Origin of the sequence: Pararhodobacter zhoushanensis (assembly GCF_025949695.1) — a bacterium.
In the GTDB taxonomy this organism is placed as follows: domain Bacteria; phylum Pseudomonadota; class Alphaproteobacteria; order Rhodobacterales; family Rhodobacteraceae; genus Pararhodobacter; species Pararhodobacter zhoushanensis_A.
Map to the genome: position 1 here is coordinate 1,075,939 of NZ_JAPDFL010000001.1, position 57,042 is coordinate 1,132,980.

The window sequence follows — 57,042 nt, forward strand, 5'->3', positions numbered from 1 at the left end:
GATGCCGGGGGTCTTTCGACCTTCGCCAAGCGAACGCTGGCCGCCGATCTCGACCCCGTCGAACAGGATCGAGCCGCGTTGCCAGCCGACCAGATGGGTGATGGCGCGAAACAGCGTGGTCTTGCCGTGGCCGTTCAGGCCGACAATCGCCAGCCGTTCGCCGCGCTCGACGGTCAGGTTGATCTCGTGCAGCACGCGCAGCGGGCCATAGCCTGCGGACAGGTCGGTGATCTTGAGCAGGGTCATCCCGTCCCCTCGAAATAGGCGGCGCGCACGGCGGGGTCGGCAAAGACGCCCTGCGGCGTGCCCTCGGCGATGACTTCGCCCAGATTGAGCACGGTCACGCGGTCCGCCAGTGCTTCCAGCAGTTCCAGCCGGTGCTCGATGACGATCACCGCCAGATGGTATTCATCGACCAGCGTGCGCAGAAGCAGGTCCAGCTCGTCGATTTCGGTGTTGATCAGGCCCGAGGCGGGCTCGTCCATCAGCAAGACCTTGGGTCGCCGCATCAGCAGGCAGGCGAGCAGCAGCTTGCGGCGGTCGAAGGTGTCCAGACTGCCCGCCGGTCGGCTCCACGGCACGGTCAGATTGACCAGCCGGGCGGCCCATTCGGCCTCGTGCCGCGAGCGGAAGGGCAGGTAGGCCATGCGCGCGGCCCGGAAGGTTTCGCCCACGGTCAGCGCCGAGGGTACGACGGGGCTTTGAAAGGTGCGCGCCAATCCACGGCGCGAGCGGCGCACGATGTCTTGTCTGGTGACATCCGAGCCATCCAGCACCACGCGGCCCGATTGCGCGACATAGCGGCCCGAGAGCACCTCGAACAACGAGGTCTTGCCCGCGCCGTTGGGACCGATCAGGCCCAGAACCTCGCCGCGGCTGACGTGCAGGCCGACATCCTTGAGGATCTGACGACCGCCCAGCGCAAGGCTCACGCCTTCGCAGGCGAAGATGGAAGAAGGGGGGACATGGCGTCTCTTGATCAGAGGACGGGAAGGGGTCGGCGGGTGGCACCGGGCCACCCGCCGGGCAAGGTCACTGGGCCCAGTGCGGGGTCTGGTACTCGGCCTCGGCCAGTTCGGCGGGCAGGATGATCGTGTGGTGGTTATCTTGCACCTGATAGATCAGATGCGGGATGCCCTCGGCCAGAACATCGGTTTCCCACGGGTAGTTCAGCGGGCGCTGCTGGTCGCGGTCGAAGGTATAGGTGCCCGCAAGGCCCTGATAGCTGAGGTGCCGGATCGCCTGACCCACGGCGTCGAAATCGGCAGGGTCGGTGGTGCGCCAGACTTCAGCCAGCATCTGGATCGTGTCATAGCCCGAGGCCGGATACACCTCGCCCATGTTCTCGCCATGCAGCGCCATATAGGCGTCGCGGAAGGCCACGCCCGACTCGGTACGGGGGGTGCCCAGAACGGTGCCCCAGATCATCCCCTCGCCCGCGCCGCGCGCAAGGTCCAGAAATTCGGGCTGGCTGGGGCCGTATTGCAGATAGACCAGCGAGTCGGGTGTCGGATCATACGCGAACTGCTGGGCAAAGGCGGCCAGCTCGGCAGCGATCCAGTGGCTGACAAAGACCACGCCCGCGCCCTCGTCCTTGAGCGCGTTGATCACCGGGGTCCAGTCCTGCACCGGGAACTGGATGTCGGTCACTTCGGCCAGTTCCCACCGGCCGCCCGATTCCGCGATGGCGCGCTGGGCGGCCTGACTGATCACCTGCGTATAGGCGATCTGTTCCTGCACGATATGGATGCGATGGTTGGCCGGGGTCCATTGGCCGCTGGCCTCAAGCTGGTCCAGATACCGGACAAAACCGTAGCCGTACCACGTCTCGTCGGGGTCGATCATGAAGATGTTGCGATACCGCTCGGGGTTCTGGGCGACCAGTTCGACCGACGAAAGCGAGGTGTTGCCGTGCATATAAGGCACGCCGCTGGCGGCGGCGGCATCCATCGCCGGCTGCGGGATGATCACAAAGGCCGAGGCAATCGCGCTGACGCCGCGCGCGTTCAGGGCCTGAAACGCGCCCACGGTGCCCTCGGGCGAGAGCAGGTCGATATCGACCACCTCGGCGCGCAGCATGCGCCCGTTGACACCGCCCTCGGCGTTGATCGCGTCAATCGCCATCTGCGCGCCGTTCAGCCAGTCGGCATGGTCGGCAACGCCGACGACGCTGGATTGTGCGGTGGGGATGCCGATCAGGATGTCTTGGGCGAAGGCGGGTGTGGCGAGGGTAAGGGCCGCCGCGGCGGCGTATCCGGCCAGTCTGGTGGTCATGGTCTGTCTCCCGGTTGTTTTTGTTATTTAACCGTTACGAGACCATGATTCCGGGGGTGGCCTATGATGCAAATGCACCCAATCGGACGGTTTGAGCGTGTAAAAAAGGGAGGACCGCTGCCGCGGCGCGTGTTTGATCCGTTTTTGCGACCAAAGCACGCCAGTTGTGCAGGCGATGCGCGATTGTTCGGTACGCCGGGCACCGCTATCGTCAGCCCCAGGAGGAGCCGCCATTTCACGCCATGCTCACCATATCGACCGGGTTCTGGAATCGGTCAGCTCGGGCTCTGCCGCTGCGCGGTCGGCGCTGGCCGCGTCGTGGCAGCGCTCGGTGCAGCACCACGGGCTCGACCCGGCCGAGCATCGCGAAGCCCGCAGGGTCGGCACCGATGCACTGACCGCCCGCAGGGCGCAGCTCGACAGCTTCCTGACCGTCTCGCGCCCCAAGCTGGACCAGCTCTTCGGCCTTGTCGGCAGCTCGGGCTGCGGCGTGCTGTTGACCGACGCGGACGGGATCGTGCTGGAGCAGCGCTGTTCGGACTCGGACGCGGCGGTGTTCCAAAGCTGGGGGCTGGCGCTGGGCGCGGACTGGAGCGAGGCGCACGAGGGCACCAACGGCATCGGCACCTGTCTGGCCGAGAAAACGCAGGTGATCATCCACCGCGACGAGCATTTCTTCGCCCGCAACATCGGCATGAGCTGCATGGACGCGCCGATCTTTGGCCCTGATGGCCGGGTGCTGGCGGCGCTCGATGTGTCTTCGGCCCGTGCGGATCAGACGGCGGGCTACAACCGGCTGATCGCGGCGATGGTGACGCAGACCGCGCGGGCGATCGAGGCGGATTATTTTCGCGCGTCGTATCCCGGCGCGCGCATCGTCGTGGCCGGTGCCGAGGACGCGGATGCGGCGATGCTGATCGCTGTCGATGCCGATGATCTGGTGATCGGTGCCACGCGCGGCGCGCGGCGGGCGTTCCGCCTGGAACTCAGCGGCGCGCTGAAACCGCGCCCCGCGTCGGACCTGTTTGGCCGTGAAGATGGCCCGACCGGATTTGAGCGCGCCGAGCGGGCGGCGGTCATCCGGGCGCTGAGCCGTGCGCAGGGTAATGTGACCGAGGCGGCGCGCGCGCTGGGCGTTGGCCGCGCCACGCTCTATCGGCGGATGAAACGCCTGAGCATCGGCGAATAACCGGCGCGAAGTGTCTCAGTTCTGAGACGCCTCGCCGCTGTGATCCCCTGCGCCCCCCTGACGACTCAGCCCCCCTGCTGACAGCCTGTGTGCAGTCCGGGCGGGGGAGCCCGGTGTTTCAGGAGGAAATACCATGAACGAGATGACTCAGGCCGAAAGCCGCTTCGCGTCGCCTTTCAGATCGCGCTACGACAACTTCATCGGCGGCACGTTCGTGGCCCCGGTCAACGGGCGCTATTTCGACAACGTGACGCCGATCAGCGGGGCCGTGGTCTGCGAAGTCGCCCGCTCGGATGCCGCCGATATCGCGCTGGCGCTGGATGCGGCGCATGCGGCGAAAGAGAGCTGGGGCAAGACCTCGGCCACCGAGCGTTCGAACATCCTGCTCAAGATCGCCGACCGGATCGAGGAAAACCTCGCCCTGATCGCCACCGCCGAGACGTGGGATAACGGCAAGCCAATCCGCGAAACCATGGCGGCTGACATTCCGCTGTCAGTCGATCACTTCCGCTATTTCGCCGGTGTCCTGCGCAGTCAGGAAGGCACCATGTCGGAAATCGACGCCGATACCGTGGCCTATCATTTTCACGAGCCGCTGGGCGTTGTCGGCCAGATCATCCCGTGGAACTTCTCGATCCTGATGGCGGCGTGGAAACTGGCCCCGGCGCTGGCGGCAGGCAACTGCATCGTCATGAAACCGGCTGAGCAGACGCCCGCCGCAATCATGGTGCTGGTCGAGCTGATCGCGGATCTGCTGCCCGCCGGTGTGCTCAACATCGTCAACGGTTTCGGCGCCGAGGCTGGCGACGCGCTGGCGCGGTCGGGGCGGATCGCCAAGATCGCCTTTACCGGTTCGACCGCAACGGGCCGCAAGATCATGGAGGCCGCGACGGTCAACCTGATCCCGGTCACGCTGGAACTGGGCGGCAAATCGCCCAACATCTTCTTCTCGGACGTGATGGCGCAGGATGATGCGTTTCTGGACAAGGCGGTCGAGGGCTTCGTGCTGTTCGCCTTCAATCAGGGCGAGGTCTGCACCAGCCCCTCGCGCGCGCTGATCCAGGAGGATATTTACGAGGAATTCATCGCCCGCGCCATTGCCCGGGTGAAGGCGATCAAGCAGGGCGACCCGCGCCTGCCCGACACGATGGTCGGCGCGCAGGCCAGCCGGGCGCAGCAGGACAAGATCTTGTCCTATCTGCAGATCGGGGTCGAGGAAGGGGCCGAGGTTCTGGCCGGCGGCGCTGCGGCATCGTTCGGGGGTGAGCTGGCGAACGGGTTCTATATCCAGCCGACCATCCTGAAGGGCCACAACAAGATGCGGGTGTTCCAGGAGGAAATCTTTGGCCCGGTCGTGTCGGTGACCACCTTCAAGGACGAGGCCGAGGCGCTGGCGATTGCCAATGACACGATGTACGGGCTGGGGGCAGGGGTCTGGACCCGCGACGGCACCCGCGCTTACCGTTTTGGCCGTGCCATCGAGGCCGGGCGCGTCTGGGTGAACAACTACCACGCCTATCCGGCGCATGCGGCCTTTGGCGGCTACAAACAGTCGGGCATCGGGCGTGAGACGCACAAGATGATGCTGGACCACTACCAGCAGACCAAGAACATGCTGGTCAGCTATAGCCCCAACAAGCTGGGCTTCTTCTGACCTCAGGCACGAACCCCCAAGGCGCCTTGCGCGCCTTGGGGAGCTTTGTCAGCCCGCCATTTCCATCTCGGATGCATCGACGTCCAGTGTCGTCGCCCGGCGCAGCTCGCGCGGTTTGGTGACGTCGAACCGGCGGCCCCGGTGCAGCATGCAGCGGTTGTCCCAGATGACCAGATCGTTGGGCTGCCATTTGTGGGCATAGACGAACTCGGGCTGCGTCGCGTGTTCCAGCAGGTCGAGCAGCAACATGCGCCCCTCGGCCAGCGTCATCCCCTCGACCGCGCAGGCATGCACCCCGCCGAACAGCGCCTTGCGCCCCGATCCGGCATGGGTGCGCACCAAGGGCCACATCACCGGCGGCATCATCGCTTTTTGCTCGTCGGTGTATTCGGTATCACCCAACAGAAAGCGCGAATGCAGCGCGAAATGCTCGGCTTGCAGGCCGTCGATCTCGGCTTTCAGGGCGTCCGGCAACGCATCATAGGCCGCGCGCAGGTCGGCGAATTCGGTGTTGCCGCCTTCCTCGGGCACGCGCACCGCCGCCAGCATCGAATAGCGCGCGGCGGGTTTCTGGAACGAGCTGTCTGAATGCCAGAGCTGGTTGGCGATGTTGCTGACCAGCTTGCGGTCCGTACGCTCGACCGGAGCACCATCGGCGGTGACGTTCGAGATATCGGCCAGCTCGACATGCTCCATCCGGTCGGCCTGTTTCTTCATCCGCTTGAAGCCGATGTCCAGCGGGCCAAAGGACTTGGCCAGATCCAGTTGCTGCGTCTGGGTCAGCGGCTGGTTGTGGAACACCAGCACGCCGTATTGGTTCATCGCGGCGTTGATCGCATCCACATCGGCTGCGCTCAGCGGTTTGGACAGATCGACGCCGGTGGCTTCGCCGACAAAATGTTTGTGGATCTGCGTGACGGACAGGGTCATGGGGTCTCTCCTTGAGGGTCAGGCGCGCTGGGGTTCGGACGGCGCGGGGATGGGGGCAGGGCGCAGCGCCAGCAGGGCTGCGAGGATCACGAAACCGACCACGGTGCTGGACCATTCGGGGAAGCCGATCAGCAGCCCGGTGGCCAGAATGGGCAGACGGGTCCACGGGCGCAGGCGACCGAAGAAGGCCAGTTGTCCCTCGGACGCCCCGGCGATGACGATGATCGCGATCACGTTCAACACCAGCCAGATCGCCGTCAGATAGAGCGGCCCCTGGAAGATCAGCGCAGGCTCGAACAGGAAGAAGATCGGCACGAAGTACAGCACGATCCCCAGCCTTGCCGCATGCATGCTGGTCTTGAGGGGGTCACTGTCGCTTATTCGCGACGCGAGGAACGCGGCCAGTGCCACCGGCGGGGTGATCGCGGCGAGCGTGGCGTAATAGGCGATGAACAGGTGGATCGCGAGGGTGTTGAGGCCCGCGATCTGTTCCAGCGCCGGGGCAAGGGTCAGGGCCAGCATCAGGTACGCCGCGACGATCATGCCCAGCATGCCGAAGATGATGCAGACCGCGACACCGATGGCCAGCACCGGCACCACCGAATCCCCGCCCATACGCACAAGGCTGGCGGCGATGACCGGGGCGACGCCGGTGGCCATCAGACCGCCCAGAATGAAGCTGGTCGGCAGCAAAAGCGCGATGGTCTGGCTGAGCAGCTTGCTGATCTGGAAGAACAGCTCGGGCACCCGGTTCAGCCGGATCCGCAGGCGCGGGTTCACAAAGGTCAGCGCCAGCAGCAGGGCCGAGGCATAGAAGGGGGTCAGCCGCTCCCAGCGCATGAACACCAGACCCCAGACGAGGAAGGCCAGCACCAGCAGGAAGGGCCAGCCTTCCTTGATCGTCGGCCAGAGCTTTGGCAGCTCGGATTTCTCCAGCCCCTTGAGGTTATGGCGCACCGCATAGCCGTCCACATGCATGTAGAGGCCGAAGTAATACAGCAGGCTGGGGATGATCGCGGCGACGACGATGACGCTGTATTCGGTGTTGGTGAAATCGGCCATGATGAAGGCGACAGCCCCCATCACCGGCGGCATCAGCATCCCCCCGGTCGAGGCGCAGGCCTCGAGCGCACCGGCATAATGCGCGGGAAAACCGGCGCGTTTCATGCTAGGGATGGTGACCGAGCCGGTCGAGACCACATTGCCAAAGATCGAACCGCTGAGGCTGCCGAAAAACCCGCTGGCCAGCACGCTGACCTTGGCCGGACCGCCGCGCGCCTGACCCATCAGGGCCATCGCCAGCTTGAGGAAGAAATCCGCAGCCCCCGTGGCCACCAGCAGCGCGGCAAGGATCAGAAAGCCGATGATCAGCTCACCCACCACGCGGGTAACGACGCCCAGCATCGCATCGCCCGAATAGACGTTGAACGCCAGGGTGCGCGACAGCGAGGTCGGCGGGGCCCACAGGATGCCCGGCATGTATTCGGCGAACACCGGATACAGCGCCAGAAATGCCACGATGAACAGGAAGATATAGCCGCCCGAGCGCCGCGCGGCGTCAAGGATCAGCACGAAAAGGCACGCCGCGACAACCAGTTGCCACGTATAGGCGACGGGAACCCATGTCTGCATGACCAGCGAGCGGCTGACATAGGCCATGAAGATCGTCAGACCAAAGATCGCCAGCGCGGGCAGATAGCTGGCCCATGTGACGCCGTTCTCGCGCCCGTAGGCGGGCAGCAGCAGGAAGGCCATCGGCAGGAACATGGCCATCAGGATGAAATAATAGGTCAGGTCGAGCAGCGGGTAGAGGCCGAAGATATAGACCACCGCTGTCGCCACGCCGATGGCGGACATGATCAGCGTCACGGCGCGCACGGCGACGGGCATGGTCATGAACCGCTCGGTTGTGCGGTCCATATACGCCTCGGGCACAGTGCCCGGTGCCAGCTGTGCGTCCGGTGTCTGGGGTGTCAAATCGCTGGGCATGGGGGCCTCCTGATCACGGGGCGGATCGTCTTGAGGGTATGAAAAAAGGACGAGGGCCGACGGCGCGGATTGCGCCGTCGGCCAAGGGGTCAGGGCAGGGCCAGAACCATTTCGCCGTAGCTTTGCGTCACGCCTGCATCGGCCAGCGCCTGTTGCCAGAACTCGACCCAAGCGGCGTTTTCGGGGTTGGTATCAATCCCCTGCGCCTGTGCATCGGCCACGGCCTGTTCGAACAGCGCCACGCGGGTCTGCGCCATCTCGACCAGCGCGTCCTGATGAGCCTGATACTCGGGCGTCCAGACGCCGATTTCCTCCAGATACCGGATCGCGCCGGGATGCAGCGGCTGCAGGGTGCCGGCCTCGATGAAGGCCACAAGGCTGTCGACGCTCATCATATTGGCGTGGGTGAAGGCTTCGCGGAAGGATTCATGCTCTTCGGTCAGCCATTTGAGCAGCTGGTAGACCAGCTCCTCATCCTCGTCCGCACGGACGTGGTTGGCCTGAAACGCATGGTCCATGGGCACGCCGAGGGACGAGGTCACACCGGCCACCGTTTCGCGCGGCACATAGCCCGGCTGGAAAGCGCGGTAGCGGGCAAAGGCCTCGGGATTGTCGGACGCCGCAGGCAGCGGGATCCAGCGCACGCCACCGGGCGCGGCCTCGGCCTCGTAGCTGGGACCGGAAAGCGGCGAGGTAAAGGTCACATCCGCGCGGCCTTCGACCACGATGCGGGTATTGGCCCCGTAGTTGCCGACCTCGACCAGCTCGACATCGCTGGCATCAAGCCCGTTATAGGCCAGAAGTGCGTTGACCCCGGCGACCAGAAACGACGAGCTGGGCGAGAACGAGATCCGCGTGCCCGGCCCGATATCCTCGATCGACTGGATGTCGCTGTCGCCGCGCACCATGTAGCCCCAGGGCGTGACCATGTTCATGTTGGCAACGCGGGTATCCGCCGGTCCGGCCATGGGCGAGGCGAAGCCTTCGACCCCGTCCATCTGGTCGAAGTAATCCGACGCCTGCAGCATGGCGATGCGGCCCTCGTCGGTGTTGAGCCATTGCACCCGCGTAAAGCCGTTGGGCGCTGGCAGAACCCGCGCGCGTGAGCCGGTCTGCGCGGAAAATTCCGACGTCCACGCGACGGCGAGCGAATGGTTGGCCGTGCCGACAATCGGCGTGATGACGTTGATGAAGCGCGGCCATTCATACTCTTGGGCGGCGGCGCTGGTGGCAGTCACAAGGCCGAGCGCCATCATAGCGCCGCCGATCCGTGACCATCTGGATACTGTCATGTGTCTTATCCTCCCTTGGTTTGTTGTTCAGACGGTCCTCCACCGTCGCCTTGCCGTACGGTCTCAGCCCTTTCGTTTGGTGACGGTGATGGTGCCTGCGTCGGCGTCGATCTCGACCCAGTCGCCGGTCTCGATCACCGTCAGCGGGTCCTGGTCGCAATCGGTCATCGCGGGGACGCGTGTCACCACGGCCCCCAGCGCGATCTTGGTGGTCATGCGGGTAAAGATCATCGCCGCCGGGGCGACGCCGTTGATCCGCGTCATGTGGAAATAGGCCGACCAGCCGGACGAACCCTTGGCCCCCGGAAACACCAGGATCTTGCCGGCAAAGGACTGACCGCGCAGCTCGTGCTGCAGCTCGATCACCGAGCCGTCGCGCTCGTTGATGCCACCCCAGCCTGAGATCGTCTGCGATGTGACCAGTGCCTCGCCCGCGGCCTTGCCGCCGACGACCTTGCGCCCGGTGACTGTAAGCGTGCTCATCCCGCCACCCCCTGCCATTGGCCGGTGACAGCGGCGTTGATGCAATCGGACACGGTGCCGAACCAGCCCTGCACCTTGGTGATCGCGGGCAGGTAATGCGCTTGTTTGGCGCTGTCGGTGGCGATAACGCGCACCCCGGGTGGCATCCGGCGCGAGATGGCCGGGCAGGTGTCGCTCATCACCACACCGCCGGCGGCCTCGATGATTTCGCAATAGCCGCTGCGCTCGGCGATCTGGCGGATCGCGCGCGGGGTATGGACCCACAGCGCCACATCGGCATGGATGCGCTTGCCTTCCAGCATATGCGCGATCAGCGCCATCTGCTCGATGGAGGCATGCGGGCAGCCCAGCATGATGAAATCGACCTTGCGGTCGGTGGCGTTCTGCAGCCGCTCATAGGTCGCCAGCCGTTCGCGCGCGCCGTAGCGGATGGTGCGGAGCGAGCGTTTGGGGCCGAAGGCCTCGGCCACCGAACGCGCCTCGGGCGTGACGCCGGGGATGTGGTACATCTCGACCCCGCCGGACGAGGCCGCCGCCGCGCCGAAATGCTTGAGTTTCACAAGGTTGGGCTGGTGCGAGATGCCGTTCAGGACGGGGATGTTCTCTTCGACCTCGCCGCCGATGAAATACCCCAGCACCCCCCAGTCGGCCATATCGTCGACCTCGATATCCAGCTCGATCAGATGCGAACCGAAGCGGTTTTCGGGCAGGTGATAGCCCCAATAGGGGATGCGCCCGGTCAGTGCTGCCGCGCCGGTGCTTTCCTTGCCTTCGACATTGGTGCGCGCGCCCAGAACGCTGTTGCAATAGATGACGGCCGAGGATTCCATCCACGCGCAATGCTCGCCCAGCACCGGCACATTGCCGACCTGATAGGGCGTGCAGGTGGCCATCAGGTTCACCCCGCGCTTGCCGAGGAATTTCTCGGACTCGCGCTGCATGCGGGCCAGCTCGGGATCGACACCCTGCAGTTCCCAGTTGTCATTGTCGATGCCGGTGATCAGCTGACAGGTCGGCACCGCCATATGCGGGATGTCGACGGTATCGTCGCTGTCGAGATTCAGCTCGGAAAACACCCGGTCGAAACCCTTGGCGGCAATCGGCGCGACCGAGGGGGTCGAGGCATTGAACGCCCCGGCCACATTCGCCGTCTCGACCAGCCGCTCGGCCCCCAAAGCCTCGCCATAGCGTTGCAGCAGGTCCATGGCGCGGGCTTTGGCGGGGCCTTGATCGCCGTTCAGCAGGGATTTCTCATAGTCTGTCAAATGCATGGGGTCGCCTTTCTTGGGTTCAGGCGGTGACCGGGTTTGCCAGCTGTTCAGGTGTCCAGCGATAGTCGCGGCGCTCGACATTGTCCGACACGCGCTCGCGCAGCTTGTCGCGGTCTATCTGATGCACCGAGCCCGAGCCCGCCAGATCCAGCGCCTGCGCCGCAGCCATGCCCATCGCCATGCACGGCCCCATCACCCGCACGCTGGACAGCGCGGCGCTGTCAGCGTCGATGCAGCGCCCGGCGGCGACCAGATTGTGACATTCGGGCGAGATCAGGCTGCCCAGCGGGATGTAATGCACATGATCTTCGTCGAAGGTGATCCAGTGATGCCCGTCGCCGTGGTCATGCAGCTCTATCGGCCATGCCGTGCGACCGATGGCGTCGTCGAACTTGGTGCCCGCCTTGATCTCGTCGACCGTCAGCTGGTGCTGGCCGACGATCCAGCGCGTCTGGCGGATGCCGGGCAGACCGAACGAGCGCACACGCGCCGCGCCGAAACACTCGGGGAATTCTGCCCGCAGGAAATCGACGGCGATCGAGGCCTGCTGCTTGCCCTCAAGCGCCTTGATCGAGGCTTCGACCGGGTCCAGCGGGGTTTCGACATGGGTCATGTTCATCGCGACGATGCCGCGACCGGGGATGGTAAAGCCCAGCCCCTCGCGCCGGGTCAGCCCATACGCATCGCCGCGCTCTTTCATCCGGGCGCTGATCGCCTGCTTCGAGGGCTGCGCGGCCTCGTTGATGTTTTCCAGCACGACCATCTGCGTGCCGAACACCTTGTGATTTTCCGGCTCGCGGCAGGCCAGACCCGCCTGCCACGCCAGCGCGGCATCGCCGCTGGCATCGACAAAGCCCTCGGCCTCGACCGTGACCGCGCCGTAGCGGGTCATGAACTGCGCGCTCAGGATGCGGCCATTGACCACATCCGTGGCCATCAGCGTGGCCCCCAGCACGGGCTGGATACCGGCGGTCAGGATGCTGCTTTCGACCCAGCGACCCAGCGCCACCTCGTCGTAATAGACCACGGTGGTGGTCGGTCCGTTGCGGTAATGCAGCGCCTGCTCCTGCGCGCCCAGCGCGTTCAGGATGTCATTGGCGATGCCATAGGTGAACTGATAGCCATGCGTGCCGTTGGAAAACAGACCGCAGAACGTGGCAATGATCGAATTGACCGCCTGTCCGCCCAGTGCCGGCTGGCTGTCCACCAACACCACACGACGGCCCAGCTTTGCGGCCTCCAGAGCCGCCGCCACGCCGGAAATCCCCGCACCGACCACGCACACATCCGCCACCAGTTTGCGCGGCGCAGGCGCATTCCGCCGGACCTCGATTGTCCCCGTGTTGGGAGAATCCCCCATAAACCTAACCTCCCAAATTCCTCGGTGGTTGCGCCCTGCCTCCCTGCAGGGGGTCCGATCGTGAGATCGGGCAACCAGAAATTCATTGTTAACGAATCGATTTTGATGAAAAAGAGCTATATCGACGCGTCAGCTTTCGCGGATTGCGAAAGGGGCGGGGCGCCGCTTGGGGGCTTTCATGGATACGCTCGACAATATCCGCACATTTCTGGCCGTGGCGCGGCACGGCAGCTTCTCGGCCACCGCACGGGCGCTGGATACCGTGCCCTCGGTGGTGTCCAAGCGGGTCTCGCAGCTGGAACACCAGTTGAAAACGCCGCTTTTCGTGCGCTCGACGCGCGAGCTGGCCCTGACCGAAGCGGGCCGCGTCTACAGCCTGCGCTTTCAGGCCGCGCTGCCCGAACTCGACGCGGTTCTGCACGACGGCTGGGGGCCGCGCAGCGCGTTGCAGGCGCATCTGCGGATCAAATGCCCGACCACGCTGTCGATGTATTACATCGGCGACGCGCTGGTGAGCTTTCGCAGCGCGCATCCGGGGGTGCGGATCGAACTGGTGTTGATGGATCGCTCGGTCAATCCGATCGAAGAGCGCTTTGATATTGCCATCGGTGCCCTGCCGACGACCTACACAAACGTCGCCGATATCCCCTTGTGCGGAATGAAACGGCTTCTGGTCGCTTCGCCCGACTATCTGCGGACCCATGGCATGCCCGATCACCCGCGCGATCTGGCAGGGCGGGAATGCAACGTCTTTGCGGCAACCGGGGCAACATGGGTGTTCGAGGGGCCTTCGGGCACGGTCAGCGTCGAGGTGCAAAACAGCTTCACCGCCAATGACAGCACGATGCTGCTCAAGGCGGTCGAGCATGGCCTCGGCTTTGCGACGCTGGCCTCGTACATCGCGCAACCGGCGGTCGAGGCCGGGCGGATCGTGGCGGTGCTGCCCGATTTCCGGCTGCCCGATTTCACCATCAAGGCGATGGTGCCAGAGAACCGGCGCTTGAACCCGGCGGTGCAGGTCTTGCTGCAACACCTGATCGACGCGTCGCAGGACGCGGTTCAGCGGGCGAACACGCTGTCATCCGTGCCGCACGCGTGGGTTGGCTGACGGCGCAGAGCGTCGTCAGGTCAGATAGATGGTGAACCAGCTGAGGGTGCGCTGCCATGCCAGCGCGGCGGCGGCTTCGTCGTAGCGCGGCGTGCTGTCGTTGTGGAACCCGTGGTTCACATGGGGGTAGATATGGGCCTCGTAGACCTTGTCGCTTTCGATCAGCGCGGCTTCCATCGGCGGCCATCCCTGCAGGATGCGCTCGTCCAGCGCGGCGTAATGCAGCATCAACGGCGCTTCGATACGGGGAACGTCGGCGGCATCGGCCTGACGGCCATAGAAGGACACGCCAGCGGTCAGTTCGGGATAGGCTACCGCCAGCGCATTCACCACGCCGCCCCCATAGCAAAAGCCGACAGCGCCAACCTTGCCGGTGCAATCCTCACGCGCCAGCAGGTGCTCGAACCCGGCGAAGAAGTCGTTCATCAACTGCGTGCTGTCGACCTGACTTTGCAGCTCGCGCCCCTCAGCGTCATTGCCGGGATACCCGCCAACCGAGGTCAGCCCGTCCGGCGCCAGCGCCATGAACCCGGCCTTTGCCAGACGGCGGGCGACGTCTTCGATATAGGGGTTCAGGCCACGGTTTTCGTGGATGACCAGCACCGCCGGCAGGGGCCCCTCGGCCGAAGCCGGGCGCACCAGATAGCCGCGCACGTCACCGGTGCCGTTCGGGCTGGGGTAGGTGATATACGTGGCGGCGATCTCGGGGTCGTCGGCGCTGACCTGCTGGGCCAGCGCGTAGTCGGGCGACAGCATCCCCAGCAGGGCACCCGCCGTCACGCCGCCAACCGCGTATTTTCCCGCACGCTCCAGAAAGTCGCGTTTGGTCAATTTGCCATGGGCATAGAAATCATAGAGGTCGAGCAGACCCTGATCGAAATCCTTGGCCGTCATGCGCGTCATCTGCGGTCCCTCCCCGGGTGATCCTATGGATCAGAGATAGGACAGATTGGCCTAAGTCACGCGGCGGGCCACGAGGTGACGCAAGCGTGATCAGCCCGCAGCGGCGTGCGGCACAACGACACGCCACCAGTCCAGTGCCGCTTGCAACAACGGCTGCATGGGCAGGCTTTCCGCCGGCGTGACCAGATACAGGCGCGGCACCGTGCCGGCGTTATACAGGCTGACCATCAGATCGCCGACCGGCAGGCTGGCGAAGCCTTCGGGCGGGATCTGGGTGGCGATCAGGGCAAGATGCGGGCCGTTCGCGCTGCAGGCGGTCAGGTCCATCAGGGGCCCGAACGCCGGGTCGGCGGCCCGCAACGCGGCGCGGAAGCTCAGGATATCGCCCGCCCGCGCCAAAGGCGAGGGCAGCGCCGCGCGCCGCGCGTGGGCCAGATCCGACAGGCGGTCCAGCGCCACGGCGGCGTGCAGGGCATGGCGGGCGGACAGCGGGGCGGCGCGGCTGTCCGCGACCGCCTGAACCGCCGCCCGCCATCCGGCGGCCAGCGCCGCGTCCGTGTCCGCCATGCTCAGGCGAGGTGCCGGGCGAAGAATTCGGCGGTACGGGCGAAGGCGACAGTCGCCGCCGGGGCGTCGAAGGTCGGCTTGCGCTCGTCGTTGTAAAAGCCGTGATCGGCGTCATAGACGTAGATCGGCAACTGCGGATAACGGGCGCGCAACTGTTCGACCTGCTCCAGCGGAATGCCCGCGTCACGGTCGCCGTAATGCATCTCGATCGGGATCTGCGGGGCGGCGTCGATATAGTTCATCACCCCGCCGCCGTAATAGCCCGAGGCCGCCGACAGCCCCATCCCGGCATGCGCCGCGCGCCAGGTCAGCATGCCGCCGAAACAATAGCCGGTAACGCCGACCTTGCCTGCTTTGGCCGCTTCGGCCACCGCCGCTTTCACATCCAGCAGCGCCTGATCCAGTTTGAAGCTGCCGATGAAACTGCGGGCTTTGGTGAACTGCTCGGGCGAGTAGTCATCGGTGAAAAAGCCCGGCATCGCCCGGTCCTGAACGGCGGGCGCGATGGCCAGATAGCCAAGGGCGGCAAAGCGGTCAGCGGTGCTCTGGATCTGGTGATTGACGCCGAAGATCTCTTGCAGCACCACGACGCCGCCGCGCGGCGTGCCCTCGGGCTCGGCCCGGTAGGCGCGCAGCGGGACGTTATCCTCGGTTGGCAGCGTGATGAACTCGCCCATCGTGTCTCTCCCGTTGATCTGAAATTTGGCGCGAGCAGAGCAAAGTTTGCCGCAGGGCGCAACCGGCCATTCAGGCCGCGTCGCTCACGAACCCGCCGTCCACCGCCCGCAGGATCGGCGTTGCGAAGACTCCCTTGACCCGCTCAGGCCCCGGCACCGCCTGCCGCCACTTCGTGCCTTGTTCCATCGCGACGGCAACGCCGACCGGCGCGATCCCGGCCTTGTCCAGCAGCCTCAACACGGCGGCCAGAGAACTACCGGAACTGACAACATCATCCACCAGCAGCACCCGGCGGCCTTGCAGCAGGGGCAGCATGCGCGGGTCCAGATAGATGTCCTTGCCACCGCCGGGGGTGGTGATCGATTTCAGGGGCTCGCTGAGGGCCTCGTCGTACCAGAATTTGCGCGACGTGCCCAAAGCCACCATCCGCGCATGGCCAAACCGCCGCGCCAGCGATGTGGCGAGCGTCAGGCCCAAAGTCGGAACACCGATCACCACGTCGGCCTTTGCGTCGGCCCACAGTGCCGCCATCCCCTCGACCAGCGCGTCATGCACAACAAACGAGGCCTGATTGACGATCAGCGAGGCCACCGCCTGCGTGCCATCCCCCGGCAGCACCCGGATCGGCAGCAGGATCTGGCGACCATCGGGCAGGGTGGCTGGATAGTGGTGGCTGTGGACAGTGCCGGGGCCGGTGGCATAGCTGCCCAGCGCAAAGATCTGCTGCCAGAAGTCGTGCGGAGCGAGCGTCATGGCGGGTCTACCTCTGGCATTCGGCGGGGGGATGGGTCACTTTGCGGTATGGCAAACTCACTGACCGATTGGCAAGACATGACCGCGACCCTTCCCGATGATGAACAGGCGATGCTGGTCGCCCTGCGCCACGATCTGCACGCCCATCCCGAACTGGGGTTCGAGGAAACCCGCACCGCCGCCCTCGTCGCCGAGAAGCTGGCCGAGGCGGGGATCGAGGTGCATCGCGGGCTGGGCGAGACCGGCGTGGTCGGCACGCTGCGGCGGGGTAACGGGCACGGGCGCATCGCGCTCAGGGCCGACATGGACGCGCTGGCGATGCCCGAACACACGGGCCTGCCCTATGCCAGCCAGAACCCCGGCCGGATGCACGCCTGCGGCCATGACGGGCACACGGTGATGCTGCTGGGCGCGGCGCGGCAACTGGCGCGGGACGGGGGTTTCAACGGCACGGTGCATTTCATCTTTCAGCCTGCCGAAGAGGGGCGCGGCGGGGCGCAGCGCATGGTTGCGGACGGGTTTTTCGAGCAGTTCCCCGTGGATCGCGTCTATGGGCTGCACAACATGCCCGGTCTTGACCCTGACGAGATGGCCGTGGTCGAGGGGCCGCAACTGGCATCCTCGGACCGCTGGGAGGTGGTGTTCACCGGCACCGGCACGCATGGTGCCAAGCCGCATCTGGGGCGTGACGCGATCACGGCGGCGGGGGCGTTTCTGACGGCGGTCCATACCATCGTCGCGCGGGTGGTCGATCCGCTGGCACCCGCCGTGGTCAGCGCCTGCGCGCTGTCGGCAGGGGATTTCTCGGCCCTCAACGTGATCCCCGACACGGCGCGGGTGGGTGGCACGGCGCGGGCCTATGCCCCCGATGTGCGCGACCAGCTTGAGGCGGAACTGAACCGCATCGCCCAAGGCATTGCGGCGACCTATGGCATCACGGCGCGCTTTGACTACCGGCGCGGCGTGCCGCCGGTGATCAACGATCCCGACGCCACCGCCCGCGCGCTGAAGGCCGCGCAGCGCGCGCTGCCCAAGGTGCGCCGCGCCTTTCCGCCCTCGACGGCTGGCGATGATTTCGCCGTTTTCTCGCAGCAGGTGCCGGGGTGTTATGTCTGGCTGGGCAATGGCCCGGCCGTGGACGGCGCGCTGCATCACAACACGCGCTATGACTTCAATGACGCGGCGATTGCCTCGGGCGTGGCGTTCTGGACCGAACTGGTGCGTTCTGAGCTTACCGACTGACCGGACGGCACAGCCCCGCCCACAGGGTTTCCCGCGCGGCCTCGGCGTCGATCCGCATCGCCACGTTGATGGCGGGGCGGGCGTTGTCGGGGACCAGACGGCCCGGATGGTCGCCGGTGTCGACGCGCAGGCGCATCGGGTCGGTGCCGAAGATCTGCGGTGCCAAGGCCAGCAGCATCACGCAGGGGTCGTGCAGCGGGCGGGATTCACGGGTCGAGCCGGTGAAATACGCCTCGATCAGTGCGGCGGCGGTGGTGGCCGCAGGCGTTCCGGCGGCGCGCAAGTCGGCCAGATGGGCGGGCGTGGCGCGGAATTGGCGGGTGACGTCGAGCGGGATCAGCGTCAGCGGCACGCCCGCGCCCAGCACGATATCGGCGGCCAGCGCATCAGCGGCGAGGTTGAACTCGGCGTAGGGGCCAGCGTTGCCCGGCTCATGGACCGTGCCGCCCATGGCGATGATGCCACCCAGCCGGGCGAAGGCCGCCGGGTGGTCGCGCGCCAGCAGCGCAAGGTTGGTGAGCGGCGCAAGGGCGAGGATCGTCACGCTGCCCGAGGGTTCGTTCATCAGGTGCGCGACCATGAAGCTCACAGCATCCGGCACCGCCTTGGCCAGCGGGGCGGGCAAGGCCACGCCGCCCAGCCCGTCGGCGCCGTGGATCGCCTCTTCGCTCAGGCCTTCACCGGCCAGTGGTCCCTCGGCCCCCCGCACCACCGGCACATTTGCGCCGCATACCGCCAACAGCCGCAGCGCGTTGTCGGTGGTGCGCGTGATGCCGATGTTGCCCGCGACGCTGGTGATCGCCTGCACGTCAAAGCCCGGAGCGCCCAGTGCGAACAGGATCGCCACGGCGTCATCCAGACCGGGGTCGGTGTCGATGATGACCTTCATGAAACCCTCGCGTCGATGGCGGCCATTTCGGCCTGAAACTGTCCGGCGATCTGCAGCGCGTCGGCCATGACCTTGGCGGGCTCCAACGTAGTCACCTGCCGGTCGCGCATCAGCCATTGGCCCGCCACCATCACGTCGCGCACATCGCTGGCCATCGCGGCATAGACCAGCATCGAGAAGACATCATAGACCGGATGCAGGCGCGGCGCGTCCAGTGAGATGCGGATCAGGTCCGCCTGTTTGCCGGGTTCAAGCGAGCCGATCCGGTCGTCCAGCCGCAGCGCCCGTGCGCCCTCGATGGTGGCCATGCGGATCACGTCGGCGGCGGGCAGGGGGCCGCGCGAATGGCCGAGGATCTTGGCGAAGATCGACACCGGCGCGAATTGCGCGAACAGGTCCAGCGTGTTGCCGCTCATCGGCCCGTCGGTGCCGATGCCCACGGCGATGCCCGCCGCGCGCATCTCCTCGACCCGCGCCATGCCGCGCCCGCCCTTGCCGTTGGCCCGGGCGTTATGCGCAACCCCGGCGCCTGAGGCGGCGATCAGCGCAATGTCCGCGTCATCGACCAAGAGGCAATGCGCGGCCACGGTGCCGGGGCGCAAGAGGCCGGTGGCAGCGGTCAGCGCGGTCGTGGTCATGCCGTGTTCGCGCTGCGCCCAGACGACCTCGGGCTCGGTTTCGGCCAGATGGATCTGGATGCGGCTGTCGGGGTGGTCATCGTGCCAGCGCGCGGCGCGTTCCATCAGGGCGGGGCCGGTGGAATAGGGCGCATGCGGCGCGATCGAGGCGGTCAGGCGCGGGTGCCCGGCCAGCCGGTCGGCCAGCTGATCGCACAGCGCGAAGCCTTCGTCGAATGTGGCGTGGTCGGGTGCGGCGAAATCGGCCAGCGTCTGGCCCAGCACGCCGCGCAAGCCCGCGCGGTCCATGACTTCGGCCACCAGGGTCTCGAAATAGTACATGTCGGCAATGGTGGTGACGCCGCCCTGAATCGACTCCAGCGCCGACAGCGCCGTGCCCGCGCGCACCATGTCGGGCGAGACGAATTTGCGTTCCAGCGGCAGGATGTAGCGGAACAGGCGGTCGTCCACATCCTCGCCCAGACCGCGGAACAGCGACATGGCCAGATGGCAGTGCGGGTTGACCATGCCGGGCATGACCACGTCGCCCCCCATATCGACCACGGTGTCGGCGGGGGGCGGGGTGCTGCTGCCCAAGGCCGCGATCCGGTCGCCGTTGACCAGCACCCAGCCGTGGCGGTGCTGGGTCATGCCCGCGTCCATCGTCAGCAGCCACGCGTTGGTGAGCAGGGTGCTCATTCGGGTTGCAGGATGGCGCATTGCTCGGGGTTGGGGGTCAGCCGGACGGCTGCACCCGCGTCCAGCGGTTGCGACAGCGCGCTGTTGGCAACGACGGACAACCCGCCCGCCTTGGCCTGATACTGATACGCCCGGCCCAGATAGGTGCGCAGACCCAGTGTGGCGGGCAGGCCCGCTGCCGCCGGATCGGTCGTCACGACCAGCCCGTCGGGGCGCGTGGCCAGTGTGAAGCGGTCAGGGATCGGGCCAAGCTGGTCTTGCGACAGCTCAAGCACCGCGCCCTCGGCCGTCTGCGCCGTGACGAGCGCGCCGTTGCGGGCGCTGACGGTGAGCGGGATCAGGTTCTCGAAGCCGACGAAATTGGCCACGAAGGCGTTGGCCGGGCGCTGGTAGAGCACCTCGGGCGTGTCCAGTTGCATGATGCGGCCCTGATGCATGATCGCCACGCGGTCCGAGATCGAGAACGCCTCTTCCTGATCATGCGTCACATACAGCGCCGTGGTGCCATTGGCGCGTTGCAGCTGCCGGATCTCGACCCGCATATCGACTCGCAACTTGGCGTCGAGGTTCGAAAGCGGCTCATCGAACATCAACAGCGGCGGCTCGATCACCAGCGCGCGGGCCAGCGCCACGCGCTGCTTTTGCCCGCCCGACAGCGCGGCGGGCAGCCGGTCGGCCAAATGCGCCAACCCCACCCGGTCCAGCATCGCATCGGCGCGTTTGAGGCGCTCGGCGGTGGCCACCTTGCGCTGCTTCAGCCCGAAGGCCACGTTCTCGCGCACGGTCAGATGCGGGAACAGCGCGTAGTTCTGAAACACCAGCCCGATGTCGCGCTGATGCGCGGGCAGGCGGGTCAGATCCTTGGTTCCCAGCGTGATCCGCCCGGACGTCGGTTGCAGAAAACCCGCCACCAGACGCAGCGTCGTGGTCTTGCCGCATCCCGACGCGCCCAGCAGCGAGACAAGCTCGCCCTCGGCCAGCGACAGCGAGAGGTCTTCAAGCACCTTGGTGGTGCCGTAATGGGCGGTGATGGCGTCGATGGTCAGGGGCAGGGTCATGGGCTTTGGTCTTACTTGGCGACGATGGCCAGGCCGAGCGTGCGCTCGACGATGATCATCACAATGATGGTGAGCAGCATCAGCACGACCGAGACCGAAGCAATGGTCGGGTCGAAGAATTGTTCCATATGCGCCAGCAGCTGGATCGGCAGGGTCGAGATGCCGGGGCCGGTGAGGAACAGCGATACCGAGACGTCGTTGATCGAGGTGATGAACGACAGGATGAAAGCGGCGATGACACCCGAGCGGATGTTGGGCAGCACGATGGTGAAGAACGTCTTCGCCGGGTGCGAGCCAAGGCTGACGGCGGCCTCTTCAATCGAGAAATCGAAGGACGCGAGCGAGGCCGACACGACGCGGATCACGTAAGGGATCACCAAGAGCGTGTGGCCGATGAGCAGCGCGTACCACACCGGAATTCCCGCCTGCACGGTGACCGAGCGCAGCAGCGAGAAGCCGATGACGATTTCGGGCACCAGAATGGGCAGCACGAACAGCGTCGACAGCCAGCCGGGCAGGGCGATCCGGTAGCGGTTGAGCGCATAGGCGGCGGGAATGCCGATCAGCAGTGCGATCGAGGTGCCAAGGATCGCCATTTGCAGCGAGGTGACGATGGTGCGGCGAAAGGCCGAGATTTCCCAGATATTCTCGAACCAGCGCAGGCTCAGGCCCTGCGGCGGGAAGGTCAGATAGGTCGTGTCCGACAGCGAGGCGCCGAAGATGATGATCAGCGGTCCCAGCAGGAACAGATAGATCAGGATCGTGAAGGCGATCAAAACGGGGTGGATGCGGTTTGTCATGTCAGGTCGCCATCGGGTTCAGGCGGCGCGCGAGCCGGGTCATCACCAACACCGTGGCCACGATGACCGCCAGCATGATCGCGGCGACAACGGCCGCGCCGGGCCAGTCAAAGGCGACCATCGCGCGTTGTTGCAGGAAGGTGCCCATCATCATCTGCCGCGATCCGCCCAGCAGATGCGGCGTCGCGTAAGAGGTGAAGCTGGCGGTGAACACAAGCACTGCGCCGACGATCAGCCCGGGCACGGCCAGCGGCAGGGTGACCTGCACGAAGCTGGCTACCGGTCCCGCGCCCAATGAGGACGAGGCTTGCAACAGATCCTCGGGGATATTCTCCAGCACGCCGACCAGCACCAGCACCATCAGCGGCACAAAGATATAGACCATGGCGACGATCACCGCGCCGGGGGTGTAGAGCATGCTCAGGGGGGCCTCGATAGCCCCCATCCACAGCAGGAATTCGTTGATCATGCCCTGACGGCCCAGCAGCACCAGCCACGCGAACGAGCGCACGACAACCCCGGTCAGCAGCGGGAATACCGCCAGCACCACCAGCGTGGATTTCATCCACGGCGGGCAGCGCGCGACGACATAGGCGGTCACCAGACCGGCAGCGAGCGAGATCACGGTAACCCAGCCGGCCACCTCGAAGGTGCGCCACAGGACGCGGCGCTGAAAGGCCGAGTCAAAGAAATTGGCGTAGGGTTGGACGATGCCCCAGGGCCCGCCGTCGCTGGGACCAAAGGTCATGCCGATGGTCGCGGCAACCGGGAGCACCAGCAACAGGGTGATCGCCAAGGTCGCGGGGCTGGCCAGCATCCATCCGGCTATTCGTTTCATAAGCGTATCCAGCGATGCGGCCCTGACCGGGCCGCCTTGGTCAGAAAAGGCCGGTCCCGGGGTCTGCGGGACCGGCCAAGGGGCTCAAAGCCCAGCGTAGGTGTCGTTCGGTTACATGCCGAAGGTTTCGTTCCAGCGGTCCAGCCACTGGGTGCGGGCCGGGTTCAGCTGGCTGTAGTCGATGCGGTGCAGACTGGCAATCTGATCGGCGCCATAGGTCCAGGCGGACGCCTGCTCCGGGGTCAGATCAACCATCGTGTTGACCGGGGCATCGACGCCCTGCTCGGCCAGCTGCTGCTGGATCTCAGCCGACAGCACGAAATTGATGAACTGATGCGCCAGCTCGACGTTCTCGGACCCCACGGGGATGTTGAGCGTGTTCAGCACGGCGATTTCGCCATCTTCCAGCTGTGCCCATTCGATGGTCGGCACGGCGGCGCGCAGCGGGTTCAGGGTGAAATCCTGGGTCATCGACACGGCAATCTCGCCGGTCGAGAACAGGTTGATCATTTCCGAGCCGGTGTTGTAGTTCGTCACCACATTCGGCACCAGTTCGGCCAGCGCACCAAAGGCCGCATCGGCATCCTCGAACGCGTTGACGCCCGCATGGGCACCGGCGCGCAGCACAACCATCGGGCCCGAGGTGGTGGTGATGTTCGGCAACGAGATCATCCCGGCCAGATCTTCACGCCACAGGTCGTTCCACGAGGTGATCGGCGGGCTGACGCGGGCTGCATCGTACACCAGACCGATACGGCCGACGGTATAAGCCGGGCCGAATTCGCCCTGCGGTGCCTGCGCCAGATCATAAAGCTGGTCGATGTTGGGGATCTGGGCGCGGTCGATGGGCTGGAACAGGCCCTGTTCGATGGCGGCTTGGCTGTAGCTGTCGGTCAGATAGATCACGTCCACCCCGGCACCGCTGCGCATCTGCAGCCGGTTCACGCGGTCGCCGTTGTTGCCGGTTTCAAACACGACTTCACAGCCGCACATTTCCTGAAACGGATTGACGATGATGTCTTGCAGCTTGTCGCCGTTGAAGCCCCACCAGGAAATGGTGAACGTGGTGGCACCGGCGGGCGCGGCGGCCAGCAGGGCGAGGGTCGAGAGCGACGACAGGGTGAGGCTTTTCAAACGGGGCATCATGGGTATCCACGGGCTGGGGGTGATTGGGCTCCGGCCAGGATGCCGGAGCGGTTTGCCCAGAGACGCTAAGGGCGCAAAAACGGCAATGCAAGGGATCGCGTCACCAAGCCGTGATCACCAGACGACCGGATGCGTCTGGCCGGTGGCGACATTGACGAACCCCTCGGGCGCCAGCGGCGACGGTGCCACAAGCACCCAGCGCCACGGTGCGCACGTGAGGGTTGCAAAGGCCAGCCGCTCGGGAAAGCCGGGATACCACCGGGGGCTGAATGTCGGCTCGTACATCCAGTCAATTTTCGCGCCTTCCGTGTAGAGGCGCTGCATTTCGGCATCCAGTTCCTCGGGCGGGCGGCAGGTCATCAGCCCGGCGATCTCGTAGCGCACGGTCGCCACCAGCTGCCCCTCGCGCACCAGCGCCCAGCCGCCCTGGAGGTCGTTCAGCGCGTTGACGGCAAGAGCCATTGCCTCATCTGACGACCCAACTGCCCAAATATTGTGCTTGTCGTGGCCCATCGAACAGGCCAATGCCGAATCAGGCGTCTTTGGCCCCGTGCCCAGCCAGAACATCGCCGAGGTTTTCCCCGCGCCCGAAAACCGATCCACGATGGCGAATTTGGTCACGTTGCGTGACGCGTCGCGTTGGACGTGGCCGTTTTCGACCGGCAGCGCCATCGTCAGGAAGTCATCGGCCCAGTGGAACGGCCTGAGCAGCGCCGCCTGCATCGTCTCGCGCCCCGGTTCGGCGGGGATGGCGAAGTCGGCGGCGGTTATCGTGCGGTCGATCTTGACCGTCTTGGTCGCCCATTCCGGCCAGTCCATCTGCGGCACGGGTTTGAGATAGCGCGCACCGTCCGACACCTGCGCGCCATCCGCCCAGACCTGCGCAATCGACAGCGTGTCCAGATCATCCAGCAGCACCACATCGGCAAACCGCCCCGGCGCGATCGAGCCGACCCAGGGCGTCAGCCGCATGTGCCGCGCGGGGTTGATCGTGACCATCTGGATGGCGATTTCGGGCGTCAGCCCCGCCTCGATCGCCAGCCGCACGTTGTAATCCGTCGCCCCCAGTTTCATCGTGTCCGAGCACGAGCGGTCATCGGTGGTCAGCGCAAACTGGCTCCAGTCGCTCAGCCCCGCCTCCAGCAGCCCGGCGATCATCTCTTTCACCGAATGCGGGCGCAGCTCCATGAACAACCCGCGCCGCAGCTTGTCCAACACCTCCTCTGCCGTCCACGCCTCGTGGTCCGACGCCAGCCCGGCGGCGGCAAAGGCGTTGATGTTGGGCAGATCGCGCATCCCCGCCGCGTGCCCCTCGACCACGCCGCGCGCGGCGAAGGTCGCCTCGATCATCCCCCACAGCCGGTCATACGAGGGGTTCTCGGGCGACCAGACGGCGGGCCAGTCCATCACCTCGTCCAGCCCCGCCACCATCAGGCTTTCGGCCATGAACGCCGCCTGTTCGTCGCGGCCAAACCAGCCACCGCCCCATTCATAGGCGGTCGGCGGCACGGCCGAGCCGGGCAGCGGGAAGATCTTTTGCGGGCTGCCCGCCAGCCGCGCGGCCAGCCAGAATTCCAGCGTGCGCGCGCCGTTGACGTTGGAAAACTCGTGGCTTGCCTCGCAGGTCCAGGTGTTGCCATGCGGCAGGACAAGGGCTGCCTCCCATTCGGGCGAGACATGGCTCGACTCGATGTGCTTGTGCACCTCGCCGAAGCCCGGCACGGCCATCAGGGTTGAGCGGTCCACCGTTTGCGCCGCCTCGCCCGGCCAGCTGCCGGCGGGGCCGACATAAGCGATGCGCTTGCCGGCGATGATGATCTCCTGATCGCTCAGCCACATCCGCGAATGCACATCCAGCAGCCGACCGACCCTGAGCCGGGTGTCGGCAGGCAAATCGCCACGCGCCACGCGGGTCAGGCGCTGGCGGATTTTCACTTCATCGGGGGCGTTGATCAGCAGGTCGGCAGGAAAAGTCATGCAGAAACCGAGGCCGCGTAGAGAGCAATCACGCGCGCGATATCGGCCTTGCGCAGCAGCGTGACGGGCGGCGTTCCCAGCCGCCCGGAAGGGTCCACCACGACCATGCCGCGCGTCAGCCCGGGGGCGAGCGCAACATCGAGCGAGGCGGTGAGGGTTTCGGTGGCAATCGCGGGGTCGATCAGCACGGCGGCAGCCAGGGGATCAACGAAGCGGAAATAATCCTCGCCAGTAAAGCCTTTGATGACCTTCATCGCATGGGTCGACAGGGCTGCCGAGAAGCGGGTTTGTGCGGTTTCGGGCGTATCGTCAAACAGCGCCGCGACCTGAGCGCCGCTCATCCGGTGATCGGCGCAGGTCTCCCACGGGACCAGCAGCGTTTCCAGCCCCGCAGTCAGCACGATCTGCGCGGCTTCGGGGTCGGCGTAGATGTTGAATTCGGCGGCGGGCGTCACGTTGCCGCGCCCGTCGATGGTGCCGCCCATGATCACCAGCTGCCCCACCCCGGCGGCGCAATCGGGCGCGCAGCGCAGGGCCAGCGCGAGGTTGGTCAGCGGGCCGATCATCAGCAGATCGACCTTCCAGCCCCCGGCGATTGCCGCGCGCAGTTCGGCCACCAGGAAACCTACGGCATCATCGCCTGCGGCTTCGGGCTGGCTTTCAGGGCGCGGCGCCCCTCCCAGCCCATCCGCGCCATGGATCTCGCGCGCGGCAATCGGCGGATTGACCAGCGCTGCGGGTGCGCCCTTGTGCACCGGCACGTCACCGGCCCCTGCGACGGCAAGCACCGACAAGATGTTACGGGTCGCGGCGTCGAGATCGACATTGCCAAAGACCGTGGTCACCGCATCGGGCGTGCGCCCGGCTGCAATGAGCATCAACAGCGCCTGTGCGTCATCGACGCCGCCGTCAGTATCGAGAATGAGTTTGCTGTGCATGCCGCCGATCAAAACCGTCAAGACGCGCGTCGGCGCCACAGTCCCCAGTGTTCTCCCAAGGCCGGGAGGTTGTCCAGACCGAACCCGGCGTCGCCGATGCCTATGCGCGCTGCCGCTGTGCTGCGCGATCAACGGGTTGGGTTGGTAGGCCCGGAGGGACTCGAACCCCCAACCAAGGCGTTATGAGCGCCCTGCTCTAACCATTGAGCTACAGGCCCAGTCGCCAACTGCGTACCCATGTTGGGGGCGGGGGTCAAGATTGGCGCGGCGGGTCGGATCAACGCTCTGTGACCGGCGCGCAGGCACCATCGGGCGCAAGCGCCTTGACCCGATGATTGCATCGTTCGTATCGTCACATTTATTTTGCAAAAGTCTTAACATCGGTCACGTTAATGCGCAGGGTTGCACTGGCAGCGGTTTTTGGCGTCTTGTCTGCCTTGCGCGCCGGGGCCGATGTGCCTGTGGAAGATCCTGTTCTGTATCGTCACACCGGCCCCGATACCGGGCGTCCTGCGGGGGTTCTGGCTGATGGCCGAACCGGCGCGATTGCGGATTTTCAGCACGCGGTCAATCTGATCCTGCTGGCCTGTGGCGAGGATCTGCGGCTCGAGCCGGACGGGCGCTTCGGGGTGCAGACCCGCACGGCGATTGCTCTTGCCGCCACCTGCCCGCCGATTGCTGCGCGCTTGCCAGAAGGCTCCGCTGCGCATGAGGGCGCGATCACGCAGGCGTTCTGGGAATTGCTGCTGCCGGACCGCCCGGTGCCCGATGCGCGCACGCGCGCAAGGGCATTGTTGCTGGCGTTTGAGGGCACCGAGATTGCCAGCCCGGCCGAATGGAATTTCTGCCAGAACAACAGCGAGATTTACGACCCTCTGGCCGAGGACCCTACCTGCTATACCAACGACCGCGCGTCCTATCTGACCTGGGGTCCGAATGGGGCGACGGCGGGGCACGGGCACGAGATCCTTGCCATTCTGGCCCGGGTCGAGCGGCTGGACCGGGCGCTGGTGGACACCGCCTTTGGCGCCGAGGCCGGGGCGCTGCGCCGTATGTTCGATCTGCAGATCACGCCAGAAAGTGACGACGAACTGCGGCGCTATCTGTGCGGGATCTACGTCGATTTCCCGCGCCGGCAGGCATGGTCGCAGGGTTTTGCCGCGCTGGGGTCGCGGGCCGAAGTGCGGGCGATTTACGCGGCGCTCTATGAGTCGGCCAGTTTCGACGGTGGCAAGATCCGCACCTTCATGGACGCGTGGCGCGATGCCGGGCTGGAACCGACCGAGATCGATTTCGCATTCTTCGCCGACCGCGCCGCGCATACCCGCGTGCGCAATGTCGAGGTGCGGCGTATCTTGCGCCGGGTCCTGTCGGCGGGCGACGCGCTCACCCCCGCCGAGATCCGCCGCCGGTTTTCGCGGCTTGCGCGGGTGTCGAACCTGTCGCAGCGCGGGCCCCGGCTGGGCCGCGATGTCGCGTTTTTTGTTGATGCGTTCGAGCCCGTCCTCAGCCGTGCCGAACGTCACAACTGGCGCAGCCGTGGCGCACGGCGCGCAGCGGCGGCGGGGTTGAGCGACGAGCGCCCGGCGCCCCCTTTTGTTGCCGGGCCGCGCGATGACTGGCAGGCGACGGGCCTGCGCCCGCTGACCCCCGACGAAGCCGCCCTGTGCCCGGCCCCCGTTTTGAATCCGCGCAGACCCGCATAAGTGCGGTCTCTGCCCGGCGCTGCTGGTGGCTGGCGCGGACAAACCGGCTCTGTCGCCTAAAACCCCCGGTCCCCAAGGGAAGCGCATTGAACCCCATCCCGGGATGCGGTAACGCGGCGCAAACCACCTCGGGGGATGTGATGACCGGGACCAAGGGACTGACCTATGCTCAAGCGGGCGTCGATATCGACGCGGGCAACGCTTTGGTGGAACGCATCAAGCCAGCCGCCAAGCGCACGGCGCGGCCCGGCACCATGTCGGGGCTCGGCGGCTTTGGCGCGCTGTTTGATCTGAAGGGCGCGGGCTATTCGGATCCGGTCCTCGTGGCCGCAACGGATGGCGTCGGCACCAAGCTGCGCATCGCCATCGACACGGGCAACGTGGACACCATCGGCATTGATCTGGTGGCGATGTGCGTCAACGATCTGGTCTGTCAGGGCGCGGAGCCGCTGTTCTTTCTGGACTACTTTGCCACCGGCAAGCTGGACGTCAATCAGGCCGCCCGCATCATCGAGGGCATCGCCGAGGGCTGCGCGTTGTCGGGCTGCGCGCTGATCGGCGGCGAGACGGCGGAAATGCCGGGCATGTATCACGCGGGCGACTTTGATCTGGCGGGCTTTGCCGTCGGCGCGATGGAGCGCGGCTCGGATCTGCCCGCCGGCGTGGCGGCGGGGGACGTGCTGCTGGGCCTCGGCTCGAACGGGGTGCATTCCAACGGCTATTCGCTGGTGCGCAAGATCGTCGAGGCATCGAGCCTGACCTGGGACTCGCCCGCGCCGTTTGGCGAAGAGGGCACGCTGGGCGAGGCGCTGCTGGCGCCGACCCGGCTGTATGTGAAACAGGCGCTGGCGGCGATCAAGGCGGGCGGCGTGCACGCGCTGGCGCATATCACCGGCGGTGGTCTGACCGAGAATCTGCCGCGTGTCCTGCCTGAGGGTCTGGGCGCTCAGATCGACCTGACCTCGTGGGAACTGCCGCCGGTGTTCAAATGGATGGCGGGCGTGGCCGAGCTGTCCGAGCCGGAACTGCTCAAGACCTTCAACAGCGGCATCGGCATGATCGTTGTGGTCAGCCCTGAACAGGCCGACTCGATCGAGGCCCTGCTGCTGGCGGCGGGCGAGACCGTCTCGCGCATCGGGTCGGTGGTCGAGGGCGAGGGCGTCGCCTATTCCGGCCACATCCTTTGAGCCAGACGCGCAAACGGGTGGCGCTGCTGATCTCGGGCGGCGGGTCGAACATGGTGGCGCTGGCGCAGTCGATGACCGGGGATCACCCGGCGCGGCCGGTGCTGGTGCTGTCCAACGATCCCGCCGCCAAGGGTCTGGCGCGCGCCGCCGAGATGGGTATTCCCACCGCCGTCGCCGAGCATCGCCCGTTCAAGGGCGACCGCGCGGCGTTCGAGGCGGCGCTGCTGGAGCCGCTCTTGGCGGCTGAGCCCGACGTGATCTGTCTGGCCGGGTTCATGCGCATCCTCACGCCCGATTTCACCGGGCGTTTTGCCGGGCGGATGCTGAACATCCACCCGTCCTTGCTGCCGAAATACCCCGGCCTGCACACCCACCAGCGCGCGCTGGATGCCGGCGATACCGAGGCGGGCTGCTCGGTCCATGAGGTGATCGCCGATCTGGATGCCGGGCCGCTCTTGGGTCAGGCGCGGGTGCCGGTGCTGCCGGGCGATGACGCCGACAGCCTTGCCGCGCGGGTGCTGGTGCAGGAGCACCGGCTGTATCCTGCCGTGCTGCGCCGGTTTGTGACCGGCGACCGCACGCCGGTTATCCTTTAACCCGCCACGGTACCGCGGCCAGAACGGCCAGCGACACGGCGGCCAGCAAGGCCGCCAGCCCCAGCGTGACGGACGCCCCCCAATACGCCAGCGATCCGGCCATGGCGAAGGGGGCGACCGCCGCCACCAGCCCACGCAGGCTGGCCAGTTTGCCCAACCGCGCCGCATAGCCCGCCAGTCCGAACAGCACCAAGGGCACGGTGCCGCGCACCATCGTCGCCAGCCCTTGCCCGATGCCGAACAGCACCGCAAAGGCCGAGGCCGACACGATCCCCACGGGGGCCACCAGCAGCACCAGCGCGGCGGTGCACAGGCAGCCCATGGCGAAGACCGCGGTGATCATCGGATGACGGTGCGCGGCAAAGCGCATCTCGGCCAGCCGCGCCAGCACCTGCGCCGGTCCCATCAGCGCCCCCGCCGCCACGGCCGTCGCCTGCGACACCCCGACCGCTGCCATCACCGGCACCCATTGCGCGCTGAACGCCGACATCATCGCCCAGCTCAACGACAGGCCAAGCGCCAGCAGGGCCATGGCGCGCCCGTGCAGATGCGGGGGCAGAGGCGGGAAGGCCGGGGCGGACGAGGGGGCGGCGGTGCCCTTTGCCGCCAGTTTGGGCAGCGACAGGTGCAGCGGCAGGCAGACCAGCAGATGCAGCGCGGCAAAGGTCAGGAACGCGCCGCGCCAGCCGACGGCATCCTGCAAGAACAGCGTCAGCGGCCAGAACACGGTCGACGCAAAGCCGCCCAGCAGCGTCATCAGCGTGATCGCCCGGCGTGCCCGCGCCTCGCCCACCGCCTGCGCCAAGGCGGCGAAGGCGGCGTCATACAGCACCAGCGGCGCGATCAGTTCGATCAGCACCAGCGTCGCGGCCAGGGTCCATGCCCCCGCACTTTGCGACAGCAGCGCAAAGCCCACCGCCGCCGCCACCGATCCCGCCGCCATCATCCCGCGCGCGCCGCGCAGGTCGATCAAGCGGCCTGCAAGCGGGACGGTCAGGCTGCCTGCCAGCAAGGCGGCGGAAAGCAGCCCATAGGCAAGGGTCGGCGTGATGCCCAGATCCGCGCTCATATGCGTGACCAGCACGCCAAAGGCGTAGTAGATCGAGCCAAAACCGACGATTTGCGTCAGTCCGAGCGTCAGCACGGGTCGTAGCAGCCCGGCGGGCTGCGACCCGGCGCCGGGTGTTGTCGCGTTTTGGTGGTCTGCCATACCGTTGTCGCCTGTGCGAGTCGTTGCGCCGTGAGTCTGTCTGCCCGAGGCGATCACGTCCTCTCTCGTTGTGATCACACATTTTCAGGCTGTGATCACAAACCAGAGAAAAACCCCACATCGCGCAGATTTGCACGAATATTCCATTTGTGCCACGCTGCACATGTGCCATTACACGGCCAAATTCGCAGCAGACGGGGACAGTTCCGTGAATATCCATGAATACCAAGCGAAGGCTTTGCTTCGCACCTACGGGGTTCCGGTGTCGGACGGGCGTGTCGTCCTTCGCGCCGAAGACGCCAAGACCGCAGCCGGTGAGCTGGATGGTCCGCTCTGGGTGGTGAAAGCCCAGATCCATGCGGGCGGTCGCGGCAAGGGCAAATTCAAGGAAGCCGAAGCGGGCGAAAAGGGCGGTGTCCGTCTCGCCAAGTCGGTGGAAGAAGCCGAAGCGATGGCCAAGCAGATGCTGGGCCGTACGCTCGTCACCCACCAGACCGGCCCGGCCGGCAAACAGGTGAACCGCATCTACATCGAGGATGGCTCGGACATCTCGCGCGAGCTTTACCTTGCGCTGCTGGTCGACCGTGGCACCTCGCGCGTGTCCTTCGTCGTCTCGACCGAAGGCGGCATGGACATCGAAGAAGTCGCCGCCTCGACCCCTGAGAAGATCATCTCCTTCTCGGTCGATCCGGCCTCGGGCCTGTCCGATTTCCACGGCCGCCGCGTCGCTTTCGCGCTGGGTCTGGAAGGCGCGCAGGTCAAGCAATGCGTCGCGCTGGTGAAGAACCTGTACCGTGCTTTCATCGACAAAGACATGGAGATGCTCGAGATCAACCCGTTGATCGTGATGACCGACGGCAATCTCAAAGTGCTCGACTCGAAAGTCTCGTTCGACGGCAACGCGATGTACCGCCACGGCGACATCGCCTCGCTGCGCGATGAGACCGAGGAAGACCCCAAGGAACTGGCCGCGTCCAAGTTCGACCTGAACTACATCGCGCTGGACGGCGAGATCGGCTGCATGGTCAACGGCGCGGGTCTGGCGATGGCCACGATGGACATCATCAAGCTTTACGGGGCCGAGCCTGCCAACTTCCTCGACGTCGGCGGTGGCGCGACGAAAGAGAAAGTGACCGAGGCGTTCAAGATCATCACCTCGGACCCCAACGTCAAAGGCATTCTGGTCAACATCTTCGGCGGCATCATGCGCTGCGACATCATCGCCGAGGGCACGATTGCCGCGGTGAAAGAAGTCGGCCTGCAGGTTCCGCTGGTCGTGCGCCTTGAGGGCACGAACGTCGAGCTGGGCAAGAAGATCATCAACGAAAGCGGGCTGAACGTCATCGCCGCCGACGATCTGTCGGACGCCGCACAGAAGATCGTGAAAGCGGTGAAGGGGTAATTTGAATGGCCATTCTCATTGACGAAAACACCCGGGTCATCTGCCAGGGTATCACCGGGTCGCAGGGCACGTTCCACTCGGAACAGGCCATTGCCTACGGCACCAAGATGGTCGGCGGCGTCACGCCCGGCAAAGGCGGCGGCACCCATCTGGATCTGCCGATCTTCAACTCGGTCCACGAAGCCAAGGCTGTGACCGAAGCGAACGCCAGCGTGATCTACGTCCCGCCGCCCTTCGCTGCGGACTCGATCCTCGAGGCTATCGACGCCGAGATGGAGCTGATCATCTGCATCACCGAGGGTATCCCGGTGCTGGACATGATGCGGGTCAAGCGCGCGCTGCTGAACTCGAAATCGCGTCTGATCGGGCCGAACTGCCCGGGCGTGATGACGCCGGATGCCTGCAAGATCGGCATCATGCCGGGGTCGATCTTCAAGCGCGGCTCGGTCGGCGTTGTGTCGCGCTCGGGCACCCTGACCTATGAGGCGGTCAAGCAGACCACCGACGTCGGCCTGGGCCAGTCGACGGCTGTCGGCATCGGCGGCGATCCGATCAAAGGGACCGAGCACATCGACGTGCTGGAAATGTTCCTGGCCGATCCCGAAACCCAGTCGATCATCATGATCGGTGAAATCGGTGGCTCGGCGGAAGAAGAAGCCGCGCAGTTCCTGGCCGATGAGAAGAAAAAAGGCCGCTGGAAACCGACAGCTGGCTTTATCGCGGGCCGCACCGCGCCTCCGGGCCGTCGCATGGGTCACGCCGGGGCGATCGTCTCGGGGGGCAAGGGCGATGCCGAGTCCAAGATCGAGGCCATGAAATCGGCCGGGATCATCGTGGCTGACAGCCCGGCGACGCTGGGCGAAGCCGTGATGAAAGCGATCAAGGCCTGAACGCAATGATGGTGTCGGCCACTCTTGTGTCCCGGTTCGTCGCCCCTGCCATACTGGCGGGGGCGTTGGCCGGTTCGTGTCTGGCCGACACCACCCCTGCCGCCGACGCGGTGGTCGCGCAATGCGCGCGGCTGTTCTTTCCGGCGTCCTCGCTGGCTGAAAGCCTCGATGCGATCCCCGGTCTGACCCGGCTGCCGCTGGACAGCTTCGCCCCTGAGGCCGAGCACGGTCGTGCGCTGCGCATGGCGCTGGCGTATAACCGGGCGCTTCAGGGCATCATGGCCACGGCGCTGATCGCGCCCGAAAACCAGCTGATGCGGGAATTCGACGTGGTCGCCGCGGACACGCCCTGGCTCTACTCGACCCCCGGTCAGGGCGGCGGCGTTGCGGCCTATGCCGATGCGGCGGGAACGCTGTTCATCATCGACCGTTCGATCACCACGGGACGTCAGGGCCGTCGCGAGACGCGCTGCCTGTTCATCGCCCCGCCTGATACGGCCCCTCTGGTGCCTGTGCTGCCTGAAAATGTGACGATCACCGACACGCCGTCTGCCTCGTCACGAGGTTTTAACGTCAGTGCAAGACAAGGGCGTATACCGTTCGATGACGATGCGGCGGTGTCCACTGCCAGCGCCGGGTTCTCGATGGTGACGATGCCCGTCCCGCCTGGTACGCGCGTTGCCGATCTCGCCGGGATCGGTGGCGTGACGATCTTCCGGCAGAGCACCTCGAACCGATCTTCTCAGTAACATCCCTTCCCTCACCCCGAGGACCAGACCCATGAACGACCAAAGCCCCAACGACGCCCTGCATGCCACGTCCTTTCTGGATGGGGCGAATGCCGATTACATCGACCAGATGCAGGCGCGGTTTGCAAAGGATCCGTCCAGCGTAGACGCTGCATGGGCGCAGTTCTTTGAGGCGAATGGCGACGATGTCGCCACTGCCACCCGTCAGGCCGAAGGCCCCAGCTGGGCACGCGCCGACTGGCCGCCGCAGCCGCAGGACGAGCTGACCTCGGCCCTGACCGGCATGTGGCCCGCCGCCGCGCAGGAAAGCAAAGCCGCCGGCGACAAGATCCGCGCCAAGGCCGCCGAAAAGGGCGTCGAGATCACCGACACGCAGGTGCAGCGCGCTGTTCTGGACAGCCTGCGCGCTCTGATGATCATCCGCGCCTACCGCATCCGGGGCCACCTGATCGCCGATCTGGACCCGCTGAAAATGCGCGACGACTCGCTGCACAGCGAGCTGGACCCGGTGGCTTACGGCTTTGCCGAAAGCGACATGGACCGCCCGATCTTCATCGACAACGTGCTGGGGCTGCAGGTTGCCTCGATGCGGCAGATCATGGAGATCCTCAAGCGCACCTATTGCGGCACCTTCGCGCTGCAGTTCATGCATATCTCGAACCCGACCGAAGCCGGTTGGCTGAAAGAGCGCATCGAAGGTTATGGCAAGGAGATCACCTTCACCAAGATGGGCCGCAAGGCGATCCTGAACAAACTGGTCGAGGCTGAGGGCTTTGAAAAGTTCTGCCACGTCAAGTTCATGGGCACCAAGCGCTTTGGTCTGGACGGGGCCGAGGCCCTGATCCCCGCGATGGAGCAGATCATCAAGCGCGGCGGCAATCTGGGCGTGAAGGAAATCGTCATCGGCATGCCCCACCGCGGCCGTCTGTCGGTGCTGGCCAACGTGATGGCCAAGCCCTACCGCGCGATCTTCAACGAATTTCAGGGCGGCAGCTTCAAGCCGGATGAAGTCGACGGCTCGGGCGACGTGAAGTATCACCTCGGCGCCTCGTCGGACCGTGAGTTCGACGGCAATGTCGTGCACCTGTCGCTGACCGCCAACCCCTCGCACCTTGAGGCGGTGAACCCGGTGGTTCTGGGCAAGGTCCGCGCCAAGCAGGACCAGCACAACGACCCCGAGCGTCGCTCGGTGATGCCGATCCTGCTGCACGGCGATGCCGCGTTTGCGGGGCAGGGCGTCGTGGCCGAATGTCTGCAATTGTCGGGGATCAAGGGGCACCGCACTGGCGGTTGTATCCACGTCATCGTCAACAACCAGATCGGCTTCACCACCGCGCCGCATTTCTCGCGCACCTCGCCCTATCCGACGGATATCGCGCTGATGGTTGAAGCGCCGATCTTCCACGTCAACGGCGACGATCCCGAGGCTGTGGTTCACGCCGCCAAGGTCGCGACCGAGTTCCGCCAGCAGTTCGGCAAGGATGTCGTCATCGACATCTTCTGCTACCGCCGCTTTGGTCACAACGAGGGCGACGAGCCCATGTTCACCAACCCGGCGATGTACAAGTCGATCAAGCGTCACAAGACGACGCTGCAACTGTACACCGAGCGTCTGGTCGAAGACGGCCTGATCCCCGAGGGCGAGATCGAGGATATGAAAGCGGCGTTCCAGTCGCATCTGAACACCGAGTTCGAGACCGCCAAGGAATACCGCCCGAACAAGGCCGACTGGCTCGACGGACGCTGGAAAACGGTCAAGACCAAAGATCGCGATCAGTATCAGGCCGGTCACACCGGGCTGAAGCCGGAAACCTTTGCCGAGATCGGCGTCGGCCTGACCACGCCCCCGACCGACTTCGACATCCACAAGACCGTCACGCGCCAGCTGGACGGCAAGAAGAAGATGTTCGAAACCGGCGAGGGCTTTGACTGGGCCACGGCCGAGGCCATCGCCTTTGGCTCGCTGCTGGTCGAAGGGTTCCCGGTGCGCCTGTCGGGCCAGGATTGCTCGCGCGGGACGTTCTCGCAGCGCCACTCGGCGCTGGTCGATCAGACCACCGAAGAGCGGTACTATCCGCTGAACCATATCCGGTCCGGTCAGGCCCGCTACGAGGTCATCGACTCGATGCTTTCGGAATACGCGGTGCTGGGCTTTGAGTACGGCTATTCGCTGTCCGAACCCAACGCGCTGACCCTGTGGGAAGCCCAGTTCGGCGATTTCGCCAACGGCGCGCAGATCATGTTCGACCAGTTCATCAGCTCGGGCGAAAGCAAATGGCTGCGCATGTCGGGGCTGGTCCTGCTGCTGCCGCACGGGTTCGAAGGGCAGGGCCCCGAGCACTCGTCGGCCCGGCTTGAGCGCTTCCTGCAGAACTCGGCCGAGGAAAACTGGATCGTCGCCAACTGCTCGACCCCGGCGAACTATTTCCACATCCTGCGCCGCCAGTTGCACCGCGATTTTCGCAAGCCGCTGATCCTGATGACGCCGAAATCCCTGCTGCGCCACCCGATGTGCGTCAGCAAGGCGGCCGATTTCACCGATGGCTCGACCTTCCACCGCGTGCTGTGGGATGATGCGCAATACGGCACCTCGACCGTGACGCTGAAACCCGATGCCGAGATCAAGCGCGTGGTGCTGTGCTCGGGCAAGGTCTATTTCGACCTGCTGGCCGAGCGCGACGCACGCGGGCTGGACGACGTGTATCTGCTGCGTGTCGAACAGCTGTACCCGATGCCGAACAAGTCCCTGCGTCAGGAGCTGCAACGCTTCCCGACCGCCGAGATGGTCTGGTGTCAGGAAGAGCCCAAGAACCAGGGCGCCTGGTCGTATATCGAGCCCAACCTCGAAGCCGTGCTGACCGAGCTCGGCGCCACCCACAAACGTGCCCGCTATGCCGGGCGCACCGCTTCGGCCTCGCCCGCCACGGGTCTGGCCAGCAAGCACAAGTCGCAACAAGAGGCGCTGGTGATCGAAGCGCTGACGTCGGAAGGGAACTGAACAATGAGCATCGAAGTCCGCGTCCCCACGCTGGGTGAGAGTGTCTCGGAAGCGACCATCGCCACCTGGTTCAAGAAACCCGGTGACACCGTCGCAGCCGACGAAATGCTGTGCGAGCTGGAAACCGACAAGGTCACGGTCGAGGTTCCGGCCCCGTCCGCCGGCGTGCTGTCGGAAATCATCGCGCCCGAGGGTGAGACGGTCGGCGTGAATGCCCTGCTGGCGATCATCACCGAAGGCGACGGCGCAGCCGCTGCCCCGGCCAAGGCCGAGAAGCCCGCCGCCGAAGCGCCCAAGGCCGAAGCCGCCAAGACCGAAAAATCGGTCGAGGATGCACCGTCGGCGAAAAAGGCGATGGCCGAAGCAGGCCTGACGTCGGATGACGTCAAGGGCACGGGCCGCGACGGCCGCGTGATGAAAGAGGACGTGCAGCGCACGGTCGCCTCGGGTGGTGCTGCCGCTCCGGCCCCCGCGCCGGTCGCTGTCAGCCGTGGCCCGGTGGCCGCCGATGACGCGGTGCGCGAAGAGCGCGTGAAGATGACGCGCCTGCGCGCCACCATCGCCCGCCGCCTGAAAGACGCGCAGAACACCGCCGCGATGCTGACCACCTATAACGAGGTGGACATGTCCGGCATCATGGACCTGCGCAACGAGTACAAGACGCAGTTCGAAAAGAAACATGGCGTCAAGCTGGGCTTCATGTCGTTCTTCGTGAAGGCCTGCTGCCACGCGCTGAAAGAAGTGCCCGAGGTCAACGCCGAGATCGACGGTCAGGACGTCGTCTACAAGAACTACGTCCATATGGGCGTGGCCGTGGGCACGCCCTCGGGTCTGGTGGTGCCGGTTGTCCGGGATGCTGACCAGATGGGCTTTGCCGCGATCGAGAAGAAGATCGCCGAAATGGGCCTGCGCGCCCGCGACGGCAAGCTGTCGATGGCGGAAATGCAGGGCGGCTCGTTCACCATCTCGAACGGCGGCGTCTATGGCTCGCTGATGTCCTCGCCGATCCTGAATCCCCCGCAATCGGGCATTCTGGGCATGCACAAGATCCAGGACCGTCCGGTCGTGGTGAACGGCCAGATCGTCATCCGCCCGATGATGTATCTTGCGCTGTCGTATGACCACCGGATCGTTGACGGCAAAGGCGCCGTGACCTTCCTGGTCCGCGTCAAGGAAGCGCTGGAAGACCCGCGCCGCCTGTTGATGGACCTGTAAAAGGTGGGTTGAAAACCCACCCTACGCTGGCGCGCCCGGTGTAGGGTGGGGCTTCGCCCCACCGCCGTTTCGCCTGCGTTCCCAGCACCGGACCTGCCGCCATGCATCGCCGTTTCGTCCTTCAGACCCTCGCCGCCGTCGCCGTGATCGGTGGTGCTGACAGCGCCTCGGCCCAGTCACGCGGCCACACGCCGCCGCCGATGGCCGCACCGCATGAACAGGCGGATTTCGTGCTGGTGTTGAAGGCCGCACGCCGTCTGACCCTGTACCGGCAGGGCCAGCCGATCCGCGAATACCGCATTTCCATGGGCGATGGGGCCAACGATGGCCCCAAACGGTTCGAGGGCGATGGGCGCACGCCCGAGGGGCGCTATATCATCGACTGGCGCAACCCCAATTCGCTGGCCTATCTCAGCCTGCACATCTCGTACCCCAACGAGGCAGACGTGGCCTATGCGGAATCGCAGGGCCGTCGCGCCGGGGGCGATATCATGATCCACGGGATCAACAACGGTTGGGGCTTTCTGGGCGTGCTGCAACGCTCGCGCGACTGGACGGCTGGGTGCATTGCCGTCACCAACCGCGAGATGCGGCAGATCTGGTCGCTGGTGCCCGACGGAACGCCGATCGAGTTGCGCCCATGACGCCCGAACTCGCTGCCCTTTCCGCCACCGCGCTGATCCATTTCGCCACGATCTTTACCGCGCAACGGTTCCTGACCCGTGACGTCGGCAAGTCCGGCAATTGGGGCACGCGCGAAGGGGTCGAGGACGATCTGTCCCCCCTTACCCTGCGCCTGCGCCGGGCGACCGCGAATTTCACCGAGAATGTCGGCCCTTTCATCATCGCCGTGCTGGTGGTGGTGCTGGCAGGCAAGACCTCGGGCCTGACCGCCGCCCTGGCCTGGATCTTTGTCGCCGCCCGCGCGCTCTATGTCCCGGCATATGCGCTGTGTTGGGTGCCCTGGCGTACGGTGATCTGGGCAATTAGCGCGCTGGCGACATTGGCGTTGCTGGTCCTCGGCCTTATCTGAGAGAGATGATGACCCCCGAACTCCTCACCCTCGCGCTCGCCATCCTGCTGCAGGTCGCGCAATTTGCCAGCTACTCGGTGTTGGCGCAGCAACAGGTCGGCCCCCGATACGCCGCCTCGCCGCGCGATACCCCGCGCGAGCTGTCCGGCCTCGCGGGGCGTGCCCAACGCGCGCTCAACAACCATTTCGAAGGGCTGATCCTGTTCACCGCCGCCGTGGTCGTGGTTACGCTCTCGGGTCAGTCCACCGGCGTTACGCAGGCAGCCGCCTGGGTCTACCTCGCCATGCGCGCCCTGTATGTGCCCGCCTACCTCTTTGGCTGGGCACCGTGGCGCTCGCTGATCTGGTTCGTCGGGTTGCTCGCCACCGTTACAATGATCATCGCATCGCTGATCTGATGCGGCATCATCTGTCCCTAAATATCCTCGGGGGTGAATTCGGCGGATGCCGAAGAGGGGGTCCGAGGACCCCCTGACCCCCGCTACCATGGAGACCATAGCAATGGCTGACTTCGATCTCATCGTCATCGGCGCCGGACCCGGCGGATACGTCTGCGCGATCCGCGCCGCGCAACTGGGCCTCAAGGTCGCCTGTGTCGAAGGCCGCGAGACGCTGGGCGGAACGTGCCTGAACGTCGGCTGCATCCCGTCCAAGGCACTACTCAACGCCACGCACCAGTTGCACGAGGTTCACGAGAACTTCGAGAAGATGGGCTTGATGGGCGCTGCGCCGACGGTCGACTGGGACAAGATGCAGGCCTACAAACAGGACGTGGTGAACGGCAACACCAAGGGCATCGAGTTCCTGTTCAAGAAGAACAAGGTGACCTGGCTCAAAGGCTGGGCCTCGATCCCCGCCGCCGGTCAGGTCAAGGTTGGTGACGAAATCCACAACGCCAAAAACATCGTTGTGGCCTCGGGCTCGGTTCCGGCCAGCCTGCCGGGCGTCGAGGTCGATGAAGAGGTCATCGTCACCTCGACGGGCGCGCTCAGCCTGCCCAAGATCCCCAAATCGGTCGTGGTGATCGGCGCAGGCGTGATCGGGCTGGAGATGGGCTCGGTCTATGCCCGTCTGGGGGCCACCGTCACGGTGATCGAATACCTCGACGCCATCACGCCCGGCATGGACGCCGAGATCGCCAAGAGCTTCCAGAAGCTGCTGACCAAGCAGGGTTTCAAGTTCACGCTGGGCGCTGCCGTCCAGAAGGCCGAGCGCACCGAGACCGGCGCGACGGTCACCTACACGCTGCGCAAGGATGACAGCGAGCATTCGGTGGACGCCGATGTGGTTCTGGTCGCCACCGGCCGCAAGGCCTATACCGATGGTCTGGGTCTGGACGCGCTAGGGGTTGAGCTGCTGCCGCGCGGTCAGGTCAAGACCGATGCGCATTGGGCAACCAATGTCAAAGGCATCTACGCCATCGGCGACGCCGTGGTCGGCCCGATGCTGGCCCACAAGGCCGAGGACGAGGGCATGGCGGTCGCCGAGGTGATCGCGGGCAAGCATGGCCACGTGAATTACGACGTCATCCCCGGCGTGATCTACACCACGCCCGAGGTATCCTCGGTCGGCAAGACCGAAGAGCAGCTCAAAGAGGCGGGCGTCGACTACAAGGTCGGCAAATTCCCCTTCATGGGCAACGCCCGCGCCAAGGCGGTGTTTCAGGCCGAGGGTTTTGTGAAGATCCTGGCCGACAAGACCACCGACCGGGTTCTGGGCTGCCACATCATCGGGCCGGGCGCGGGCGATCTGATCCATGAGATCTGCGTCGCGATGGAGTTCGGTGCCTCGGCGCAGGATGTCGCGCTGACCTGCCATGCGCACCCGACCTATTCGGAAGCCGTGCGCGAGGCGGCGCTGGCTTGCGGCGACGGCGCGATCCACGCCTGACGGCGGGGCGCGGCGCTCGGGGGGCATCGAGCCCCCTCGCGCCGGCCGCGCCTGCGCGCGGCGTCAGCGCTCAGGGCCTGCCGGGCCGCTTGGCGGTGAGCCGGGTGTGTGTATTTGTGACAAGGTGATGAGAGGCGGTACTCAGGCGGGTGCCGCCTTTTTTTGCGTCTGGAAAGGGTTTCGCTTTCGCTGGCTGCCGCGTTAAGCTTAACAGGCGAAACAACGGGGGTGTGGCATGCAGGTTTTTGACGGGCACAATGATGTTCTGAGCCGCTTGTGGAGCGCAGGCGGTGATCCTGTGGCCCGGTTCTCGCGGCTTGAAGGTCATATCAATGCGCCTGCCGCAGAGGCGGGTGGCTTTGCCGGTGGCTTGTTCGCCTTGTATTCGCCACAGGTCCGGCGGAGCTTTGACTTCAGCAATTTCAAGGGTGGCGAGTTGCCGTTGTCGGCACCGATGGAGCAGGCGCCGGCCCTGCAATCGGTGATGGCCGAAGTGGGCATTGCCCAACGCTTGCAGGCGGCGGGGTTGCTGCGCTTGTGTACCGATGTCGCCGGGATCGAAGAGGCGATGGCGGCCGGAAGGATTGCCGCAGTGCTGCATCTTGAGGGTGCCGAGTGCATCGATCCCGAGCTGTTGGTCCTGGATGCACTGCATGCCTTGGGTCTGCGCTCGCTGGGGCCGGTGTGGTCGCGCCCGACGATCTGGGGCGACGGGGTGCCGTTCGGCTTTGGCGGCGACGGGGATACCGGGCAGGGCCTGACCGCGGATGGCAAGCGTTTGGTGGCGCGCTGCGCCGAGTTGGGCATCGTCGTCGACACCAGCCATCTGACGATGAAGGGTTTTTGGGACATCGCCGGGATGGGGCACCCCCTGCTCGCCACGCATTCAAACGCCTGGAATGTCTGCCGGACGACGCGCAACCTGACCACGACGCAGTTGAGCGCGATCGGCGAGACGGGGGGGATGGTCGGGTTGAACTTTGCGACGGTCTTTCTGTCCGAGAATGGCTGGAGCACCGGGCGCGCGACACTGGATGATTGCCTGCGCCAGCTTGATGCGCTGATCGAGGGTGCGGGTGAGGATCACGTGGGCCTGGGGTCGGATTTCGACGGGGCGCCCCTGCCGCAGGGGATGGCCAGCTGCGCCGATCTGCCCGCGCTGGTGGCGGCGATGGAGGCGCATGGGTATGGCGACGCGCTGATTGCCAAGCTGTGCCACGGCAACTGGCTGGCGTTTTTGCGCCGGGCATGGGGCAGGTGACCGCGCCCTCTTGCACCCGTGCGGCGGAGCGGCTAAAGCAGTCGCAGTCTCGGACAACGGTGGGTTGGCGGAGAGGTTACGCACCGGATTGCAAATCCGTGAAGACCGGTTCGATTCCGGTACCCACCTCCAAGACTTTTCAAGCACTTGCGCTCCTTTGAGGTTTTCGCCGGTCCCGGCGTTTACAGTTGCGTTTACAGTTGCACTCACGATGCACCACCTTTCGCTTGTGCCAATTTCACAAGGATCGCGTCCGACTCGTCGGGCGAGACGCGAGCGTAGTGCTCGATCACAGCCGCCGCGTACCGCACAGACCAACCCATGAATGAGGCGATTTCGCCCAGTGATAGGCCCGAGTTGAGTAGCCGCGTTGCAGCCGTGCCGCGCGTGTCCTGCAACCGCAGGTCATAGCCCAATGCTTCGGGCGTCAGCCCAGCCTTGTTGCGCCAGTAGCGCAGGGCGTCAGACGCCGCCCGCGCTGCCAAGGGCGTACCCTTGGGATTTGTGAGAATAAGGAACTGCCCGTCTGCCGTTGCGTCGAGCAACGCGCTCATCGTGGGTGTCACCGGAATATAGGCGGTCCGCTTGCGCTTGTTCGTCCGGATGCGGATGCGGCGCCCGGTCGAGGTCGCTTCGATTTGACCACGGCTCAGGGTGACGAGATCGGCAGGGCGCAGGCCTGTTTCGCAACCGGCGGTCAGGATGCGCGATACCCAAGGCGGCGCGACCGCATAGACCTTTTCCCGATGATCCGGCGTCCAGACGATTTCCGCGCGGTCGGCTTCATAAACCTTGCGGAAGTCTCCGCAGTAGTGTGCCCGCAGCTTTCCGGCGTCCTTCCATGCCCAATTCAGAATGCGCGTAACCACGGTTCCGGCATAGTCGTACTGGCGCGGGGAATGCGCCCACTGCTTACGCCATTCATTCACTTCGCCGCGGGACTCGGGTTCTTCGAACAGACGCGCGGGATCGTCCTTGAATGCTTGTGCGAAGCGCAGCGCCCAAAGCCGATAGTCTTGCCGTGTCCGCTCGCCCTTGGGCATTTCAGCGCTGGACAGGAAATCATCGACCATTTGCGGGGTCATATAGTCAGAAGGTTTGGGCGTCTCGATCGCGGCAGCCAAGGCCGCAAAGAATTCCGGCGCAGTCGGGTGTCGCTCGGTCCCTTCCCAAAATTTCGGGCCACCGCGCCAGCCGTAGAAGTGAAATTTTATTCCGGTTTTGGTCAGTCGCTTGACGCGATGCACACCGGTGGGCAGATCAAAGCGAGCCATTGCGCGCCCTTCTTTGTTCGACAAGTGAAAGTGGGGGCGAAGTGCTATCGGCAGCGGTGCGGCAGAGGCCCTGAGCGAGGTCGAGACGATGCCGGACGTGCTTCGGATCATACCAGCCCGCACGGCCGGGGACCGGGCGAATACCCAAGGTGGCGCAGAATTTCCGAAAGGAATCGTTCGCTCCCGAATAGCCGAGGCAGGCCGCTACCTCGGCAGCGGGAACCAGTCGGATCATTTCGTGCAGGAAGTCTTGCGGATGATGCGTCATCGGGGCCGTGACAGATTGATTTCAGGAACAGCGCAGCGAGCCGGGGGCGCGGGCTGCGCCCCCGGCTTTGGTGCCCGGCGTTACGCGCCGGGGTTCTTGAACCACGACGCCCAGGACACGAACCGGGCGTCCAGTGCCCAGACAAGGCGGAACTCGGTCCCGAGGGTCTCCCAGCCCGGCTTGGACTCGACACGGGGGGCGGACTGGCCGTCCAAGAAGGAATAGGCCAGACCGTCCGAGGTGGCGGGGTTGCCGATCAGATACCAAGCCTTCGCATCGGTCAGCCCGACCTCAACGATGATTTCCAGCGAACCGGCGAAGGGGTTGGTGTCGCTGGATTTGGTCGCGTTGATTTGAGCAAGGACTTGCTGCGCTGCCGTCTCCAGCGCGGGCGGGACCACCAGTGCCCACGGCTCGATCGCGAAGTATTCACCCTGTTTGCCGCGCTGGGTGCGCAGCGCCAGACGCGCCGCCGACAGGCTGGCGACGGACAGCGCAGCCCCCGAGCTGGCGAGGTTGCCGTGGGCGGCGTGGAACACCGTTTTGCCGTCCGACATGGTGTTGCCAAGCCCAGCATTCGCCAACAGCGGTTCCAGCAAGACGTGACGCTGGCGCTCGATCGCGCCCGCAACCATCTTCTTGGCAATCTGGCCGAAAAGCCCCAGATCATCGTTGATGAGCGCCTTTTGCGAAATCCGGAACAGCGCCGCGAAATCACGGGGGGCGGGCTTGGCTTCACCGCTTTCATCAATGGTCACATGCTTGATCTCGCCGCCCTCGCCGACTTCCTGAGGCATCCCCGAGGCAGACAGACCCAGCATGTTTCCGAGGCGGTAGTCGGTCGCTTCAACCTCATGCGCGGCGCGCATCAATGCGGGCTTTGCGGCCAGAACATCGCGGGCAACGAGATTGCCGAGCGCGCCGCTCAGAACGCTGGGGAAGTCGCTGGTGGCGTGCGTCGCCATGCGGACCGCTTCGTGCATGTTGAACGGTCGATTCCCGTTCGCCCGCTCGAAAGCCATCGCCATTTCGGCTAAGGAATGGCTGGCGAACCGCCGCCCGGTCGTCGGGGTATGGTTACGGTCGAGCCGGGCTTGCAGAGCGTCCGTGAACATCGCGACATTCTGGTGGAGCGGCGACTGCCAGCGAGTGATGCATGGTCCAGTCGCTCCCCCCATTTTGGGGCCCTTCGAGCGGAGCCGCGCGATCGCGTGCCGCAGCAACAGAGACGCCGACATTTCCGTTTTCTCGGCATCAGGGTCGCCGCCACTGTCTCCACGGTCGGCTTGGTTGTCCTCGATCGCTTGCAGCAGTGCGGCTTTCATTTCTTCCAGCGTCATGTTGTGCATCGAGAACAGGGCAATGAGCGCCTGCAACTCTTCAATCAGTTTCGCGTCCAAGTCGTCGGCGGTGCTCATGTAGGGCGTGAGCTGACGGGCAACCCATTTCGGGATCTCGGCCTTGCCAAGCAACATCTGCACTTGTGCCAGCAGCTGGGCCGGCGGCTCACCTTCGTGTTTCATCTGAAAATCAAGCATTCTGTTTCTCCGTGCTTTGATGATTGGGCGATCCGGTCCCCCAGCCGTTTTCTCGGGCGAGCCTCAGCAGGTGCCTGGGTGCGCCCCGGAATTTCGAATAGTCGAACGCCGCGACCATCTGCGGCCCTGTTTCCAAGGCTTCGATCCGGTCGCAGAAGTTCAGTTCAAGAGCCTCATCGGCGGTCAGCCACGTTTCCTGCTTCATCCAGGCGGCAATGGTTTTGACCGGGTGGCCAGTGTGGCGCGCATAGGCGGCGGCATAGGTCCCGCTCATCTTTTCGAGGGCATCGGCAGCGGAACGGTGCTGATCCGCCGTGCCCTCGGCCATCGCGTAGGGTTCATGGATCATGAACATTGCGGCGGGATGCATGATGATCGTGCGCCCCGCGACAGCGGGCAACGTGGCGGCAGAGGCGCAGATCCCCTGAATGTACGTCGTCACTTTGCCGTGCCGCTCAACCTCGGCCATCATCGCCGCGCCTTCGGCGGCGCTGCCGCCGCCGGAGTTGATGCAGATGGTCACCGATCCGAGGTTTTGAGCGAAAAACTCGGCCAGATCCGTAGCGCAGGCGTTGCCCGAGCCAATGTTGCCGGAAATGTCAAAGCGCGGCTTCATCCTAGTCCGCCGCCGGGTTGGTCGTCTGCGTGCCCGGCACAAATTTCGGAACAGCGTATTCCGGCGACTGCTTGATCAGCACCTTGCCACCTTCGGCGCAGGCGCTTTTCAGATAGAGACGGTGCCGAAAGAAATACTCCGTTTCGGTCTCGCGCTCGGGTTCAATCAGGCTGAAAAAGTCCAGCCGCCCAAAGGGTAAGGGCAGCGGGACAGACTGGTGAAAGGTGGCATGGCGCATTGTCAGAACCCCCTCAAAATGCGTCATCAAGCAACCAAGCGGGCCGCTGATCCTCATCACTGATCACGCCAAAATGCTTCAAGCTCGAAACCACGAACCGCGATGCTTCGCTGGCGTTCACCAAGACAATGCGTTGCACGGCCTCTGCGGCGGTATTTTCTGCGATCAGCGCCGGAACCTCGTCCAGCGTTCCCGCAAACAGTTGCCGAGGCTGAAAGCCTTCGACGGGACGTTCCTGCACAAGGACAAGGTAAAGATCGGAAGTCGGCGCGCGCTCAGAGGCTGTCAAAAGTTTCCGCCAAGCATTGCTCGCAGCATATTTGGCCGAGTTGACATCGACTCCACCATTGTCTGTGAATTCCATCATCATCCGCAGGTCGAAAGCATCGCGAGCGCTATAGTCAGCGCGGCGCTTGCTGCCGTCCGAGTTCACGCTAACGAAGCTAGAAGGCTCCGGCGCAATGAACGGGAGGTTCTTGTGGAAATGGTAGTTGTCAAAACGCTTCTCTGCGCATTGAGTGACTTCGAGGACGAGGCGACGCTTCATGAGGGAACCCTTTCGAGGAAAATTCACTTTAGGCAAAGTGTTTTATTGGTGCTGAAGCATTGGGTCAACGCCCCCTGCGCATCTTGGGCGCTTTTCTCACGCCCAACTGTCGCGCTTATTGGCCTGACCATCAGAGCTTGCGGCAAAGCCCACACGAACAGTTCAGTCCCGATATCGCGTTGCCGATTGTGACCACTCACTCGCCTTTCGGCGAAGTTAGAGAGTGGCAGGACTGAGTATCGTCACCAATCCGCCAGCCGGTGCCATCCCGCCGAGTCCTGCCGATGGATCGAGGCAACCCTACCAATCACATCGCTATCCAGAGAGCCGGTCGGAATTTCGAGCCATCCCGCCCCATCGTTCATGTTCACGCGCGTTCCGGCACACCGCTCGCCGCGAATGAGCACACCACCTGACAACATGTATTGGTTGCCGTGGCTAATCTGGTCGCAGGGATAGCAGCATGCGAAGGTGCCGGGACTGCCCAGCACCTCGATCACGAACGGAATCACCGGGCGCGGAGGATCTTCGACAAGCTCACCGGTGACGGCCTCAACCCCCGTGGCAGCGGTGGCCGATCCAGCGGCGACGATCGCGCCAGAGCGCAGAAACTCACGCCGGTTCATGGTTGCACCCCCGCCAGTGCCTCTTGAGCGGCGTGCATGACGGTGTTGGGGGCTGGCAGGCGCTCAGCAGGGACCAACCCGCCGAGCAGCGCGCGCGCTTCATTCCAGACCGGCGAACAGTCATAAAGACAGGAAAAGTCCCCAAAATTATGAGCCACCAGCATCTTCGCCGCCAAATCCGCCGCGCAGGTGCTGGGTATGGATATGAGCCTGTCTTCGATCGCGTCACGCTCGAAGTAAAACAGCCGATCCAGTTCGTCGTCGTCCAACGACGGGTGCGTATCCGCAGCATCGGTCAAAGCGATATAGGCCCGATACAGCCGCAAGATTTCTGACTCACCCGGCTTTGCGTCAGCGCCAGCCGGAAAGAAAGCGAGCGCGGCGCCGCTGGTCCATGTTGCAAGCATCGCACGCCGGTTCATGCTTGTACCCCCATCAGCTTGACGGTTTGGCGCAGGGCGGTGCGCATGTAGCTACGGGCCTCACGCAAGGGCTGCGGATAGCCGCGCGGGCTTTCCGTGGCGTCCAGCGCCAGAGCGAGCATGTCGTGGATTTCGTGAAGTCTTGCGGCAGGCAATGCCTGTCCGCTATGGCTGGTGTTAGCCATTCGCGTTCTCCTTACAGAACGAGTTTCGGTTAGGGCGGCAGGGTGTTAGCGCACCTTGTTCGCCCGTCAACTTTCTGCCATCGTTTAGTTGGCGCAGTCAAGGACTTTGTAATGTCAGAAAGTAAGAAGCGGATGGGGCGACCGCCGGTGAACTCTACGCCGGTAACAGTCCGCATCCCGCCTAGCCTTCTCGACTGGATCGACACTGAACGCGCCAAGTTAGACCCGGAGCCGAGCCGACCGGAGTTCATCCGCAAGTTGTTGGAGGAACGGCGGCGCTGAGGCAGTTTTCGGCACCGCACTTCACGGCATATTTACTGTTTTGGCGACATACTGCCGCGTGATAGCGAAAACAGGCACAAGGACTCTAGCCAAATCACTTTGGCTTGTGGTTACCTTTACTCATACAAATTCGACGCCAGATTCAACTGGTGCCCCTTCTTGAAAGGATGGAACCATGCTTATGAACCCGACGCATACGTCCGACGCAGGGCTGCTGCAGCGCCTGCGCGCGGCTGCCAGCAAAGGCGTGTCCGCTGCCGAGCTGCGCGCTCAACGTGTGTCCTTCATCGTGTCATCAGTGAGTGACGGGAAGACCGTAGTGACACGCGAGATGGTCGAAGCTGAGCTCAAAAAACTGAACGGTGAAGCTGCCTGAGGTTGCTTTTGTATGATACTTTTTGACCTGAGCAACTCCGAAGCTCACCCGGCATATCAAGCACTGGCGATCTCCAACGGGGATCGCCAGTTTAGTTTTCTACAGTCTGTTGTGAACGCTGCGCTGGAAGCTCAGCAGCTCTTTTTGTCGCAGGCCGTTTTGAAAGCCCTGAATTTCCACGCGATCGCCTGCCTGCACACCAACGCTGGAGAGTTCCGCCCCTGCAACGTCCATGTTGCCTATCCAGACCCAGCGGATAACTACAACGCGCCGGAGCACTTTCGTGTGCACGCCCTCATGGACAACTTCATCAATTGGGTGAACTCTAACTGGAAAGAAGCCGATCCAGTCGCGCTAGCGGCGTATGTGCTCTGGCGGCTGTGTGCGATTCACCCGTTTATCAACGGCAACGGGCGGACTGCTCGAGCGGCGGCTTACTTCACGATCTGCGTCAAAGCGGGCGGTTGGCTTCCCGGCACGGAAAACATGATTACCCTACTCAAGCGGCATGCCAACTACAACACTGCGTTGAAGCATGCCGATCAGTCTCTCGTCACTGGCAAGTTAGACATTGCTCCGCTTATCACAGTGGTCGGGGAGTGCCTCCAGCAGCAACTGAACTCCGCCGCAGCTCCAGCGTCATGAGCAACCGCTGAAAGCAACCACCTTCGGGGAAAGCCATCCTCTGGTGACGTTGCTCTGACGATCGAGATGCGAGACGCGGCAACTTGCGCTCGTGTACCTTGCGTTTGTCTCAGTAGTTGTCACTTTGGGTCGGGTAGAACATCGCTTCGGCCACTTGAAAAATGCACTGCCAGTGCATTCCCAGCTTCGCATGCGAGGAGCGCAGGGTGCCAAAATAGGGCGTCCTGCCGTTCTGGGGGCCTCTGCGCGCGCCAACGGGGTATCGCAAGCCCTTTCCCACGGTGGGGCGTCCAGCCGGGTACAGGGACAAAAAGTACCTTGGCGACATGGAGCGAGTGGCGGTGCTCGGAGACGCCCTGTGGGCCTTACAGGAGCGGGCGTCGGGGTTTCAGCGCTATTGGGCGGCGAAACCCGAGGCCCGCTTGGCGCGCCCGTTGCCGCGCCTGCCGGGCCGAACCCTCGCCCGATTTTCCGCAGGGTTTGATTTGCGCGCCGCGCTGCATGGACTACAGCCGCGCGCTGACGGGGTTTCCGCACTCGCCGTCTTACCGGGACATTTCGGGGGAAGAAAACTAAGGCCCGCACGCATGTCCTGCGCTATCTCGTATCGCCCAACCAGATCGGGGTATTTAGATACCCCAACCACAACCTCTTTTCACCCTCTCGCGAACCGCCCAGCCCCCACCCGAACCGGGGCGCGAATTACCCGCGTGCAAGGGTTCTCGGCGAAGGACCCAGATAGGGGGGGGCGGCGGGCGAACATCAGAACTGGACCTTGAGGCGTCGGAGCTCGTCCTTCGACACTGCCCCCGAACTGATCAGGACCGCAGCAACGTCGGGGGAAATCCCGTTTGCGGGCACATGCCGCCCCTCCTTGATGGTTTTCGCCCAGAAGGCTGCCATTCCCTGCAAGCTGCGACCACGATCAGCAGTTGCGCGGTCATCCGGGAAATCCTCCCAGCGGCGTTTCTCAAGCCAGTTGTCTGCATAGGCCAGGTACATCGCCGTGTTGCCCTTGTTCTCTGCCCTGTAACGCTCAGCCGCTCGGATCAACCGTTCTGAAGGCGTGCCATCGCTCACAGCTTGGGCAAACAGTTTCTCAGCCCTGTTCCGATCTCGCGGTCTGGGATGCGCCTTCCAAAACTTTTCGAAGTGTTCGCGAATGTGTGCGGAGCCTGCTCCGCCAACACAAGGTTCCATTACAGGTTCCTTTACAAGGTTAGTGTCGGGTTTTCCGACACGGCTTTCCGGGTTTTTCCGACACGGCTCTGCCGGAATTTCCGACACGGCTTTTTGGGTTTTGGGCGTGGTCGTCGTGGCAGGTTTCGAGGCGGTTCCGGCCTTGGGACCGCCGACAGGCGCGGGCCGAACAGGAGAGGCGGCACCTTCATCCGGATCGCCAAAGTCATCTTCGAAGGCCAGCTTGTAGCGCGTCGGTCGCTGGCGCTTTGTGCGCGGGTCGATCGAGCGGAAACGCCGGATCAGCCCGCGCTCTTCCAAGAGTGCAAGCTGGACGTTCACCGTGTCCCTGTTCAATTCGCAGGTGCTGGCGAGGAATGCTTGGGTCGGAAAGCAGCCGTGGGCGGGGTTGTGGCAGTCGGCCAGTGTCAGCAGCACCAGCTTTGCCGAAGGTTTAAGACCGCGTTGTCCAAAGGCCCAACTGGTGGCGACGTGGCTCATGCTACACCCCGCAGGGCCTTGTGCGCGCCGACGCAAGCACGCATTGCCGCGCGCAATTGGTTTACGCGCGGGTCGTAACCCGTTGATACTTGGCCGTGAACAAACAGGGGGCGTTTACAGGTCAGCCCTTTGAATTCAGTAGGGAAAGCCGGATTGCAAATCCGTGAAGACCGGTTCGATTCCGGTACCCACCTCCAAGACTTTCCCGACAGATACGTTTGCCCTTGTTCGCACGCTGCCGCTTTGGCCGTGCGAGGGTCTCTGTGTCGGGTAGGCGCCGGCAGGTCTCTGGCTTTGGCGGGCGTGCTTCGGGTTGGTGGACCGTCACGCCTCATGCCTCACGCCGCTCTGCCCGCAGTGATCGTCAGCGACAGGACCGACGGATTCAGGCGGTTCGTCCGGGCTACCAGAACAAATGCACCACGGTGCCGCTGCCCGAAGACCGGACGTCCAGCTGTATCCCGATGTCCGCCGCCCGCTGCCGCATGCCTCGCAGGCCGAGGCCGCTGTCGGATGGCAGGGCCTCAGAGGCCTTGCTGGTGTCAAAGCCGCAGCCATTGTCGGTGATGCGGATCGCCCGGTCTTCTGACTGGACAGTGATCACCGTGGCCGACGAATGTTTCACCGCATTGCTGATGGCTTCCTGCACGATGCGCATCAGCGCCAGCACGTCAGAGGGGGTCTGGTTGTCCAGACGGGTCGTCGCGTCGACCTGCCACGCGAACTGCGCCTTGTGGCGATGCAGCAGGGGCTCCAGCCGGTTTCGGATCATGCCGAGCATGACCGGAATGTCGTCCTCGAGGTGGAGGCTGTCGATCATCAGACCCATATCACGCAGCGCATCTTCGATTGCGTTCTGCAAGACCGGGTCCTGATGGCCTGAATTCTCCATGTAGGCGAGCGTGTTGACCAGCTGACCGCCGATGCCGTCGTGCAGATCCAGCATGATGCGTTGCCGCTCCTGCGTGATCAGCCGACGCTGGGATTGTTGTGCCAAGGCCGCATAGGTGGCTTCCAGCTCGGCCGATTTCTGTTCGACCTGTTCGGCGAGCGAGGCGTGCAGCCTGTCACGCTGGCGCCGCAACTCATCAAACCGTTGCAGAAGTGACCAGCTCAAGCCGATGATGAGGATCGTCATCGCCTGCGGACCAAGCGGTGCCAGCACGGTGCCCGGCGGCCAGAAGGCGTCGATCCAGACCGTGGCGGCCAGCGCCGACGCAAGGCTGAACATGAAGAACAGGGTCATATGCGGCTGCTTGCCGCCCCGCCGTGGCAAGGACAGCAGCCAGCCGAGGGTCAAGAGCGCCAGCACGGCAACGCCTGCAAAGAAGATCGCGCCGGGCGCAAAACCCAGCATCGGCCGGTTCACGATCAGGACCAGTGTGTTGAGCACGATCACCCCGTGCATCAGCCTGAGATACATCCGTGACGGGTCGCCGAAGAACCCCAGCAAGAAGCGAAAGATGAAATAGACCATCGCCTGGATCGAGAAACACCACACGGCGACCCAGAGGGGATGCTGCGGCGCAAGGTTCGGAAAGGCCCATTCCGACCCGAAGACAAGCGCGGCCCCCATCGTCAGGGCCAGCCAGCCGAAGCCCAGCGAACGCGGGGACATCCGCCACAGCGCCAGCGAAGCCAGGACCTGGATCAGTGTCGTCGCCCAGTTCATCCGGATGGTCCCCGGTCCGGTGGCGAACTGCTCAAGCCATTCTGCCTGAAGCACGGCGGCATTGCCGACGTAAAAGGGATAGAGCGCCAGCCTTCCCTCGTTCGCCCGCCGCAGTGCGATCTCGATCGTGGTGTCGCCGTCGCGCAGGACTGGTGCGGGCAGACCGATAAAAGTCGGCTTGTTCCAGTCATGCCAAAGCGGCTCGCTTGCGTCGCGCGTGGGGGTCAGGACGGTGCCGTTGACCGTAACCTGCAGGCTGTCGGATGCCCGCGGGATCAAAAGGGCCTGCAGATGCGTCCGGTCATCGACCGTCAGGTTTATGCGATAGGTCGCGACGGTGTCGGAATCGGCGGAAATTGGATCGGGAAGCGTGGACCTGCGGGTGACCGCGCAGGCACCGTCCTGCGCCTCCGACTGCCGCAGGCAGAGCTCGGCTGCGTCAATACGCTGCGTGCCCGCGACCTCGGGGTAACGTTCCATGGGTAAAATCTGCAGGGCCAGTACCAGCACGACGATCCACAGCGCGACGCCCACATGGATCAACAGACGTTGCGCCACAAAGCGCAGGCGTCTGGCGGGCAGGGTGCCCGCTTGGCCCGCCACGGTCAGAACAGCCCGAGACGGTTTGCAACCGCGACGGCCTCGGTGTTCGAGCTGACCTCAAGCTTGCGATACACGTTGTTCACATGCGAGCCGACCGTGCCGAGGGTGATCTGCAGTTTATCCGCCACCTCCTGCCGCTTGAAACCCATCGCGATCAGCTTGAGGATATCGTGCTCGCGCGTGGTCAGGCTGATGACCGGTGCGGGCTCGTCGGGCGCGGCTTCCGGGTTCTGCTGGGGGACGAATTTCAGAAGAAACCGTGCGATCTGCGGACTGATCGGGCTTCCGCCCTCGAGCACGGTGTGCAGCTTCTGGCTGATTTCTTCGAGCCGGTCATTCTTGAGGATATAGCCTTTGGCCCCCGCTCGGATTGCCTCGAATACCCGCCCTTCGTCGCCAAAGACCGTCACCACCAGACTGTCGCAATCCCAGTCGGCAGCCTCGGCGGCGCGAATGACGTCAACGCCGGAACCGTCGGGCAGACCCAGATCGACCAGAACCGCGCGCGGGCGATGGCGGGCAAGATCGCGCAGCCCCTGTGCGCGCGTATGGGCGATGCTGCAGATCCGGAAACCCTGATCGCCGAGGACCGCGCGTTCCAGACGTTTGGCGATTTCCAGGCGGTCTTCAACGATCAGCACATCAACTGTCGGTTTGACGGCCCGATGCGCAGGATCCGGGCCTTTCTCCGGGCAGTCGACATCACTCATAGACACTTTTCATTCACCTTGGCCGCGCCAGCGCGCCGTCAATTATCAAGCTTTTTTGCTGTGGCTTTTGAATAACACAGATTAATTGAGTCGGGCCAGACTCTGGTTTTCTCAGGAAACTCTATGGATCCGTAGATGGGCAGCTGTCCTGACCTGCGGTAAATCCCGGCAGGAAATCGCCACCCGTGCGCAGTTTTCACCGATCCCGTACTGCGGGACGGCGGAGCATGGCACAAAGCCGTCAGGACCGTATCATGTACCGTTTCGCCGACCGTCTTATGTCGGGCATTTTCAACGCCCTCTGCAGATTTCTTGCTATGGTGGCGCTGGTCGTGTCTGGGGCAACGGCGGCAGTTGCAGGCCAAAGCAACGGGTCGATCATCCTGACCCATGTTGTGGATGGACAATGTCTGGCCGGGCCTTACGCCAATGCCACTGTGGCAGATGTTAGGGTGAATTGGTCCGCAACAACCAGCGGTCCGGGAGAGGCCACGTCCATAAACAGTTGGGAGACTACCAGCCCGAGCTGGACGCTTCGTGCAACCAGCGTGACTCCGGGCGGCTCGACCTTGACAGGCGGCGTTAGCAACTACGAGTTTGGGCAGGCCAATTTGATTGGCACGAATGCCTGGTTTGCCATGTACGGGTCTTTCACCGATGCAGGCATGGGACGTTCCAGCAACGTTTCTCCGCTCAGCCCACCGGATATCGCTTCCGGTTTTGGCGCCTTTTACGTCCCGGTTTCAATCAACATGGCCGCCGACCCCGATTGCGTGCCGGCACCGGCTCAGATCGAGATCCTTGGCACCGACAGTTCCGTCATCGCCAATGGTGAAACTACCACAAGCACGATTGATGGCACCGATTTCGGCGACGTTGCAACGGAAGGGGCGTCGGTAACCCGCACGTTCCAGATTCGCAACGCCGGCGCAATGAACCTCAACATCAACTCTGTCGGCGTCACCGGCCCGTTCTTTGTCGGCATCTCCTCGGCCACTGCCGCCCCGGGCCTCACGGATTTCACCATCCGCTTCGACCCAAGCAGCGCCGGTGCCGCCTCTGGAACCGTGACATTCCAAACCGACGCCGGCACCGACCCGTCCTATACCTTTGCGGTCAGCGGCACCGGTATCGTCCCCAGCGAGCCCGAGCTTGCCGTCTATGGTTTGTCGGGCGGCGTCACGGTCCTGATCCCGGACGGGTCACCATCGGCAAGCAGTGCCTTGGGCACAGTTTACGATCAGCAGGATCACACGACCGGATCTGAGAACCGCACCTTCAGGCTGTTCAACAGCGGCACTGACACGCTGAACATATCCTCGGTCACCGTCACATCCGGATCGGGTTTCTCGGTTCTGAATTTTCCGTCTTCCGTTGGTGTCGGCGGCATCGCGACCACTGGCATCCGGTTCGATCCGCCCAGCATCGGCGTGTTCAGCGCCATTGTGACCGTGGTAAGCGATGATCCCGACAGCCCCTATACCTTTGCCGTCGGAGGAGAGGGCGTCGATACGTCGCCGCCCACCGCGACGCTGAGCGCGCTGCAGAGCCCGGCTGGCAACGGAGTCTATACCTCGCAGGTGACCTTCTCCGAGCCGGTTACGGGTTTCACGGCCACCGACCTGACGCTGCTCAACGCCACCGCGACGGTGACGGCGGTGTCGACAACCGTCTACGGCGTCGTTCTGACGGCGGTGGCGGCCGGTACGGTCAGCTACGCCATCCCTGCCGCCGCTGCCCAGGACGGTGCCAGCTTTGGCAATGTGGCGGCCGGTCCTGTCACGGCCACCTTCGCCGGCGTGCCCGGAATCGAGATCCGCGGCAACGGCCAGTTGATCGCGCCCGGCGCCACGACGCCCGTGACCGCGAACGGCACCGATCTGGGCGCGATCGAGTCCCCCGGAAGCGCGACGCAGGATTTCGTCGTCACCAACCCTGGAACGCGCACGCTTACGATCTCGGGGATCGAAGATGGCAGCAGCTATTATTCCGTCTCACCCCAAACCTTCACCGTCGCGCCCGGAGCCAGTGAAACCTTCACCGTGACCTATGAGCCTGTCCTGCTCGGAACGCATACCAGCGTGATTCAGGTCGCGTCCGACGCACCGGCCCAAAGCACCTACTATTTCTACATGCGCGCAAGAAGCGTCGACACCACCGCCCCCACCGCTGGGTTTTCGCCGCTGGTCGGGCCGGATAGCGGCGTGTTCACCACCACCCTCACCTTCAGCGAGCCGGTCATAGGCTTCAGCCTGTCGGATCTTACCCTGGTCAATGCTACGGCCACGATGACCGGCACCGATGCCGTCTACGAGATCACCCTGACGCCCCAAGCCGACGGCACCGTCAGCGTCGCGCTGCCCGCAGCGGTCGCCAAGGATGCTGCCGGCAATGACAACACCGCCGCCGCCAGCGTCAGCGCAGACTATGACGCCACCGCCCCCTCGGTCACCATCACCGGCGTCCCGGCGCTGACCAGCGCGCCGTTCACCGCGACCTTTACCTTCAGCGAGGCGGTTACCGGCTTCGCGGCGGGCGATATCACGGTTACCAACGCGGCGGTCTCGG

53 protein-coding genes and 2 tRNA genes (2 of these 55 cut by a window edge) are annotated in these 57,042 nt (G+C 64.6%); 21 read left to right on the top strand and 34 right to left on the bottom strand.

The window, feature by feature from the left end:
* From OKW52_RS05290 to OKW52_RS05300, 3 genes are all read right to left on the bottom strand, one after another.
* A protein-coding gene (locus OKW52_RS05290) for an ABC transporter ATP-binding protein (protein ID WP_264504782.1) crosses the window boundary here: on the bottom strand, positions 1–246 show its beginning. 450 nt of this gene lie to the left of the window's left edge; the window shows 246 of its 696 coding nt (coding positions 1–246); it begins with the start codon at positions 244–246; the stop codon falls past the left edge of the window.
* Complete coding sequence (locus tag OKW52_RS05295) at positions 243–932, bottom strand: ABC transporter ATP-binding protein (protein ID WP_264504783.1); 690 nt, start codon at positions 930–932, stop codon at positions 243–245. Before OKW52_RS05295 ends, OKW52_RS05290 begins: the two co-directional genes overlap by 4 nt.
* Positions 933–1,032: 100 nt before the next feature.
* Complete coding sequence (locus OKW52_RS05300; RefSeq protein WP_264504784.1) at positions 1,033–2,274, bottom strand: ABC transporter substrate-binding protein; 1,242 nt, start codon at positions 2,272–2,274, stop codon at positions 1,033–1,035.
* Between the two features lie 175 nt (positions 2,275–2,449).
* Here OKW52_RS05300 and OKW52_RS05305 point away from each other — a divergent pair, with 175 nt between their 5' ends.
* Both OKW52_RS05305 and adh read left to right on the top strand, forming a co-directional pair.
* Positions 2,450–3,463: a helix-turn-helix domain-containing protein gene (locus OKW52_RS05305; protein ID WP_264504785.1), complete on the top strand. Its 1,014-nt coding sequence runs from the start codon at positions 2,450–2,452 to the stop codon at positions 3,461–3,463.
* 133 nt (positions 3,464–3,596) lie between these two features.
* On the top strand, positions 3,597–5,117 hold the full coding sequence (gene adh, locus OKW52_RS05310; RefSeq protein ID WP_264504786.1) for an aldehyde dehydrogenase: 1,521 nt from the start codon (positions 3,597–3,599) through the stop codon (positions 5,115–5,117).
* A gap of 48 nt (positions 5,118–5,165) precedes the next feature.
* Here adh and OKW52_RS05315 read toward each other — a convergent pair whose 3' ends face one another.
* The 6 genes from OKW52_RS05315 to OKW52_RS05340 all read right to left on the bottom strand — a co-directional run bounded on the left by OKW52_RS05315 (position 5,166) and on the right by OKW52_RS05340 (position 12,442).
* The gene (locus OKW52_RS05315) at positions 5,166–6,047 is read right to left on the bottom strand and encodes a TauD/TfdA dioxygenase family protein (protein WP_264504787.1); all 882 of its coding nucleotides are present in this window, start codon (positions 6,045–6,047) and stop codon (positions 5,166–5,168) included.
* Between the two features lie 18 nt (positions 6,048–6,065).
* Positions 6,066–8,036, bottom strand: coding sequence for a TRAP transporter permease (locus tag OKW52_RS05320; RefSeq protein ID WP_264504788.1), 1,971 nt, complete (start codon positions 8,034–8,036; stop codon positions 6,066–6,068).
* 89 nt (positions 8,037–8,125) lie between these two features.
* The gene (locus OKW52_RS05325) at positions 8,126–9,328 is read right to left on the bottom strand and encodes a TAXI family TRAP transporter solute-binding subunit (RefSeq protein ID WP_264504789.1); all 1,203 of its coding nucleotides are present in this window, start codon (positions 9,326–9,328) and stop codon (positions 8,126–8,128) included.
* A gap of 63 nt (positions 9,329–9,391) precedes the next feature.
* A complete protein-coding gene (locus tag OKW52_RS05330; protein ID WP_264504790.1) occupies positions 9,392–9,811 on the bottom strand; it encodes an aconitase X swivel domain-containing protein in 420 nt (139 codons plus the stop codon).
* A complete protein-coding gene (locus OKW52_RS05335; RefSeq protein ID WP_264504791.1) occupies positions 9,808–11,082 on the bottom strand; it encodes an aconitase X catalytic domain-containing protein in 1,275 nt (424 codons plus the stop codon). Before OKW52_RS05335 ends, OKW52_RS05330 begins: the two co-directional genes overlap by 4 nt.
* 19 nt (positions 11,083–11,101) lie before the next feature.
* Complete coding sequence (locus OKW52_RS05340) at positions 11,102–12,442, bottom strand: FAD-dependent oxidoreductase (protein ID WP_264504792.1); 1,341 nt, start codon at positions 12,440–12,442, stop codon at positions 11,102–11,104.
* Between the two features lie 178 nt (positions 12,443–12,620).
* Between OKW52_RS05340 and OKW52_RS05345 the strand changes: the two genes are divergently transcribed.
* Positions 12,621–13,550, top strand: coding sequence for a LysR family transcriptional regulator (locus OKW52_RS05345; protein ID WP_264504793.1), 930 nt, complete (start codon positions 12,621–12,623; stop codon positions 13,548–13,550).
* 15 nt (positions 13,551–13,565) lie between these two features.
* Here OKW52_RS05345 and yghX read toward each other — a convergent pair whose 3' ends face one another.
* The 4 genes from yghX to OKW52_RS05365 form a co-directional block, all read right to left on the bottom strand.
* Positions 13,566–14,453 carry a YghX family hydrolase gene (yghX, locus tag OKW52_RS05350; protein WP_264504794.1) on the bottom strand — a complete coding sequence of 296 codons (888 nt, stop codon included), beginning with the start codon at positions 14,451–14,453 and terminating at the stop codon, positions 13,566–13,568.
* A 90-nt stretch (positions 14,454–14,543) separates the two neighbouring features.
* Positions 14,544–15,020, bottom strand: coding sequence for a hypothetical protein (locus OKW52_RS05355; RefSeq protein WP_264504795.1), 477 nt, complete (start codon positions 15,018–15,020; stop codon positions 14,544–14,546).
* A 2-nt stretch (positions 15,021–15,022) separates the two neighbouring features.
* The gene (locus tag OKW52_RS05360) at positions 15,023–15,697 is read right to left on the bottom strand and encodes a dienelactone hydrolase family protein (protein WP_264504796.1); all 675 of its coding nucleotides are present in this window, start codon (positions 15,695–15,697) and stop codon (positions 15,023–15,025) included.
* 70 nt (positions 15,698–15,767) lie between these two features.
* Positions 15,768–16,451 (bottom strand): phosphoribosyltransferase, encoded by a 684-nt coding sequence (locus tag OKW52_RS05365; RefSeq protein WP_264504797.1) that lies wholly within the window; start codon positions 16,449–16,451, stop codon positions 15,768–15,770.
* Between the two features lie 48 nt (positions 16,452–16,499).
* On the opposite strand from OKW52_RS05365, the gene OKW52_RS05370 reads away from it, so the two are divergent.
* A complete protein-coding gene (locus tag OKW52_RS05370) occupies positions 16,500–17,693 on the top strand; it encodes a M20 aminoacylase family protein (protein WP_264504798.1) in 1,194 nt (397 codons plus the stop codon).
* Here OKW52_RS05370 and OKW52_RS05375 read toward each other — a convergent pair.
* The 9 genes from OKW52_RS05375 to OKW52_RS05415 form a co-directional block, all read right to left on the bottom strand.
* Complete coding sequence (locus OKW52_RS05375) at positions 17,683–18,582, bottom strand: nucleoside hydrolase (protein WP_264504799.1); 900 nt, start codon at positions 18,580–18,582, stop codon at positions 17,683–17,685. The genes OKW52_RS05370 and OKW52_RS05375 overlap by 11 nt on opposite strands.
* Positions 18,579–19,898: an amidohydrolase family protein gene (locus OKW52_RS05380; RefSeq protein ID WP_264504800.1), complete on the bottom strand. Its 1,320-nt coding sequence runs from the start codon at positions 19,896–19,898 to the stop codon at positions 18,579–18,581. The genes OKW52_RS05375 and OKW52_RS05380 overlap by 4 nt, the downstream gene beginning before the upstream one ends.
* Entirely contained in the window at positions 19,895–20,956 is a 1,062-nt protein-coding gene (locus OKW52_RS05385) for an ABC transporter ATP-binding protein (RefSeq protein WP_264504801.1), read from the bottom strand. The genes OKW52_RS05380 and OKW52_RS05385 overlap by 4 nt, the downstream gene beginning before the upstream one ends.
* Before the next feature lie 11 nt (positions 20,957–20,967).
* A complete protein-coding gene (locus OKW52_RS05390) occupies positions 20,968–21,756 on the bottom strand; it encodes an ABC transporter permease (protein ID WP_127105239.1) in 789 nt (262 codons plus the stop codon).
* 1 nt (position 21,757) lies between these two features.
* The gene (locus OKW52_RS05395; RefSeq protein ID WP_264504802.1) at positions 21,758–22,594 is read right to left on the bottom strand and encodes an ABC transporter permease; all 837 of its coding nucleotides are present in this window, start codon (positions 22,592–22,594) and stop codon (positions 21,758–21,760) included.
* A gap of 111 nt (positions 22,595–22,705) precedes the next feature.
* Positions 22,706–23,737, bottom strand: a complete 1,032-nt coding sequence (locus tag OKW52_RS05400) for an ABC transporter substrate-binding protein (protein ID WP_264504803.1) — start codon at positions 23,735–23,737, stop codon at positions 22,706–22,708.
* 117 nt (positions 23,738–23,854) lie between these two features.
* A complete protein-coding gene (locus OKW52_RS05405; protein ID WP_264504804.1) occupies positions 23,855–25,717 on the bottom strand; it encodes an adenine deaminase in 1,863 nt (620 codons plus the stop codon).
* The gene (locus OKW52_RS05410) at positions 25,714–26,655 is read right to left on the bottom strand and encodes a nucleoside hydrolase (protein WP_264504805.1); all 942 of its coding nucleotides are present in this window, start codon (positions 26,653–26,655) and stop codon (positions 25,714–25,716) included. The genes OKW52_RS05405 and OKW52_RS05410 overlap by 4 nt, the downstream gene beginning before the upstream one ends.
* A gap of 142 nt (positions 26,656–26,797) precedes the next feature.
* Positions 26,798–26,873: transfer RNA gene (locus OKW52_RS05415), tRNA-Ile, on the bottom strand.
* A gap of 174 nt (positions 26,874–27,047) precedes the next feature.
* Here OKW52_RS05415 and OKW52_RS05420 point away from each other — a divergent pair.
* The 3 genes from OKW52_RS05420 to purN all read left to right on the top strand — a co-directional run bounded on the left by OKW52_RS05420 (position 27,048) and on the right by purN (position 30,144).
* Complete coding sequence (locus OKW52_RS05420; RefSeq protein ID WP_264504806.1) at positions 27,048–28,361, top strand: hypothetical protein; 1,314 nt, start codon at positions 27,048–27,050, stop codon at positions 28,359–28,361.
* Between the two features lie 140 nt (positions 28,362–28,501).
* Positions 28,502–29,548, top strand: a complete 1,047-nt coding sequence (gene purM, locus OKW52_RS05425) for a phosphoribosylformylglycinamidine cyclo-ligase (protein ID WP_264504807.1) — start codon at positions 28,502–28,504, stop codon at positions 29,546–29,548.
* Entirely contained in the window at positions 29,545–30,144 is a 600-nt protein-coding gene (gene purN, locus OKW52_RS05430) for a phosphoribosylglycinamide formyltransferase (RefSeq protein WP_264504808.1), read from the top strand. Before purM ends, purN begins: the two co-directional genes overlap by 4 nt.
* Here purN and OKW52_RS05435 read toward each other — a convergent pair.
* A complete protein-coding gene (locus OKW52_RS05435) occupies positions 30,134–31,354 on the bottom strand; it encodes an MFS transporter (RefSeq protein ID WP_264504809.1) in 1,221 nt (406 codons plus the stop codon). The genes purN and OKW52_RS05435 overlap by 11 nt on opposite strands.
* Positions 31,355–31,562: 208 nt before the next feature.
* Here OKW52_RS05435 and sucC point away from each other — a divergent pair, with 208 nt between their 5' ends.
* From sucC to OKW52_RS05490, 11 genes are all read left to right on the top strand, one after another.
* Positions 31,563–32,756, top strand: coding sequence for an ADP-forming succinate--CoA ligase subunit beta (sucC, locus tag OKW52_RS05440; RefSeq protein ID WP_264504810.1), 1,194 nt, complete (start codon positions 31,563–31,565; stop codon positions 32,754–32,756).
* 5 nt (positions 32,757–32,761) lie between these two features.
* Positions 32,762–33,646, top strand: coding sequence for a succinate--CoA ligase subunit alpha (sucD, locus tag OKW52_RS05445; protein WP_264504811.1), 885 nt, complete (start codon positions 32,762–32,764; stop codon positions 33,644–33,646).
* A gap of 8 nt (positions 33,647–33,654) precedes the next feature.
* Positions 33,655–34,395 (top strand): hypothetical protein, encoded by a 741-nt coding sequence (locus OKW52_RS05450; RefSeq protein ID WP_264504812.1) that lies wholly within the window; start codon positions 33,655–33,657, stop codon positions 34,393–34,395.
* Positions 34,396–34,426: 31 nt separating this feature from the next.
* Positions 34,427–37,393, top strand: a complete 2,967-nt coding sequence (locus tag OKW52_RS05455; protein WP_264504813.1) for a 2-oxoglutarate dehydrogenase E1 component — start codon at positions 34,427–34,429, stop codon at positions 37,391–37,393.
* Between the two features lie 3 nt (positions 37,394–37,396).
* Positions 37,397–38,608, top strand: coding sequence for a 2-oxoglutarate dehydrogenase complex dihydrolipoyllysine-residue succinyltransferase (gene odhB / locus OKW52_RS05460; protein WP_264504814.1), 1,212 nt, complete (start codon positions 37,397–37,399; stop codon positions 38,606–38,608).
* Between the two features lie 101 nt (positions 38,609–38,709).
* Positions 38,710–39,252, top strand: a complete 543-nt coding sequence (locus OKW52_RS05465; protein ID WP_264504815.1) for a L,D-transpeptidase family protein — start codon at positions 38,710–38,712, stop codon at positions 39,250–39,252.
* Positions 39,249–39,641: an MAPEG family protein gene (locus OKW52_RS05470; RefSeq protein WP_264504816.1), complete on the top strand. Its 393-nt coding sequence runs from the start codon at positions 39,249–39,251 to the stop codon at positions 39,639–39,641. The genes OKW52_RS05465 and OKW52_RS05470 overlap by 4 nt, the downstream gene beginning before the upstream one ends.
* 8 nt (positions 39,642–39,649) lie before the next feature.
* Positions 39,650–40,039, top strand: coding sequence for an MAPEG family protein (locus OKW52_RS05475; protein ID WP_264504817.1), 390 nt, complete (start codon positions 39,650–39,652; stop codon positions 40,037–40,039).
* Positions 40,040–40,142: 103 nt separating this feature from the next.
* Positions 40,143–41,531, top strand: a complete 1,389-nt coding sequence (lpdA, locus tag OKW52_RS05480; protein WP_264504818.1) for a dihydrolipoyl dehydrogenase — start codon at positions 40,143–40,145, stop codon at positions 41,529–41,531.
* 235 nt (positions 41,532–41,766) lie between these two features.
* Positions 41,767–42,792: a dipeptidase gene (locus tag OKW52_RS05485; protein WP_264504819.1), complete on the top strand. Its 1,026-nt coding sequence runs from the start codon at positions 41,767–41,769 to the stop codon at positions 42,790–42,792.
* A 58-nt stretch (positions 42,793–42,850) separates the two neighbouring features.
* Positions 42,851–42,924, top strand: a tRNA-Cys gene (locus OKW52_RS05490).
* A 74-nt stretch (positions 42,925–42,998) separates the two neighbouring features.
* Here the strand turns inward: OKW52_RS05490 and OKW52_RS05495 are convergent.
* The 8 genes from OKW52_RS05495 to OKW52_RS05530 all read right to left on the bottom strand — a co-directional run bounded on the left by OKW52_RS05495 (position 42,999) and on the right by OKW52_RS05530 (position 48,506).
* Positions 42,999–44,066 (bottom strand): tyrosine-type recombinase/integrase, encoded by a 1,068-nt coding sequence (locus tag OKW52_RS05495; RefSeq protein WP_264504820.1) that lies wholly within the window; start codon positions 44,064–44,066, stop codon positions 42,999–43,001.
* A gap of 348 nt (positions 44,067–44,414) precedes the next feature.
* Positions 44,415–45,872 carry a Mu-like prophage major head subunit gpT family protein gene (locus OKW52_RS05500; protein ID WP_264504821.1) on the bottom strand — a complete coding sequence of 486 codons (1,458 nt, stop codon included), beginning with the start codon at positions 45,870–45,872 and terminating at the stop codon, positions 44,415–44,417.
* The gene (locus tag OKW52_RS05505) at positions 45,865–46,488 is read right to left on the bottom strand and encodes a head maturation protease, ClpP-related (RefSeq protein WP_264504822.1); all 624 of its coding nucleotides are present in this window, start codon (positions 46,486–46,488) and stop codon (positions 45,865–45,867) included. The genes OKW52_RS05500 and OKW52_RS05505 overlap by 8 nt, the downstream gene beginning before the upstream one ends.
* A gap of 1 nt (position 46,489) precedes the next feature.
* Complete coding sequence (locus OKW52_RS05510; protein ID WP_264504823.1) at positions 46,490–46,726, bottom strand: hypothetical protein; 237 nt, start codon at positions 46,724–46,726, stop codon at positions 46,490–46,492.
* 13 nt (positions 46,727–46,739) lie between these two features.
* Positions 46,740–47,273, bottom strand: a complete 534-nt coding sequence (locus OKW52_RS05515; protein ID WP_264504824.1) for a hypothetical protein — start codon at positions 47,271–47,273, stop codon at positions 46,740–46,742.
* A gap of 242 nt (positions 47,274–47,515) precedes the next feature.
* Complete coding sequence (locus tag OKW52_RS05520) at positions 47,516–47,899, bottom strand: hypothetical protein (RefSeq protein WP_264504825.1); 384 nt, start codon at positions 47,897–47,899, stop codon at positions 47,516–47,518.
* Entirely contained in the window at positions 47,896–48,321 is a 426-nt protein-coding gene (locus OKW52_RS05525; RefSeq protein ID WP_264504826.1) for a hypothetical protein, read from the bottom strand. The genes OKW52_RS05520 and OKW52_RS05525 overlap by 4 nt, the downstream gene beginning before the upstream one ends.
* Positions 48,318–48,506 carry a hypothetical protein gene (locus OKW52_RS05530; RefSeq protein ID WP_264504827.1) on the bottom strand — a complete coding sequence of 63 codons (189 nt, stop codon included), beginning with the start codon at positions 48,504–48,506 and terminating at the stop codon, positions 48,318–48,320. Before OKW52_RS05530 ends, OKW52_RS05525 begins: the two co-directional genes overlap by 4 nt.
* 457 nt (positions 48,507–48,963) lie before the next feature.
* Between OKW52_RS05530 and OKW52_RS05535 the strand changes: the two genes are divergently transcribed.
* Together OKW52_RS05535 and OKW52_RS05540 are read left to right on the top strand one after the other, a co-directional pair.
* Positions 48,964–49,164 carry a hypothetical protein gene (locus tag OKW52_RS05535; protein WP_264504828.1) on the top strand — a complete coding sequence of 67 codons (201 nt, stop codon included), beginning with the start codon at positions 48,964–48,966 and terminating at the stop codon, positions 49,162–49,164.
* 12 nt (positions 49,165–49,176) lie between these two features.
* Positions 49,177–49,809, top strand: a complete 633-nt coding sequence (locus OKW52_RS05540) for a Fic family protein (protein WP_264504829.1) — start codon at positions 49,177–49,179, stop codon at positions 49,807–49,809.
* A gap of 762 nt (positions 49,810–50,571) precedes the next feature.
* Here the strand turns inward: OKW52_RS05540 and OKW52_RS05545 are convergent.
* From OKW52_RS05545 to OKW52_RS05555, 3 genes are all read right to left on the bottom strand, one after another.
* Positions 50,572–51,489, bottom strand: coding sequence for a helix-turn-helix domain-containing protein (locus OKW52_RS05545; protein WP_264504830.1), 918 nt, complete (start codon positions 51,487–51,489; stop codon positions 50,572–50,574).
* A 403-nt stretch (positions 51,490–51,892) separates the two neighbouring features.
* A complete protein-coding gene (locus OKW52_RS05550; protein ID WP_264504831.1) occupies positions 51,893–53,764 on the bottom strand; it encodes a sensor histidine kinase in 1,872 nt (623 codons plus the stop codon).
* Positions 53,765–53,766: 2 nt separating this feature from the next.
* Entirely contained in the window at positions 53,767–54,474 is a 708-nt protein-coding gene (locus OKW52_RS05555; protein ID WP_264504832.1) for a LuxR C-terminal-related transcriptional regulator, read from the bottom strand.
* 665 nt (positions 54,475–55,139) lie between these two features.
* On the opposite strand from OKW52_RS05555, the gene OKW52_RS05560 reads away from it, so the two are divergent.
* Positions 55,140–57,042, top strand: the beginning of a protein-coding gene (locus tag OKW52_RS05560) for an Ig-like domain-containing protein (protein WP_264504833.1). Its footprint extends 5,114 nt past the window's final position; only the first 1,903 of its 7,017 coding nucleotides appear in the window; it begins with the start codon at positions 55,140–55,142; the stop codon falls past the right edge of the window.

Coding starts and splice junctions, on each gene's coding strand:
- OKW52_RS05475 (WP_264504817.1), top strand. CDS start 39,650: ATGACCCCCGAACTCCTCACCCTCGCGCTCGCCATCCTGCTGCAGGTC.
- odhB (WP_264504814.1), top strand. CDS start 37,397: ATGAGCATCGAAGTCCGCGTCCCCACGCTGGGTGAGAGTGTCTCGGAA.
- OKW52_RS05505 (WP_264504822.1), bottom strand. CDS start 46,488: ATGAAGCCGCGCTTTGACATTTCCGGCAACATTGGCTCGGGCAACGCC.
- OKW52_RS05520 (WP_264504825.1), bottom strand. CDS start 47,899: ATGAACCGGCGTGAGTTTCTGCGCTCTGGCGCGATCGTCGCCGCTGGA.
- OKW52_RS05400 (WP_264504803.1), bottom strand. CDS start 23,737: ATGCCCCGTTTGAAAAGCCTCACCCTGTCGTCGCTCTCGACCCTCGCC.
- OKW52_RS05515 (WP_264504824.1), bottom strand. CDS start 47,273: ATGAAGCGTCGCCTCGTCCTCGAAGTCACTCAATGCGCAGAGAAGCGT.
- OKW52_RS05315 (WP_264504787.1), bottom strand. CDS start 6,047: ATGACCCTGTCCGTCACGCAGATCCACAAACATTTTGTCGGCGAAGCC.
- OKW52_RS05390 (WP_127105239.1), bottom strand. CDS start 21,756: ATGACAAACCGCATCCACCCCGTTTTGATCGCCTTCACGATCCTGATC.
- OKW52_RS05410 (WP_264504805.1), bottom strand. CDS start 26,655: ATGCACAGCAAACTCATTCTCGATACTGACGGCGGCGTCGATGACGCA.
- OKW52_RS05510 (WP_264504823.1), bottom strand. CDS start 46,726: ATGCGCCATGCCACCTTTCACCAGTCTGTCCCGCTGCCCTTACCCTTT.
- OKW52_RS05305 (WP_264504785.1), top strand. CDS start 2,450: ATGCGCGATTGTTCGGTACGCCGGGCACCGCTATCGTCAGCCCCAGGA.
- OKW52_RS05535 (WP_264504828.1), top strand. CDS start 48,964: ATGCTTATGAACCCGACGCATACGTCCGACGCAGGGCTGCTGCAGCGC.
- OKW52_RS05360 (WP_264504796.1), bottom strand. CDS start 15,697: ATGGGCGAGTTCATCACGCTGCCAACCGAGGATAACGTCCCGCTGCGC.
- OKW52_RS05485 (WP_264504819.1), top strand. CDS start 41,767: ATGCAGGTTTTTGACGGGCACAATGATGTTCTGAGCCGCTTGTGGAGC.
- OKW52_RS05340 (WP_264504792.1), bottom strand. CDS start 12,442: ATGGGGGATTCTCCCAACACGGGGACAATCGAGGTCCGGCGGAATGCG.
- OKW52_RS05375 (WP_264504799.1), bottom strand. CDS start 18,582: ATGAAGGTCATCATCGACACCGACCCCGGTCTGGATGACGCCGTGGCG.
- OKW52_RS05500 (WP_264504821.1), bottom strand. CDS start 45,872: ATGCTTGATTTTCAGATGAAACACGAAGGTGAGCCGCCGGCCCAGCTG.
- OKW52_RS05420 (WP_264504806.1), top strand. CDS start 27,048: ATGCGCAGGGTTGCACTGGCAGCGGTTTTTGGCGTCTTGTCTGCCTTG.
- OKW52_RS05380 (WP_264504800.1), bottom strand. CDS start 19,898: ATGAGCACCCTGCTCACCAACGCGTGGCTGCTGACGATGGACGCGGGC.
- OKW52_RS05325 (WP_264504789.1), bottom strand. CDS start 9,328: ATGACAGTATCCAGATGGTCACGGATCGGCGGCGCTATGATGGCGCTC.
- OKW52_RS05370 (WP_264504798.1), top strand. CDS start 16,500: ATGGCAAACTCACTGACCGATTGGCAAGACATGACCGCGACCCTTCCC.
- OKW52_RS05455 (WP_264504813.1), top strand. CDS start 34,427: ATGAACGACCAAAGCCCCAACGACGCCCTGCATGCCACGTCCTTTCTG.
- purM (WP_264504807.1), top strand. CDS start 28,502: ATGACCGGGACCAAGGGACTGACCTATGCTCAAGCGGGCGTCGATATC.
- lpdA (WP_264504818.1), top strand. CDS start 40,143: ATGGCTGACTTCGATCTCATCGTCATCGGCGCCGGACCCGGCGGATAC.
- sucD (WP_264504811.1), top strand. CDS start 32,762: ATGGCCATTCTCATTGACGAAAACACCCGGGTCATCTGCCAGGGTATC.
- OKW52_RS05435 (WP_264504809.1), bottom strand. CDS start 31,354: ATGGCAGACCACCAAAACGCGACAACACCCGGCGCCGGGTCGCAGCCC.
- OKW52_RS05530 (WP_264504827.1), bottom strand. CDS start 48,506: ATGGCTAACACCAGCCATAGCGGACAGGCATTGCCTGCCGCAAGACTT.
- OKW52_RS05405 (WP_264504804.1), bottom strand. CDS start 25,717: ATGACTTTTCCTGCCGACCTGCTGATCAACGCCCCCGATGAAGTGAAA.
- OKW52_RS05540 (WP_264504829.1), top strand. CDS start 49,177: ATGATACTTTTTGACCTGAGCAACTCCGAAGCTCACCCGGCATATCAA.
- OKW52_RS05365 (WP_264504797.1), bottom strand. CDS start 16,451: ATGACGCTCGCTCCGCACGACTTCTGGCAGCAGATCTTTGCGCTGGGC.
- OKW52_RS05300 (WP_264504784.1), bottom strand. CDS start 2,274: ATGACCACCAGACTGGCCGGATACGCCGCCGCGGCGGCCCTTACCCTC.
- OKW52_RS05545 (WP_264504830.1), bottom strand. CDS start 51,489: ATGAGCCACGTCGCCACCAGTTGGGCCTTTGGACAACGCGGTCTTAAA.
- OKW52_RS05465 (WP_264504815.1), top strand. CDS start 38,710: ATGCATCGCCGTTTCGTCCTTCAGACCCTCGCCGCCGTCGCCGTGATC.
- OKW52_RS05345 (WP_264504793.1), top strand. CDS start 12,621: ATGGATACGCTCGACAATATCCGCACATTTCTGGCCGTGGCGCGGCAC.
- OKW52_RS05450 (WP_264504812.1), top strand. CDS start 33,655: ATGGTGTCGGCCACTCTTGTGTCCCGGTTCGTCGCCCCTGCCATACTG.
- yghX (WP_264504794.1), bottom strand. CDS start 14,453: ATGACGCGCATGACGGCCAAGGATTTCGATCAGGGTCTGCTCGACCTC.
- OKW52_RS05355 (WP_264504795.1), bottom strand. CDS start 15,020: ATGGCGGACACGGACGCGGCGCTGGCCGCCGGATGGCGGGCGGCGGTT.
- adh (WP_264504786.1), top strand. CDS start 3,597: ATGAACGAGATGACTCAGGCCGAAAGCCGCTTCGCGTCGCCTTTCAGA.
- OKW52_RS05335 (WP_264504791.1), bottom strand. CDS start 11,082: ATGCATTTGACAGACTATGAGAAATCCCTGCTGAACGGCGATCAAGGC.
- OKW52_RS05385 (WP_264504801.1), bottom strand. CDS start 20,956: ATGACCCTGCCCCTGACCATCGACGCCATCACCGCCCATTACGGCACC.
- OKW52_RS05495 (WP_264504820.1), bottom strand. CDS start 44,066: ATGGCTCGCTTTGATCTGCCCACCGGTGTGCATCGCGTCAAGCGACTG.
- OKW52_RS05555 (WP_264504832.1), bottom strand. CDS start 54,474: ATGAGTGATGTCGACTGCCCGGAGAAAGGCCCGGATCCTGCGCATCGG.
- OKW52_RS05395 (WP_264504802.1), bottom strand. CDS start 22,594: ATGAAACGAATAGCCGGATGGATGCTGGCCAGCCCCGCGACCTTGGCG.
- OKW52_RS05525 (WP_264504826.1), bottom strand. CDS start 48,321: ATGAACCGGCGTGCGATGCTTGCAACATGGACCAGCGGCGCCGCGCTC.
- OKW52_RS05330 (WP_264504790.1), bottom strand. CDS start 9,811: ATGAGCACGCTTACAGTCACCGGGCGCAAGGTCGTCGGCGGCAAGGCC.
- OKW52_RS05320 (WP_264504788.1), bottom strand. CDS start 8,036: ATGCCCAGCGATTTGACACCCCAGACACCGGACGCACAGCTGGCACCG.
- OKW52_RS05470 (WP_264504816.1), top strand. CDS start 39,249: ATGACGCCCGAACTCGCTGCCCTTTCCGCCACCGCGCTGATCCATTTC.